46 protein-coding genes and 1 tRNA gene (2 of these 47 cut by a window edge) are annotated in these 57671 nt (G+C 59.0%); 24 read left to right on the top strand and 23 right to left on the bottom strand.

What is annotated here, in order from left to right; genetic code table 11:
• Together HB376_RS09595 and HB376_RS09590 are read right to left on the bottom strand one after the other, a co-directional pair.
• Positions 1 to 52, bottom strand: partial view of an entericidin A/B family lipoprotein gene (locus HB376_RS09595; RefSeq protein WP_097265959.1) — the 5' portion only. The gene continues 89 nt to the left of window position 1, outside the view; the window shows 52 of its 141 coding nt (coding positions 1-52); its start codon is at positions 50 to 52; the stop codon falls past the left edge of the window.
• Positions 53 to 418: 366 nt separating this feature from the next.
• Entirely contained in the window at positions 419 to 1825 is a 1407-nt protein-coding gene (locus tag HB376_RS09590) for a sensor histidine kinase (protein ID WP_213763399.1), read from the bottom strand.
• 220 nt (positions 1826 to 2045) lie between these two features.
• Between HB376_RS09590 and HB376_RS09585 the strand changes: the two genes are divergently transcribed.
• From HB376_RS09585 to HB376_RS09565, 5 genes are all read left to right on the top strand, one after another.
• On the top strand, positions 2046 to 2222 hold the full coding sequence (locus tag HB376_RS09585) for a DUF1328 domain-containing protein (RefSeq protein ID WP_031363849.1): 177 nt from the start codon (positions 2046 to 2048) through the stop codon (positions 2220 to 2222).
• 174 nt (positions 2223 to 2396) lie between these two features.
• The gene (locus HB376_RS09580) at positions 2397 to 2558 is read left to right on the top strand and encodes a DUF1328 family protein (protein ID WP_074264073.1); all 162 of its coding nucleotides are present in this window, start codon (positions 2397 to 2399) and stop codon (positions 2556 to 2558) included.
• A gap of 244 nt (positions 2559 to 2802) precedes the next feature.
• Entirely contained in the window at positions 2803 to 3315 is a 513-nt protein-coding gene (locus HB376_RS09575) for a ferritin-like domain-containing protein (protein WP_255631264.1), read from the top strand.
• 126 nt (positions 3316 to 3441) lie between these two features.
• The gene (locus HB376_RS09570) at positions 3442 to 4074 is read left to right on the top strand and encodes a response regulator transcription factor (RefSeq protein ID WP_213763395.1); all 633 of its coding nucleotides are present in this window, start codon (positions 3442 to 3444) and stop codon (positions 4072 to 4074) included.
• Between the two features lie 13 nt (positions 4075 to 4087).
• Positions 4088 to 4513: a response regulator gene (locus HB376_RS09565; RefSeq protein ID WP_213763393.1), complete on the top strand. Its 426-nt coding sequence runs from the start codon at positions 4088 to 4090 to the stop codon at positions 4511 to 4513.
• A 58-nt stretch (positions 4514 to 4571) separates the two neighbouring features.
• Here the strand turns inward: HB376_RS09565 and HB376_RS09560 are convergent, their stop codons facing one another.
• The 3 genes from HB376_RS09560 to HB376_RS09550 all read right to left on the bottom strand — a co-directional run bounded on the left by HB376_RS09560 (position 4572) and on the right by HB376_RS09550 (position 6708).
• Positions 4572 to 5795, bottom strand: coding sequence for an MFS transporter (locus tag HB376_RS09560; RefSeq protein WP_213763391.1), 1224 nt, complete (start codon positions 5793 to 5795; stop codon positions 4572 to 4574).
• Between the two features lie 181 nt (positions 5796 to 5976).
• Positions 5977 to 6348: a nuclear transport factor 2 family protein gene (locus HB376_RS09555; protein WP_213763389.1), complete on the bottom strand. Its 372-nt coding sequence runs from the start codon at positions 6346 to 6348 to the stop codon at positions 5977 to 5979.
• Positions 6349 to 6623: 275 nt separating this feature from the next.
• Positions 6624 to 6708, bottom strand: a tRNA-Leu gene (locus HB376_RS09550).
• Positions 6709 to 6978: 270 nt separating this feature from the next.
• Between HB376_RS09550 and HB376_RS40885 the strand changes: the two genes are divergently transcribed.
• The 3 genes from HB376_RS40885 to HB376_RS09540 all read left to right on the top strand — a co-directional run bounded on the left by HB376_RS40885 (position 6979) and on the right by HB376_RS09540 (position 8407).
• Positions 6979 to 7101 carry a hypothetical protein gene (locus HB376_RS40885; RefSeq protein WP_255631252.1) on the top strand — a complete coding sequence of 41 codons (123 nt, stop codon included), beginning with the start codon at positions 6979 to 6981 and terminating at the stop codon, positions 7099 to 7101.
• 185 nt (positions 7102 to 7286) lie between these two features.
• Entirely contained in the window at positions 7287 to 7868 is a 582-nt protein-coding gene (locus HB376_RS09545) for a TMEM175 family protein (protein ID WP_213763387.1), read from the top strand.
• Positions 7869 to 7942: 74 nt separating this feature from the next.
• Positions 7943 to 8407: a metallophosphoesterase family protein gene (locus tag HB376_RS09540; protein WP_213763385.1), complete on the top strand. Its 465-nt coding sequence runs from the start codon at positions 7943 to 7945 to the stop codon at positions 8405 to 8407.
• 138 nt (positions 8408 to 8545) lie between these two features.
• Here the strand turns inward: HB376_RS09540 and proP are convergent, their stop codons facing one another.
• The 3 genes from proP to argA all read right to left on the bottom strand — a co-directional run bounded on the left by proP (position 8546) and on the right by argA (position 12367).
• On the bottom strand, positions 8546 to 10012 hold the full coding sequence (proP, locus tag HB376_RS09535) for a glycine betaine/L-proline transporter ProP (protein WP_213763383.1): 1467 nt from the start codon (positions 10010 to 10012) through the stop codon (positions 8546 to 8548).
• A 607-nt stretch (positions 10013 to 10619) separates the two neighbouring features.
• Positions 10620 to 10895 (bottom strand): oxidative damage protection protein, encoded by a 276-nt coding sequence (locus tag HB376_RS09530; RefSeq protein WP_165088370.1) that lies wholly within the window; start codon positions 10893 to 10895, stop codon positions 10620 to 10622.
• Positions 10896 to 10996: 101 nt separating this feature from the next.
• The gene (argA, locus tag HB376_RS09525; RefSeq protein WP_213763381.1) at positions 10997 to 12367 is read right to left on the bottom strand and encodes an amino-acid N-acetyltransferase; all 1371 of its coding nucleotides are present in this window, start codon (positions 12365 to 12367) and stop codon (positions 10997 to 10999) included.
• Between the two features lie 79 nt (positions 12368 to 12446).
• Between argA and hrpA the strand changes: the two genes are divergently transcribed.
• The gene (hrpA, locus tag HB376_RS09520) at positions 12447 to 17771 is read left to right on the top strand and encodes an ATP-dependent RNA helicase HrpA (RefSeq protein ID WP_255631251.1); all 5325 of its coding nucleotides are present in this window, start codon (positions 12447 to 12449) and stop codon (positions 17769 to 17771) included.
• A gap of 89 nt (positions 17772 to 17860) precedes the next feature.
• Here hrpA and bamE read toward each other — a convergent pair whose 3' ends face one another.
• Positions 17861 to 18478 (bottom strand): outer membrane protein assembly factor BamE, encoded by a 618-nt coding sequence (gene bamE, locus HB376_RS09515; RefSeq protein WP_213763380.1) that lies wholly within the window; start codon positions 18476 to 18478, stop codon positions 17861 to 17863.
• Positions 18479 to 18499: 21 nt separating this feature from the next.
• Complete coding sequence (locus tag HB376_RS09510) at positions 18500 to 20989, bottom strand: YadA-like family protein (protein ID WP_213763378.1); 2490 nt, start codon at positions 20987 to 20989, stop codon at positions 18500 to 18502.
• A 503-nt stretch (positions 20990 to 21492) separates the two neighbouring features.
• On the opposite strand from HB376_RS09510, the gene HB376_RS09505 reads away from it, so the two are divergent.
• The 4 genes from HB376_RS09505 (at position 21493) to HB376_RS09490 (ending at position 25516) form a co-directional block, all read left to right on the top strand.
• Positions 21493 to 22503 carry a beta-propeller fold lactonase family protein gene (locus HB376_RS09505; RefSeq protein WP_213763376.1) on the top strand — a complete coding sequence of 337 codons (1011 nt, stop codon included), beginning with the start codon at positions 21493 to 21495 and terminating at the stop codon, positions 22501 to 22503.
• An 82-nt stretch (positions 22504 to 22585) separates the two neighbouring features.
• The gene (locus tag HB376_RS09500) at positions 22586 to 23611 is read left to right on the top strand and encodes a sterol desaturase family protein (RefSeq protein WP_213763374.1); all 1026 of its coding nucleotides are present in this window, start codon (positions 22586 to 22588) and stop codon (positions 23609 to 23611) included.
• Positions 23612 to 23823: 212 nt separating this feature from the next.
• Positions 23824 to 24681, top strand: coding sequence for an EI24 domain-containing protein (locus HB376_RS09495; protein WP_213763372.1), 858 nt, complete (start codon positions 23824 to 23826; stop codon positions 24679 to 24681).
• Positions 24682 to 24703: 22 nt separating this feature from the next.
• Positions 24704 to 25516, top strand: coding sequence for a molybdopterin-binding protein (locus HB376_RS09490; protein ID WP_213763365.1), 813 nt, complete (start codon positions 24704 to 24706; stop codon positions 25514 to 25516).
• 33 nt (positions 25517 to 25549) lie between these two features.
• Here HB376_RS09490 and HB376_RS09485 read toward each other — a convergent pair whose 3' ends face one another.
• Positions 25550 to 26014 (bottom strand): rhodanese-like domain-containing protein, encoded by a 465-nt coding sequence (locus HB376_RS09485; protein WP_213763363.1) that lies wholly within the window; start codon positions 26012 to 26014, stop codon positions 25550 to 25552.
• 366 nt (positions 26015 to 26380) lie between these two features.
• On the opposite strand from HB376_RS09485, the gene glnA reads away from it, so the two are divergent.
• The 3 genes from glnA (at position 26381) to ntrC (ending at position 30766) form a co-directional block, all read left to right on the top strand.
• A complete protein-coding gene (glnA, locus tag HB376_RS09480) occupies positions 26381 to 27796 on the top strand; it encodes a type I glutamate--ammonia ligase (RefSeq protein WP_213763361.1) in 1416 nt (471 codons plus the stop codon).
• A gap of 167 nt (positions 27797 to 27963) precedes the next feature.
• Complete coding sequence (gene glnL / locus HB376_RS09475) at positions 27964 to 29109, top strand: nitrogen regulation protein NR(II) (RefSeq protein WP_213763359.1); 1146 nt, start codon at positions 27964 to 27966, stop codon at positions 29107 to 29109.
• Between the two features lie 151 nt (positions 29110 to 29260).
• The gene (gene ntrC, locus HB376_RS09470; RefSeq protein ID WP_213763357.1) at positions 29261 to 30766 is read left to right on the top strand and encodes a nitrogen regulation protein NR(I); all 1506 of its coding nucleotides are present in this window, start codon (positions 29261 to 29263) and stop codon (positions 30764 to 30766) included.
• 171 nt (positions 30767 to 30937) lie between these two features.
• Here ntrC and xth read toward each other — a convergent pair whose 3' ends face one another.
• The 5 genes from xth to HB376_RS09445 form a co-directional block, all read right to left on the bottom strand.
• Entirely contained in the window at positions 30938 to 31714 is a 777-nt protein-coding gene (gene xth / locus HB376_RS09465) for an exodeoxyribonuclease III (RefSeq protein WP_213763355.1), read from the bottom strand.
• 343 nt (positions 31715 to 32057) lie between these two features.
• Positions 32058 to 33395: an AAA family ATPase gene (locus HB376_RS09460; RefSeq protein ID WP_213763353.1), complete on the bottom strand. Its 1338-nt coding sequence runs from the start codon at positions 33393 to 33395 to the stop codon at positions 32058 to 32060.
• A gap of 6 nt (positions 33396 to 33401) precedes the next feature.
• On the bottom strand, positions 33402 to 34385 hold the full coding sequence (locus tag HB376_RS09455; RefSeq protein ID WP_213763351.1) for a reverse transcriptase domain-containing protein: 984 nt from the start codon (positions 34383 to 34385) through the stop codon (positions 33402 to 33404).
• A 911-nt stretch (positions 34386 to 35296) separates the two neighbouring features.
• Positions 35297 to 35590, bottom strand: a complete 294-nt coding sequence (locus tag HB376_RS09450; protein ID WP_213763349.1) for an addiction module antidote protein — start codon at positions 35588 to 35590, stop codon at positions 35297 to 35299.
• Positions 35587 to 35895 (bottom strand): type II toxin-antitoxin system RelE/ParE family toxin, encoded by a 309-nt coding sequence (locus HB376_RS09445; protein WP_213763347.1) that lies wholly within the window; start codon positions 35893 to 35895, stop codon positions 35587 to 35589. Before HB376_RS09445 ends, HB376_RS09450 begins: the two co-directional genes overlap by 4 nt.
• Positions 35896 to 36190: 295 nt before the next feature.
• Between HB376_RS09445 and HB376_RS09440 the strand changes: the two genes are divergently transcribed.
• The gene (locus HB376_RS09440; protein ID WP_213763345.1) at positions 36191 to 37465 is read left to right on the top strand and encodes an amidohydrolase family protein; all 1275 of its coding nucleotides are present in this window, start codon (positions 36191 to 36193) and stop codon (positions 37463 to 37465) included.
• A 99-nt stretch (positions 37466 to 37564) separates the two neighbouring features.
• On the opposite strand, the gene HB376_RS09435 is transcribed toward HB376_RS09440, so the two are convergent.
• The 4 genes from HB376_RS09435 to fixL form a co-directional block, all read right to left on the bottom strand.
• Complete coding sequence (locus HB376_RS09435) at positions 37565 to 39697, bottom strand: M3 family metallopeptidase (protein ID WP_213763344.1); 2133 nt, start codon at positions 39695 to 39697, stop codon at positions 37565 to 37567.
• Between the two features lie 244 nt (positions 39698 to 39941).
• Positions 39942 to 40805 (bottom strand): bifunctional methylenetetrahydrofolate dehydrogenase/methenyltetrahydrofolate cyclohydrolase FolD, encoded by an 864-nt coding sequence (folD, locus tag HB376_RS09430; protein ID WP_213763342.1) that lies wholly within the window; start codon positions 40803 to 40805, stop codon positions 39942 to 39944.
• Between the two features lie 296 nt (positions 40806 to 41101).
• Positions 41102 to 41749, bottom strand: coding sequence for an oxygen response regulator transcription factor FixJ (gene fixJ, locus HB376_RS09425; protein ID WP_089165612.1), 648 nt, complete (start codon positions 41747 to 41749; stop codon positions 41102 to 41104).
• On the bottom strand, positions 41746 to 44274 hold the full coding sequence (gene fixL, locus HB376_RS09420; RefSeq protein ID WP_213763340.1) for a PAS domain-containing sensor histidine kinase: 2529 nt from the start codon (positions 44272 to 44274) through the stop codon (positions 41746 to 41748). Before fixL ends, fixJ begins: the two co-directional genes overlap by 4 nt.
• A 307-nt stretch (positions 44275 to 44581) precedes the next feature.
• On the opposite strand from fixL, the gene aceE reads away from it, so the two are divergent.
• The 3 genes from aceE to lpdA all read left to right on the top strand — a co-directional run bounded on the left by aceE (position 44582) and on the right by lpdA (position 51365).
• Complete coding sequence (aceE, locus tag HB376_RS09415) at positions 44582 to 47281, top strand: pyruvate dehydrogenase (acetyl-transferring), homodimeric type (protein ID WP_213763338.1); 2700 nt, start codon at positions 44582 to 44584, stop codon at positions 47279 to 47281.
• Positions 47282 to 47382: 101 nt separating this feature from the next.
• Positions 47383 to 49038 carry a dihydrolipoyllysine-residue acetyltransferase gene (gene aceF, locus HB376_RS09410; protein WP_213763336.1) on the top strand — a complete coding sequence of 552 codons (1656 nt, stop codon included), beginning with the start codon at positions 47383 to 47385 and terminating at the stop codon, positions 49036 to 49038.
• A 215-nt stretch (positions 49039 to 49253) separates the two neighbouring features.
• Positions 49254 to 51365 (top strand): dihydrolipoyl dehydrogenase, encoded by a 2112-nt coding sequence (gene lpdA / locus HB376_RS09405; RefSeq protein ID WP_213763334.1) that lies wholly within the window; start codon positions 49254 to 49256, stop codon positions 51363 to 51365.
• A gap of 205 nt (positions 51366 to 51570) precedes the next feature.
• Here lpdA and HB376_RS09400 read toward each other — a convergent pair whose 3' ends face one another.
• A complete protein-coding gene (locus HB376_RS09400) occupies positions 51571 to 52143 on the bottom strand; it encodes a phasin family protein (protein ID WP_213763332.1) in 573 nt (190 codons plus the stop codon).
• A 318-nt stretch (positions 52144 to 52461) separates the two neighbouring features.
• Here HB376_RS09400 and HB376_RS09395 point away from each other — a divergent pair, with 318 nt between their 5' ends.
• Both HB376_RS09395 and pbpG read left to right on the top strand, forming a co-directional pair.
• Positions 52462 to 53421, top strand: a complete 960-nt coding sequence (locus tag HB376_RS09395; protein WP_213763330.1) for a histone deacetylase — start codon at positions 52462 to 52464, stop codon at positions 53419 to 53421.
• A gap of 454 nt (positions 53422 to 53875) precedes the next feature.
• Positions 53876 to 55075 (top strand): D-alanyl-D-alanine endopeptidase, encoded by a 1200-nt coding sequence (gene pbpG, locus HB376_RS09390; protein ID WP_213763328.1) that lies wholly within the window; start codon positions 53876 to 53878, stop codon positions 55073 to 55075.
• A gap of 104 nt (positions 55076 to 55179) precedes the next feature.
• Here the strand turns inward: pbpG and HB376_RS09385 are convergent, their stop codons facing one another.
• Together HB376_RS09385 and HB376_RS09380 are read right to left on the bottom strand one after the other, a co-directional pair.
• Positions 55180 to 55977, bottom strand: coding sequence for an IclR family transcriptional regulator (locus HB376_RS09385; protein ID WP_213763326.1), 798 nt, complete (start codon positions 55975 to 55977; stop codon positions 55180 to 55182).
• A gap of 184 nt (positions 55978 to 56161) precedes the next feature.
• Positions 56162 to 56722, bottom strand: a complete 561-nt coding sequence (locus HB376_RS09380) for a hypothetical protein (protein WP_213763324.1) — start codon at positions 56720 to 56722, stop codon at positions 56162 to 56164.
• 279 nt (positions 56723 to 57001) lie between these two features.
• On the opposite strand from HB376_RS09380, the gene HB376_RS09375 reads away from it, so the two are divergent.
• The gene (locus tag HB376_RS09375) at positions 57002 to 57244 is read left to right on the top strand and encodes a hypothetical protein (RefSeq protein WP_213763322.1); all 243 of its coding nucleotides are present in this window, start codon (positions 57002 to 57004) and stop codon (positions 57242 to 57244) included.
• Between the two features lie 152 nt (positions 57245 to 57396).
• Positions 57397 to 57671: the 5' portion of a low molecular weight protein-tyrosine-phosphatase gene (locus HB376_RS09370; RefSeq protein ID WP_213763321.1), read on the top strand. The gene runs 208 nt beyond the window's last position; 275 of the gene's 483 nt are visible here — the first part of the coding sequence; the start codon lies at positions 57397 to 57399; its stop codon lies off the right edge, out of view.

Below are 57671 nucleotides of genomic sequence, written 5' to 3'. Positions count from 1 at the left end.
CTGCAAGTGCGGCAGTTCCAACGATCAACAGCAAAGCGATAAGTCGAGTCATGAGCAATTCCCCTTGAGTTTGATGCGGGTCCGCTGGCCGTTCGGCCATGAGAGCGTGCCCGATGTTCGAATCCTGGCCACCGGTGTCCGGCTGCAAAAGCGCCTGCAAAAGCAGTTGCCCGACACATTGCGGCCTTGGCAACGACCGATCCTTGAAACAGTTTTGCCGGGCTTGAACAAGCAACAAAACCCATGACGACTGCCGCTTCGATCGACCATGCCGGTCTGAAGAATCATAAAAAACTGCGCGTTCGCAAGCTGTAGGCGCGGATGTTTTTATCGTGTAGGAGCAGTCTGCAACTTGTGTCGGCGCCGTCCTACAAGCGTAGTGCGAGCGCCAGGTAAAGAGCCAACAGGCGGTGGACCCTTAAGCATCGAAGTTACGCACGCGGGGCATGGTGACGCGGATATCAGTGCCACGCGGCTGGCGTCGTTCGATCTCGATACGGCCGCCGCGCGCGCTGACCCGCTGGCGCATGCCCAGCAGTCCATGCGTATGCGTGCGCTGCAGGTCCTGTGGGCGGATGCCGACGCCGTCATCGGCGATATGCATCGATACCCGCTCGTCATCCAGCGCCAGCGCAATCGACACGCTCGACGCCCGCGCGTATTTGGCCGCGTTCGTCAGCGATTCCTGCGCGACCCGGAACAACGCGATTTCGACTTCTTCACCGAGCTTGATGTCGTCGGCGGGGAGCGCGAGTTCGAGCGTCCAGCCGGTGCGTTGCGCGGTTTCATCGGCGAGGGTGCGCAACGCCGTGACCAGCCCGAAATTGGCAAGAACGGTTGGCCGCATGTCTTCGATAATCCGCCGCTTCAGCGCAATCCCCTGATCAAGGTTCGCGAGCGCACGGCCAAGTTTCTCGGCCATCGCGGGCTCGGCGCCCTTGAGCTTGTTGTTGACCCACGCCACATCCATCTTGCTGGCCGTCAGGATCGAACCGAGTTCATCGTGCAGTTCGCGGGCAAGCTGGGTCTTCTCGTTTTCACTCACCGATTGCAAATGCCACGCGAGCGCTTCAAGTTGCCGCGTGCGGTCGAACACTAGCTGGTCGAGCTCCTCTTGCTGCGTAATCAGCTTTTGCTGCACACGATCCTGCTTGTCCAGCTGGATACCGAGATTGCGAAACAACAGCAGGAACAACACGATATTCAACGCGCACAACGCGCCCACGCAGAACGTGGAAATGCGTTGGTCGGCGCGGCTCGCATCGAGCGCGGACTGCGCCCGGCGTTCTTCATTCACACGCAGCAGGGCGAGCGCGCTGTCGAGGATATCGGTACTCGATGCAGCGTCTGAACCGGAGCGAGCGGCTAGTCCCGCATTGATCCGGGCATCGAGGATTGCGCTGACTTGCCTGAAACTGGCGAGCGCGGTGTCGTCCGCTTTTTGGCGATAGTACGCATCCAGCGACGCAACCGTTTGTTTGATCCTCGCCGCCGCTGCGTTGTAGTGGGCGGTGTAGGTGTTGCCGGGCGCCAGGCGGAACGCGCGTTCATCGGCAGTCAGCGACGCGATGTCCGCCGCCAGCGCGGTCAACTGCGTGGTGGCGCCTTTCGCGTCGAGCGCGGTCTCATATTCCGCGGCAATGCGCATGCGGCCCGATTCGAGTATCACGAGGCCGCCAACGGTAATCACAATGGCGACGGTCATTGCGACGGCCCAGCTCCAGCGGCGCATCCAGCCGTTCAGACGCGCGCTGAACCGGGTTGCGCGCCGCGTGACGCCTGCTACCGGATTCGCCGCGCCGCCTTCGTGCAAAGAGGAAGTCATAGGGAGTCGCCGGGTTTTCTGTCCGGCCAGTGTAACTTTTCACGCCGCGGCGGGCTGATCGAATTATGTTTGGCTAGCGCTTGATCGGTGGCAGGCCAGAAGTGAATTGAAAGCGTTTGTCGGTGATGTCCTACACGAAAAACGGCGTGCATCCAGATGGCAGCCCATAACCGCGTCGCTAACATCCTGTTACTAGTCCAACTTTATTGGGGATCCGATCATGTTGAAGTGGGCATTGTTTTTCGCCATTGTCGCCATCGTCGCGGGCTTGCTGGGCTTCACCGGCGTGGCAGCGGGCGCGGCCAGCATCGCGAAGTTCCTGTTCGTGCTGTTCCTGATCTTGTGCGTGGTATTCCTCGTGCTCGGTTTTATCGTGACGAAGAAAATAGTCGATTAGCGGCTGTAGCCATCGGTACTTGAATCTCGCATGCTTCGAGCGGCTTTATCTGAACCCTGTTCGACGGGTGGCCGACTTCACGCTGTATGGCAATCGTCCACCCGAGTCGTCCTGAAAGCCGGATTCGATGCCCGATCCCAGGCCCATAAGAACCCAACGAGATGGAAGGTTGCCATGCTCCATTACGCGGTCGTTTTTTTCATCATCGCGATTATCGCGGCTGTGTTCGGCTTTACCGGGATTGCAGCAGGGGCTGCGGAGATCGCGAAGATCCTGTTCTACATCTTTCTCGTGGTTTTCGTTGTTACGTTGCTGCTGGGCGTGTTTCGAACGTGATGTTAGCGAGCAGGCACGCGGTATGCGAGCCGTAACAAAGTGACTGAGCAAAAGTGACTGAGGACGGCAGTCCGGGTCTATATCCGGCGAGGCTGCCGTCACGAACCTGTCGAACCTCTTCAACCGCCGAACAAAAGATCCATTCTCTTTCTGGAGCACATCAATGTCGAAATCGTCTGCTGTAAAAGCTGCCCCGGCACAATCGAAGGAACCCGGCCGGAAATCCGATCCGTTCGTACTGGACATGGAAAAAATTCGCGCCAGCGCGCGTCAGCACATGGACGATGGCTCGGTCACGTCGACGTATGGCGCGGACAAGGAAGCCGTGCTGAAGCTGCTGAACGATTCACTTGCAACGGAGATTGTCTGCACGCTGCGCTACAAACGCCACTATTTCATGGCGAAGGGCATCCATTCGGAAGCTGTCGCGTCGGAATTCGCGCAGCACGCGACCGAAGAGCAGGAACATGCCGACACCATCGCCGAGCGCATCGTCCAGTTGGGCGGCGAGCCGAATTTCGCACCCGACAGTCTCGCGTCACGCTCGCATTCCGAGTACAAGGAAGGCAGCAATCTGATCGACATGATTCGCGAGAACCTGATAGCGGAACGCATTGCGATCGATACATATAGTGAAATCGTTCGCTACCTCGGCGAAAAGGATGTCACCACGCGCCGGATCTTCGAAACGATCCTGGCGGTCGAGGAAGAGCACGCCGACGACATGGCCGATCTGCTCGACGGCCTCGACGGCTGACCCGAACCGCGCATTTAGCGGTAAAAAGAATGCTGAAGAAGCCCCGGGACGACGCGCGGCGGGATGACTCCCGCCGCGCGTCGTCAGTACAATGATTCACGATAAAAACGGCTGCAGGCAGCGCAGATGATTCGAGTGTTGATAGCGGACGACCACGCCATTGTGCGGAGCGGATTCCGGCAATTCGTCGCCGATGAACCCGACATGGAAGTCGCCGCCGAAGCGTCCACCGGTGACGAAACCATCGCGCTCGTGCGCGAAAGCGCGTTCGACGTGGTGCTGCTGGACATCGCGATGCCGGATAAGAACGGTATAGATACGTTACGCGTGATCAAGCAGATCCGCCCGGAGCAGGGCGTGCTGATGCTGTCGGGTTATCCGGAAAGCCAGTACGCGATCAATCTGCTGCGCGCCGGTGCCAACGGGTATCTCAACAAGGACGCGGCGCCCGACGAAATCGTGCGTGCCATTCGGACGGTGGCGCGGGGCCACCGCTACCTGTCGGAGTTCATTGCCGACGCACTCGCCGACAAGCTCGAAAAACCCGCCACCGAACGGCCGCACGAAGCCTTGTCCGAGCGCGAGTTCCAGATTTTTTGCAAGCTTGCGGGCGGCCAGATTCCGACCGAAATAGCGGAGGAGCTGCATTTATCGGTGAAGACGATCAGCACATATCGCGCACGCGTTCTCGAAAAAATGCGGCTCGCGAACAATGCCGATCTAACGTATTACGCGATCAAGAATGGCTTGATCGAGTAGGAGGGTGCCCGCCGTGGGCCAACAAACGAGCGTCGATAAAACCGGTCTCGCGCACAAGCGGCCGCTGAGCGTGCTGTTGATCGAAGACTCGCCGTTGATCCGGCGCAGCCTGGTGGAAGCGATCGATGCGTCCGGTGAGCTGCGCGTCACCGCTTGGGCGGACACGCCCGAGACGGCGATCGGTCTGCTGGAAGCGCAGGGATTCGACGCCGTGATTGTTGATCTGCAACTGAAGCACGGTTCCGGCGTCGAGGTGCTGGCGTATCTGCAACGCACCGGAATGACCGATTCGACCTTCGCCGCCGTGCTCACGAACCATGCACTGCCGGCGTACCGCGAGCGCTGCCTGCAATACGGCGTGCGCCATTTCTTCGATAAATCCCTGGAATTCGACCGCGTTCTCGACGCGCTGCATCATTACGCCCGCGCGCGGGATTAAGCGGGGACTGAGCGTGATCAGGCGCGTGAGTCACGCCTGCCTTGATCAGACCTCCGGCTCAGGCGCTTTTCGAACGGCTGCGCGAATGGCTCAGGCCGGCAAGCCCGGTGGCCGCCAATCCCGCAATACACACGCCGACCCATCCGAACGCATGCCATGCCAGCGATGCAACAGCCGACCCCACGGCGCCGCCAATGAAATAGACCACCATGTACACGGTATTCACACGGCTGCGCGCCTCGGGCTTGAGCGCGTAGATTCTCGATTGATTCGATATCTGCGCGGCTTGCACGCCCACATCGAGCACGATCACGCCGATCACCAGTCCCACGAGGCTGCGTCCCGACAGCGCGAACACCACGAACGACACAGCCACGAGCACGATGCACAGCGACACCACCGCGCGCGGCCCGCGCTTGTCCGCGGACTTGCCGGCGAGCGGCGCGGCCAGTGCGCCCGCTGCACCGACAATGCCGAACAGCCCGGCCGCCTGAGGGCCGAGATGGAACGGCTCGCCCGCGAGCAACAACGTGAGCACCGACCAGAAGATGCTGAAGGCCGCGAACAGGGCGCCTCCAGTCATCGACGCCTCGCGCAGCGCCGGCGACTCGACCACGAGATGCCACATCGACACGAGCAGCCGGCCGTACGGCAGCGTGGAAGTCGGTTTGCTGCGCGGCAGGCGCATGACCACGAGGATAGCGAGCCCGATGGTCGCGCCGACGGAGGCGCCATACACTGCTCGCCAGCCGAAATACTCCGCGACGAAACCCGAGACCGTGCGCGCAAGGAGAATGCCGATCAGCAAGCCGCTCATCACCGTGCCGACCGCGTGACCGCGTTGCGCGGGAGGCGCGAGTTCGGCGGCGAACGGCACGGCTTGTTGCGCGATGGTTGCCACGATACCGAGCGCCAGGCTCGCGGCGATCAGCACGCCGAGCGTGGGCGCGGCTGTTGCCGCAACGAGCGCGATGCCGAGTGCGGCCAGTTGCAGAAGGATGATCAGGCGGCGATCGAAGCGATCGCCGAGCGGCGCTAGCAATAACATGCCGATCGCGTAGCCGAGTTGCGTGACGGCAGGCACCGCGCCGATCATCCCCGCGCTTTCCGGGAACGACGCGCGAAACGCCGCGAGCAGCGGCTGATTCGTATAGATATTCGCGACCGATACGCCTGCGATCGTCGCCAGGACGAGCAGCGTCGCCCGCGAGTAGTGCTGGTGGGGCTGGTGGTGCGGCTGATTCGGGGCGTGGGAATTTGAATCGGTGGCGGCAGCGGACATGGGCGAGGCCTCGAGGATTCAACGCATGAAGCGAGCCGCCGATGATACTAAAGACGACGAGGGGCCGCTGGCCGCAGCCGCCATGTCCGGCGTTAGCCGGTGACTGAGCCGCTACATGAGCAGGTTTCTACGTTCATTGCCCCGTCGATCTGCCCACATTTTCCGGCCTTGATGAAAAGCCTTACTCCGTGGCTTCGGCGCCCGGTTTCAGCGGGTATTTTTCAGCGAGATCCGCTGGTGTCAGCCACTGGAACGTCTTGAGCTTGTCGTCTTCGAACGTGCATTCGACGGCTGCCTGTACCTGCACCGATGTTGTCTTGATGGGGGTTATGCCCGTCGGCGGAATCTTTTTGGTGTAGCTGCCTTCAACCACCACACGCGTGCCCTGGTAAGAGACGCGGGGTATTTCGTAGCTCAACCTGGGCTGCGAGGCCGGGTAGGTCTCGACCATTCTGGCCTTGCACTCCTGGCCGTTGCGGTAAGGAGTCGTGCAGCCTGCTGTGCAGGTAAGAACGGCAGCAGCGGCCACCGCATAAAAGGTTCGATGTTTCATGATGGCTCGCGCTAGGTAGGACGCGCAGTCTACTTCAGTCGGTTAAGCGAAGACCGGATGACTGGCGGTTTCGGCATCGATAAAACGGGTCTGCCCGGTCTGCCATGCGCGATCGGTGCTTCTCTCGTTTCCTTTCAGCCCAAGCCAAATGAAATCCGGGAAAGTGCGCAACGGTGTTGAACCGCTTCTGTATGAATATACAGTGATCATCGCGTTGATCTTCGCGCGGCAGAAAAACATCCCATTCGTTCAGGGGCGCTCAAGCAATCTGACGCTGGTAGCGGGGACCGGACTTGAACCGGCAAGCCGTTAGGCGGCGGATTTTAAGTCCGCTATGTTTACCAATTTCATCACCCCGCCAAGCGGACGGGATTCTACCATCGGACGGCGGGCGGGCCAATCCAGACAGGCGCTGGCGTCCCACGTCTGCCCGCCTGGCGGGGGGGCACATTCATCATCCCGGCACCTTTCGCCGTATTCCGCGGGATAGAAACCCAAGAATATTCTCTCCGCCCTGCATCCATTCGAAGCCGCGCTCGCGTATTCAGGTACATGAAAATCCGCCGTCGCTGAGTGGCGGGATCAACGAGTCGGGATCAACGGTCGACCCATCGATGTCAGGAGGCGAGTATGAAAGACGTTTCTATCGGCGCATGGCGTGAACGGACGCGTCTGGGACTCGGGCTGGCCATTCTCGCAGTCGGAGCAGGGTTGCAACTGCTGCAATGGCTTCACGCCTGCGTTCCGCGATAATGTCCGAAGATTCCTGGTGATTGGATGTGCTGCATTGCGTCGATACACCACGACGTTCTTTCTCTCGTTCGCGCTAAATCGACAACGCCAGGCTGCTCGCGCATAATTTGCTGCGCGGCCGGGTTGGGGCCGTAAACCCCAGCGTTAAAACGACGAAAAACGAAAAAGCACGAGAAAGGACGAGGATGGGCACGAATCGGATTGAGGCATTCAGCGATGGCGTGATCGCCATCATCATTACGATCATGGTGCTGGAACTCAAGGTGCCGCACGGCGCCGATCTGGCGTCACTCAGCGCGCTGGGTCCCGTGTTTTGCGCCTACGTGCTGAGCTTCGTGTATGTCGGCATCTATTGGAACAACCACCATCACCTGATGCATGCAGCCAAGCGCGTCAACGGCAGCGTGCTGTGGGCGAACCTCCATGTGCTGTTCTGGCTGTCGCTGTTCCCGTTCACCACCAACTGGATGGGCGAGAACCACCTGGCGTCATGGCCCACCGCGCTTTACGGCTTCGATCTCTTCATGACGGCGCTCGCGTGGTACATCCTCACGCGCGCGCTGATCAGCCTGCACGGCGCCAACTCCATGCTGGAGCGCGCAATCGGTGCGGATCGCAAGGGGAAGATTTCAGTGGTGCTGTATCTCGTCGCGATTGCCGCCTCGTTTTGGGAGCCGTGGGTTGCCGCGGCCTTATACGCGATCGTTGCGGTCGTATGGCTCGTCCCCGACCGGCGCGTGGAGAAAGTCCTGCTGACGGAAGAGTAACGGCCTGCGGCATGGTGATTTCATCGGCATGAACAGTGCTACGCTCGTTGCTTAGAGTCCTGCGAGCGAAGCCCATGTCATCTGTCATCCGCATCGGCATCATCTCCGATACCCACAACCTCGTGCGCCCCGAGGCGCTCGATGTGTTGCGCGGCTGCGAGCACATCATTCACGCCGGCGATATCTGCCATCCCGCTGTACTCGATACGCTCAACGAACTCGCGCCCGTCACCGCGGTCCGCGGCAATAACGACTCGGGCGTGCGGATCGACGACTTGCCGGAAGCGCTGACGTTTGATATCGGCGGTACGGCGATTCATCTTGTCCACGACATAGCGGACGTTCCGAAGCAACTTGCCGGTATCGACGTGGTTGTGACCGGCCATTCGCACAAGCCTTTGATCGAACGCCGCGGCGCGACGCTGTTCGTCAATCCGGGAAGCGCCGGGCCGCGTCGATTCAAATTGCCGGTGACGCTTGGGATCATGTTGATCGATAAGGGCGAGGTGCAGGTGGAAATCGTGCGGCTGGTTGAGTGAATGGCGGGCAGGCGCCGGCTTCGCTTGAGCGACCAGGCAAAGAGGCCATCCAACGTTAGGTGGATGGCCTCTTTGCTTAACTTCGTTTAACAGCGGAACGACTGGCGAACAACCGCTCATCGATCAGCTTGATGACGGTTATGCGCGCGCCGTCGCTTCCGGCATCCGGTCATCCATTTCAGCGGCTTGCCGCACGCCGCGCAACACGGCATGCGCTTCCGAGCGCGAGCCCACACACGGCGGCGAACCCTTCAGCGGTTGCCTGGCCGTCTCATGCAGCGCGAGCACCGAGACGATTCCGATCACCGATGCCCCCATCAGGTAATACGCCGGCATCATCAGATTTCCCGTCGATGAAACCAGCCACGCGGTGACCAGCGGCGTCGTGCCGCCGAACAGCGAAACCGATACGTTGAAGCCGATCGCCAGCGCGCCGTAGCGGATCTTGGTGGGGAAGAGCGCGGGTAACGCGGACGGCATGGCCCCGGTGAAACACGAGAGCAACACGCCGAGAATCAGCATGCCGCTGAAAATCGGCAGCATGGTGCCCATGCGGATCAGCGTCAGCGCGGGTATCGACAACAGCAGCAACCCGACGCATCCAAACAGCATCACCGGCTTGCGCCCGACCTTGTCCGACAGATGACCGGCGGCAAGCGTCATCGGCATCATCAGCACCATCACGATCAGCACAATGAAAAGCCCGTGCGTTTCGTTGAATTTCAGCGTCGCGGACAGATAACTCGGCAGATAAGACAGCGCCATGTAATCGGTCACGTTGAAGATGAGCACCAGCCCGACGCATTGCAGCATCGGCCTCCACTGCTTGACCAACATGTCGCGGAATTGCTCTTTGGGCGTGCTGTGCGCTTCGCTTTCGCGCTTGTCGGCTTCGCGTTGAAAGGCAGGCGTTTCTTCAAGCTTCAGCCGGATATACAAGCCGATTAACCCCATTGGTCCTGCGATCAGAAACGGAATGCGCCATCCCCAGGAGAGCAGCGACTGCTCGGACATCGTTGCCGTCAGCACCGCCACACATCCCGCGCCCAACACATACCCGACGAGCGTACCGAACTCAAGAAAACTGCCCATGAACCCGCGTTTCTTGTCCGTCGCGAATTCCGCGATGAACGTCGCCGCGCCGCCATACTCTCCGCCCGTGGAAAAGCCCTGAACCAAACGCGCGGCAAGCAGCAGGATCGGCGCAAAAATGCCGATGCTTCCATACGCCGGAATCAAGCCGATACAAAACGTGCCGACCGCCATCATGATCATGGTCATCGCGAGCACGCGCTTGCGGCCGATGCGATCTCCCAACGGCCCGAACACCATGCCACCGAGCGGGCGCACGAGAAACGCCGCGGCGAACGTCCCGAACGTGGCGATCAGTTGCGCCCCCGGATTGGCCGACGGGAAGAACACTTTGCCGAGCGTCACCGCGATATAGCTGTAGACGCCGAAATCGAACCATTCCATTGCATTGCCGATCGCCATCGCGCCGACTGCGCGCTTGAGCAGCGATTTATCGACGATGGTGATGTCGTCAAACGACAGGTCTTTTTGGGGTTGGGGTTGTCGCCCGCGGCTGTCGTTCGGTATTGCCATGAAGAGAAGCTCCAGGTTGTTGCCGGTCCGCCCGAGGGGCGGTTCGGCGTGCGCCTAAGCGCACGTTGCCAGGAAAGTGCAGTTTCGCGACGAGGCGAGTTTCAGTGCGTGCACTGAAAGCGGCTGCGCGCCCGCTGAACGCATAAGCGATGCGCTGACGGTGCGATGGACAATGCCGATGCCTCGCGCCGATGTCGCGAAATGGCACTTTGTGGGTAGCACGGGTTTGCGTGCACGGGTACTACGGGGATAGATGGCTGGACACAGCTAAATTGAGCAACGGAGGCGCTTGGTGCGCTGGTGTTCAGTTGCTTGCCGTGTCACGGATTGGGAAGGCTTGAGAACAACGTGTCCACGGGCAAATCCAGACCCGAGGAAGCCTCCACAACCACTCACCGATATCTCGAATTAGCGCTTGAACGAATGCTTCAGGCGCGTCATTACTAAGAAATAGACTTTGAATTGCAGTTGGAAAGAAGGAGATGATAGCACGATGCAAGACGATCCGCAAACTGGCCTTCTGAAAGGGCTGCTCGCGCGAGTCTCTAAAAAGAAAAAGCCGGCCTCGAAAGACCGGCTTTTTATCGCCAGAAAAGGACTTGCCTGATCAGCTTTGCGTCGGCGGCACGTAGCCTTGGGCGGTGTCGGCGCCTTCACCGAAAAAGTACTTTTCCGTCTGCTTCAGCAGGTACTGGCGTGCGCGCGGATCAGCCATGTTCAGGCGGTTTTCGTTGATCAGCATGGTTTGCTGCTTGAGCCAGCCTTGCCATGCTTCCTTCGAAATCGTTTCATAGATCCGCTTGCCGAGTTCTCCCGGCAGGGGTGGGAAGTCGAGTCCTTCGGCTTCCTTGCCGAGTTTCGCGCATTGAATCGTTCGGGCCATCTGTATTTCTCCTGTAGCGGGGTAGCTGGGCGCTTCGCGTCGGGCGGCGCATGGGTGCGCTTGCAACCGGACGAACACGCCTCGAAATAACTCGAAATAAATTAGAGCTGCTTCATCAACACAAGCGATTTACGTTGCCAGTTGTACAGCCGGCGGCGGTCCTCGGGAAGATCGTCGACCGTCACCTTGACGAAGCCGCGTTTGAGAAACCAGTGCTCGGTGCGCGTGGTCAGCACGAAAATATGCGTGAGGCCACGAGCGCGCGCACGTTGCTCGACGCGCTTCAACAAGCGTTCGCCATCGCCGGAACCTTGCGCTTCGGGCGAGACCGTCAGGCAGGCCATTTCGCCGATACGTTCCTGCGTGTACGGATAAAGCGCCACGCAGCCGAACAGCACGCCATCGTGCTCGATCACCGAGAAATGGTCGATATCGCGTTCAATCTGATGCCGGCCGCGCCGTACGAGCGTGCCGTCCATTTCCAGCGGTTCGATCAGCGTCAGGATCCCGCCGACGTCATCCGGCGTGGCTTCTCGCAGGCTTTCGAGATTCTCGTACGAGATCATCGTGCCCACGCCGTCATGCAGGAACAGCTCGAGCAGGATGCTGCCGTCGAGCGCGTAGGGGATGATGTGCGCCCGCGCCACGCCGCCGCGGCAAGCGCGAATGGTGTGCTTCAAATAGAACGCGGCGTCACCTTGCAACTCACCGCTTTCGTGCAGCCGGTACGCGTCGTCCAACGACATTTCGCGCACGAGTTCGCCGTTTTCATCGACGAGACCGGGGGTTTCGGTGAGAAAAATGATCTTGTCGGCGCGTAACGCGATAGCTGCCGCCGACGCCACATCTTCCATCGACAAATTAAACGCTTCGCCCGTCGGCGAAAAACCGAGCGGGGAGAGCAGCACAAGTTTGCTGCTGGTGAGCGAGTGGCGAATGGAATCGCCGTCGATCTTGCGCACCACGCCCGTGTGCTGAAAATCGACGCCGTCGAGAATGCCGACCGGCCGCGCTGTTACAAAATTGCCCGATACCACGCTGATGTGCGCATGCGCCATCGGCGTGTTCGGCAAGCCCTGGCTGATTGCCGCTTCGATATCCAGGCGCACTTCCCCAGCGGCTTCTTTCGCGGATTCGAGCGCGCGGGCGTCGGTGATCCGTAAGCCGTGTGAAAACTCCGACTCCACGCCGTGCAGGTTCAATTGTTCTTCCACCTGGGGCCGCGAACCGTGCACGAGCACGACGTGAATGCCCATGGCGTGTAACAGGCCGACGTCCTGAACGAGTGCGTTCAGACGTCCTTCCTGCACCAGTTCGCCGCCGAACGCGACCACGAAGGTCTTGTTTCGGAACGCGTGAATATAGGGCGCGACGGAGCGCATCCATTCCACGAACTGGCCGTGTTGATCAGGCGCTTCGGGCTCGGTCGTAACCGGCGGAGGCGCGGCGGGGAGGTCGGTTTGAGAATTCATGCCGGGATTATAATGCCGTGCTATGCCGAATGTTTCCAAACGTCCCGCCGATGCGGACAAGCTTGACCCCCAGGAGCAGTTGAAAAAGCTGCGTGAAGCGCTGCTGCGCGATGCAGCGGCGCGCGAAAGCGATGGCGAAGATGACGCCGGAGGCGGTACCGGGACCGCCGCGAATAGCAAGAAGGACGCGGCTGCGCGGCGATTTTCCGGGGTGTCGGGAGCGGGTTCGACGGGCGGCTCCGCCAAGGGCTCGGCCGTTGGTCAACAGGCGTCGAAAAAAAGCGTTCAGAAAGGGGCGGGAGTTTCTTCTGCTTCGCGCGATGAATCGAAGGGTTCGTCCGGTGGCGCTTCTTCTTTGTCTTCCTCGTCTTCGCGACAAGGTTCGCCGCGAAAGGATGAGCGCGGCGGTGCGGTTTCGCTGTCGTCGCTGTCCGCGCTAGCTTCGTTGTCTTTGTCGTCAGGCAAGGTGAGCGGTCCTGGTTCGCAGGCTCCGGTTGCCGAGCCTGAGCGGCGTCGTGAAAGCGCAAGTGTGCGCGTCGGCAGCGAGGAACGCGCCCTGGCGATAAAACGAACCGAAGCGCCGAAAACACCCTCGACGCCAATAGCGCCACATGACGAACGCGTGTTCGCTAACAGTCCGGGAAATCGGAGCGCTGGAAGCGTTGGCGCCAGCGTTGCGTCAACGGGCGTTTCCAACGTGCCGCGCAGCGAGCGCGTTTCCCGAGTTGGGCCAGGGCAGCCAGGCAAGCAAGCCACTGTCATGCCGCCGCGACGCGAACCTGAAACGAAGGCGCAAACCGCAGCCGCCAGCGGTTCGACAAAAAACCAGAGCGAGCGGTCAGCTTCCGATACGCGCCCGGAACGCGATTCGCGGAAAGCTCACGTTAGTCAGCCAGCCGATGCGTCGATACAACAACGCGTCGCGAGCGAGCCGTCTGCGCAAGACTCAAATATTCGACGTACGCAGGAATCGCGCATCGTTGAACGCACCGATACCGTGCAACCACCGGTCAGTTCCGAGGGGCACGCAGCGAACAGGCAACGTGATCAGAAACCAGGCAAGGAGCGCGGGAATACAGGCGGCCCGTCGACGGCGTCTGAGGCGAGATCGGACAGGGGGGCATCGTCCGGACTGCCGGTGGATAAACAGCGGGCACATGGGCCTGAGCGCACAGCGGCAGAGGGCGCGCCGCAGCGCCCGGCCATACAACCCCGCCGATCGGATGCACAAACGCGGAGCCGTGCGGAGCCGGGCGCGAACAACGCTCGGCAGCAGAACGACGGACGCACATCGGAAAACGCGCAACAGGGCGCCCGGTCAGAAAGCGGCGCTGCACAACCGGTGGTTCGTTCGCCATCTGCCGCCGCACGCCCCGTCGCTCGTTCGCAGCATGACGCCGCCGCGCAACCCGCCGCTCGACATCAACCTGATGACGCGCTCGGGCGAGCCGTTCGTCCGCAACCTGACTCATCACGCCCCAACCCACGCCCTCAGCATCGCGATACCCCGCGTCCGCGCCGCGTAGTCGAACCGAACCCCATCCCGCCGATCCGTTTCCCCGAAACGCTACCGGTATCCGCCCGGCGTGACGAAATTGCCGCCGCGATCCAGGCGAACCAGGTGGTGATTGTCAGCGGCGAAACGGGCTCCGGAAAAACAACGCAGCTACCCAAAATCTGCCTTGCGCTCGGACGCGGCCTCGGCGCAGGCGGCACGGGGCTGATCGGCCATACCCAACCGCGGCGAATTGCGGCGTCAGCGACGGGACGGCGGATCGCTGAAGAACTCGGCACGCCGTTCGGCGAGGTGGTTGGCTACAAGGTTCGGTTCACGGACAACCTGTCGCCCGGTGCATCGGTGAAACTGATGACGGACGGCATTCTGCTCGCCGAGACGCAGACCGATCCGCTGCTCGCCGCGTACGACACGATCATCATCGACGAGGCGCACGAGCGCAGCCTGAACATCGATTTCCTGCTCGGCTATCTGCGCGAAATCCTGCCGCGCCGGCCGGATCTGAAGGTGATCGTGACATCGGCGACGATCGATGCCGACCGCTTCGCCCGTCATTTCGGCAGCGATGAAAAACCCGCGCCGGTGATCGAGGTGAGCGGGCGGCTGTATCCGGTTGAGGTGCGATATCGACCGGTGGAGGAGGAGAGCGCGGCGGTGAAGTCGGCACAAGGTCCGACGCCGGGCACGCAGCCGAAAGACCGTCCGGATCGTCCAAAGACTCAACGTGAAAATGATCGCGACCTCATGGAAGCGATCGTTGATGCTGTCGATGAACTCTGCCGCGAAGGCCCCGGCGATGTCCTTGTTTTTCTCCCCGGCGAGCGCGAAATCCGCGACGCCGCTGAAGCGTTGCGCAAGCACCATCCGCCGCACACGGAAATCCTGCCATTGTTCGCGCGCCTTTCCGCCGCCGAGCAGGAGCGCGTATTCCGCACGTCGAACACGCGCCGGATCGTGCTGGCGACGAACGTCGCGGAGACGTCCTTGACGGTGCCGGGGATTCGCTACGTTGTCGATACCGGGCTTGCCCGCGTGAAGCGCTATTCGTATCGGAACAAGGTCGAGCAGTTGCAGATCGAACCGATTTCGCAGAGTTCGGCGAACCAGCGCGCGGGGCGGTGCGGGCGGGTCGCGGACGGCGTGTGCATTCGTCTCTACGAAGAAGACGATTACAACCTTCGCGTGCGGTTCACCGATCCGGAAATCCTGCGCTCATCGCTCGCCGCGGTGATCTTGCGGATGAAATCGCTGCATCTGACGGCCATCGAAACGTTTCCGTTTCTCGAACCGCCGCCGGGCCGTGCAATCGCCGATGGTTATCAACTGCTGAACGAACTTGGCGCAGTCGATGACGACAACGCGCTCACGCCGCTCGGCCGCGAACTGGCGCGTTTGCCGCTCGATCCGCGCGTCGGCCGGATGATTCTTGCCGCGCGTGACCATCAGTCGTTGCGCGAAGTGTTGATCATCGCGAGCGCGTTGTCGGTTCAGGATCCGCGCGACAGGCCGATCGAAGCGCAGGAACAAGCGGATCTGGCGCACAAGAAATTCGCCGATGAGCGTTCCGAATTCCTGCAGTGGACGAAAATCTGGGCGTGGTTCGAGGATGCGATCGCGCACAAGAAGTCGAACAAGCAGCTCACCGATGCGTGCCGCGCGAACTTCTTGAATCACGTGCGTCTGCGTGAATGGCGCGATGTGCATTCGCAATTGCTGACCGTCGTGCGCGAACACGGCTGGCGTCTGAACGAATCCGAGGCGACGTTCGAGCAGATTCATCTCGCTTTGCTGACGGGTTTGCTTGGCAACGTGGGCCTGAAGGCCGACGACGAGCCGTATTACCTTGGCGCGCGCGGTATCAAGTTTTATCTGTGGCCTGGTTCAGCGTTGCTGAAGAAGGCGGGGCGCTGGGTTGTAGCAGGCGAACTCGTGGAAACGAGCCGGCTCTACGCGCGATGTATCGCGAAAATCGAGCCCGAATGGCTTGAGCAAGTCGGCGCGCATTTGCTGCGTAAATCGATTTCCGAACCGCATTGGGAAAAGAAAGCCGCGCAAGTTGCAGCGTTCGAACGCGCAACGCTGCATGGCCTTACCGTCTACGCACGTCGGCGCGTGAGTTTTGGCAAACAGGACCCGGAGCGGGCGCGTGAATTGTTTATTCGCGGCGCGCTCGTGGACGGCGAGTTCGAGACCAAGCTGCCGTTTTTCGCGCACAACCGCAAGCTGCTGGCGGATATCGAACAGTTGGAGCACAAGTCGCGTCGGCAGGATGTGCTCGTCGACGACGAATTGATCTTCGGTTTCTACGATTCGCTTGTGCCGAAGGGCATGTACTCCGGCGCGGCTTTCGAGCGCTGGTATCGGGATGAAGAGAAGAAGAATGGCGCGTCGTCACGTCTGCTGTTCCTCTCGCGCGACGACCTGATGCGCCACGAAGCTGCCGGCGTCACGACCGACTTGTTTCCGAAGCGGATGACGATGGCCGGCATCGAAATGACGCTGACGTATCACTTCGAACCGGGTTCTGCCCGCGATGGCGTGACGCTCACCGTGCCGCTGTTCGGACTGAATCAAGTCGATGCCCGCCGTTCCGAGTGGCTTGTTCGCGGCATGCTCAAGGAAAAAGTGCAATTGCTGCTGAAGTCGTTGCCGCAAAAGTTGCGGCGTCACCTTGTGCCCTTGCCGGAGTTTTCAGCCGGCGTGGTCGAGCGGCACAGTGGCAAGACATTCGGCGCGGGCGGTTTGCTCGAAGCCTTGATCGCGGATATTCGCGAGCAAACGCAGATCGCGATGAAACCCTCGGACTTCAAGCTCGAGTCGCTGCCCGCCCATTTGTTCATGAACTTCAAGGTCATCGACGAACACGGTCGCCAACTTGCCATGGGCCGAAACCTTGCCCAACTCCGATCGGAACTGGGTGGCCAGGCGCAGCAGCATTTCCAGAAGCTGGCAGCGGGCGCGACGTTGGACGGTAGCAACGACACGGCGGCGCCTGTCACCCGAACGGCTTCCGCATCCGATTCGTCGAGTACCGCGTTGTATGAAAACCTGACTACCTGGGACTTTGGCAAGCTGCCCGAGTTGCTTGAAATTCGCCGGCGCGGTCAGACGCTCTTCGGTTATCCGGCGCTTGTCGATCGGGGAACGCATTGCGACGTTGAGGTCTTCGATTCACCGGAAGAAGCGGCGCGGATTCATCGGGCCGGTTTGCGGCGACTCTTTGCGCTGCAGTTGCGCGAGCCGATCCGGTATCTCGAACGCAATCTTGGTGGATTGCGCGAGATGTCGTTGCATTACATGGCGCTGGGGACGCAGGAGGAATTGGCCGGCCAGATTATTGAAACGGCATTGGATCGTGCATGCCTGCAAGATCCGCTTCCCGATAACGATGCGGATTTCTACGCACGGCGAGATCAGGGCAAAAGCCGGTTGACGCTGCTGGCACAGGAAATCGCGCGGTTGGCCGGGCAGATCCTGGCGGAATACGCGACGATCTCCAAGAAACTGACGCAGGCCAAATCGTTCGGCGCGCCATACTCGGACATGATTGCGCAACTGAGCGCGCTGATCGGCAAGCGTTTTATTATCGATACGCCTTACACGCAGTTGTCGCACTTCCCGCGTTATTTGACTGCGATAGGGTTGCGTATCGACAAGTTGAAAGCGGATGCAGTGCGGGACGCGCGGTTGTCGGCGGAGATTGCGCCGTTGCTGCAAAACTATCCGCGGGCGATTGCTCAACGCGGCGGTGTGGCAGATGCGCGATTGAGTGAATACAGATGGTTGCTGGAAGAACTGCGGGTGTCGCTATTTGCGCAAGAACTTCGAACGCCGATGCCGATTTCGGTCAAGCGCTTGTACAAAGTGTGGGAATCGATGCAACGATAACGCCCGTAGGGGACGCACGTAAGGGCCGCACGTAAAAAAGCGCGAGACTCGGCGGATAGCCGGCTCGCGCTTTACACGTTCTACAACGACTACTTCGTCGTTTCGCCCGAAGACTGGATGACTTCGAGACTCAGGGGCGCAGCTGTCAGAACGCTGGACTCAGTGCTTACCTCACCGCTAGCCTGCGTGCTGACAGGCGTCATCACATACTTCTGCCATTTACCATCGGCCAACGTCTCTACGCTATCACCACACTTGCGATAGAAATTGCGCGCTTCGTCACGTGACGTGAACACCGCTTTCAACTGACACACCATTTGCGGCGCACCAGCGTCGTTCGTGACGTTCAAAACATAATCCCATTCGCGGACGCCGAAAAATCCTTCCTGGAATTGCGGACGGCCCAGAAGTGCTGCAATCTGGTTTTTGTTCATACCGGGCTTGAGCTTGCGCAGGGCTTCGGTCAACGGGTAGCTGCCGCCGAGGGTCGATGCCGAGTCGGCTGCCGGAAATACCAGTTGGTCCTGGCTGCCGTCGCTGGAAAGCTTGCTACCCGTACCGCAGCCCGACAACAAAAGCGCCACGACGAGCGAGGCGGCGAAAGGAAGTGCACGCGATGGTTTGCGGAAGGTGAAGTTCATCTCTTGATCGGATCCGTTGTTTTCATTAACTCGATGTCGCGGGCCTTTACAGCTTGCCCGCGACACTACCTCTGTGACTGCGCTGGCTTACCAGTGCATGCCGGCGCCGACTGAAACGCCGAACTGACCGCGCGTGCTCGTCGTGCCGCTTACCTTGTAGGCCCAGATGCCGTTATCGGAAAGTTGCGAAATGCCGATAGCAACAGCCGATTGGCCGCCGTACGTGCCGCCGCCCAAGGCCACCATGCCGCGGCCTGGCAATACCGCTTGCGGCAAACCTGCGACCGCGAGTGCCGATGCCGTGCCGGCGTAGGCGTCGCGACGCGCGCCTTCCGTTTTTGAGTCGGTGTAGTCGTTCGCTTGCTTCAACGTGCTGCCGGCGCTTTGATTCAACTGGTTCACGTTGACCGCGTCGGTGCCTTGCGTGCCGGGCGCGACGTTCGTGATCTGACGTTCGCTGCCTGCCGCCCCAACCGACACCGTGTCTGCGCGATCAGCGACCGAGTTCTGGCCGAGCGCGACTGAATTGGTCGCAGTTGCTTGAGCGCCGTTACCCATGGCAACACCGCCGGTGCCGGACGCCGCCGAATTTTGGCCGAGCGCCACGGAACTGTCGGCGGAAGCTTGGGCGCCGTTGCCCAAGGCAACCGAACCCGCGCCACTTGCCAGTGCGTTTTGGCCGACTGCCGTAGCGTTGTCGGCTGTAGCCTGAGCGCCATTGCCCATTGCAACCGAGCCGGCGCCCGTCGCCAATGCCTGCGCGCCTACCGCAACCGCCTTCGTGCCGGTGGCGGATGCAGCCTCCGTATCGCGATCGCCATCTGCGCTGAACAAGGGATCGTTGGCGTCGATAACGGCGTTATTCACCGCATTGGTGACTGCGGTATTCACCGCGTTGGTGACGGCATCGCCGACCGACGCGTTGACCTGACCGATTGCATCGTTAAGCTGACCAACGTTCACCGCGTCGGTTGTATCCACGCCAGCCGCGACGTTATGAAATACCGTTCCGCTAGTGCCTTCGAGCGTCACGCTGTCGTGATTCACCGAGCCGTCGGCATTGCGGTCGTATTTGACCGCGCCGTCGGAGGCTGCGGTTGCCGTTGCAACGGCTGCTGCGGCCTGGTCGCTAACCGCCTTCAACTGTTCAACGTTGACCGCGTCTGTGTCCAGCGCGCCGGCTGAAACGCCGCTGATCGTGCGGTTACCCACGTTCACTTCGCCCGCTGATGTCTGCGGTGCCGTCAGGCCGTAAGCGGTATAGCCGGTCTGTGCACCGGTGGTCGTTGCCGATCCCGCGCCGAGAGCCACGCTATTCTCATTGTTCGCGATCGCGTTGTTGCCGATAGCGATGGAGTTTGCGAATGCAGCGTTGGCTTGCGCGCCAAAGGCGATGCTGCTTGTACCCGCTGCGACTGCGCTATGACCCACCGCGATGGAGTCGACTCCGGAAGCCTGTGCGGTGTCGCCAATGGCTGTGGCGGCGAGTCCGGACGCCGTTGAATTGACGCCTACCGCGATGGCTTGCTTTTCGATCGCGTTGGCCTGATAGCCGACTGCCACTGCGTTATCTGACGCAAACGTCCCTGCGCCGGCGGCGACTGAGTTGTCGCCGGCAGCAATAGCATAGCTACCTGCCGCGAGGGCGTTCGACCCACGCGCTTCTGCGTACATGCCGATGGCATTCGACTGTAAGCCAGAAGCGGTAGCTGAATTTCCGATTGCGGTCGAACTCGTATTTGTAGCTTGGGCGTTCGAACCAACGGTAGTGGCGTTATCACCGGAAGCGGTCGCTGACATGCCGAACGCACTCGATGCGGTTCCGGATGCCGTCGCGTTTGCACCCAGCGCAACCGCACTGGCTGCTGCCGAGGCAGAACCAGTACCAATAGCGACAGAATCAGCGGCCTGTGCGTTTGCACCTGTGCCGAAAGCAATGGCGTTACTTCCTTGCGCTTGTGAGGATGCGCCGATGGCATTCGAACCGTCACCCGCCGCAACAGCGTTTGCGCCAATACCGGTCGACTGTGCGCCGGACGCCGATGCCGTGTCACCCAGCGCCATTGCGCTGTTTCCAGTGGCGATAGATGCCGTGCCAAATGCGGCGGATCTTGCGCCATCTGCTTCCGCCAATGCGCCTACTGCGGTACTGCTCTCGCCAGTCGCCCAACTTCCTCCGCCCAACGCTGTGGATGCTGTTCCGGACGCATTTGCGCCGGAGCCGTATGCACTGGCCCCGATCCCGCTGGCGGAAGCGGAGAAGCCCGTGGCGACCGCGTTGCTGCCTGTCGCGTTTGTGTTGGTGCCAATGGCGACGGCATTGATGCCCGAAGCGCGATTGGCGCTCGCGGCGGCGTTGGGCCCAACGTAGATGGCATTGGTACCCGTTCCTGCTGCCGCCCAATCGTCAGCATGAGCGCCAGAGGACATAACAAGGCCGCCAATGCCGATCATTGCCGCTTGCAGCATTGCAAGCTTGCGTGCCGAAGACCGCTTGGTCTTCGATCTGGATGTCTCGGACGCCGCGACCCAGGTACCTGATGACTCGTTCCACACTGCTTTAAAGATTCTATTCATGAAAGAAGGATGTCTAACAATTTGACAAATACATGTCGGGTTGATCGATGGATTTAATCGCGCGAGTACCTGCCTGCTGAAACAGGGAGGAATCTGGACGCGACCGTTCCTCGGAACGAGGATCTCCCGCCTCGTGAGTTCTGGCCCGCTCGGGCGTCGGACAGCCTTCCTGCATTGCTACGTTCGGACTCAGAAGGTCGGGATCATCGCGGTTATCGTGTTTTCGAAATACACGATCTTTCCTAAAATGAGAGCGATTAAGAAAAGATAGTTTGGATTGCAAACTAAATTAAAAATGCGTCATTTTTTGTGGCGAATTTTTTGCCCCGATGCGCCTTCTTTCCATGGAATCCCGCACAGGGCGCAGCCTTGGAAATGCATCGGATCGACTTCAGGAGTATTTGCGGCGTCAATGCCGAAAAGTGCCAAAAACCCGTTCTGGATCAACACTCTGCTTGGCGCAAACGTTCTACAATGGCGACTGTTTTTCGACCCGAGTTTTCATGCGCAATTCTCTCCGTACTCGTTTCTCCCGCGCGATTGCTGCCGCTGCTGCATTGATCGCTGCTTTTTCTATTGCCGTGCCGGTTCACGCCAACAACATAATCGTGCTGAATTCCGGCGAGGCCACACTGAGTCTTATCGACGAAGCGACGCATCAGGTCGTGTCGACCATCCCGACCGGCAAGGAACCGCACCACTTGATGGCGACGCCGGACAACGCCTCGCTGATCGTTGCAAACTCGGTCTCGAACAATCTGATGTTCGTCGACCCGAAGACGGGCAAGCTGCAGCGTTGGGTTGAAAACATCGAGGACCCGTATCAGATGGGTTTTTCGCCTGACAAGAGATGGTTCGTGTCCACCGGCTTGCGGCTCGACAGGCTGGATATCTATCGGTACGACGGCGCCAATATGTCCCTCGCGAAGCGCATACCGCTGGCGGTCATGCCCAGCCACATCGCGTTCACGAACGACAGCAAGACGGTGTTGATATCGCTGCAGGTATCCGGCGAAGTAGCAGCAATTGACCTGGCAACGCAAACCGTGAAATGGAAGATGAAGGTCGGCCCGGTGCCTGCCGGCCTCTGGATGACACCGAACGACAAATATCTGCTGGTCGGCATGACCGGCGCGGACTATGTGGCTGTGGTCGACTGGCGTACCCAGAAAATCATTAAAACGATCAAGACGGGCAATGGCGCGCACAACTTCCGCTCGCTGGCGGACGGTAAGCATGTCGTGGTGTCGAATCGGGTCGCGAGCACGATCAGCATCATCGATCAAGACTCGTTGACGAATGTCGGCGACATCACGGGTTTGTTGCCCGGCCCGGACGATATGGAACTTTCAGCCGATAAACGTTATCTTTGGGTCACATTCCGGTTTGCGAAGAAGGTCGGAATCATCGATCTGACAAACCGTAAGCTTATTCAGACAATCGCCGTGGGGCGCTCGCCGCATGGTATCTACTTTTTCGACCGTGCCCCGGTGACCGGTCCGAATGGTGGCTGAGATCAGCGGTCAAAGAAGCAACTAGATTGAAGGTTGAGGTGCCGCCAAGATAGGGGGCACCTGGTAACAGTGACGGAGCACCATGTTTCATTCCATTTTTTCCCTGTTCGACACGGTCGTCTCGACGGCGCAGACGTGGCTGTACGTCGACGTCGTGCAACCGTTCCTGTTCAAGGTCGGTCTGATGGGTTATGACGAAGACACCTACGACGCGCTCTATTGGGTGATCGTGGGCGTGCTCGAAGTGCTCGCCATGTACGCGATCCTGCGACCGCTTGAGGCCTTGCGGCCTGCCGAGAAGTGGCAGAACAGGAAAGGCGTGCGCGTGGACGCGCTGTATACGTGGATCGTCAAGCTGGGCATCCTGAATCTGTTCTTTTTCTTCACGTTTCAGCCATTCCTTGATGGTTTTCAGAGTTGGCTGCGGCTGCACAACATCGCCAATGTCGAGCTTGACAATCTTTGGCCGGGCGTCACGTCTCAGCCGATCGTCGCGTTCGTTATTTATCTGGTGGTGCTTGATTTCGTCGGTTATTGGTATCACCGGATGGAGCACCGAATCGGCATCTGGTGGGAATTGCACGCGGTGCATCACAGCCAGCAAAAGATGTCGTTGTGGACCGACGACAGGAACCATCTGTTGGACGACGTCATGCAGGCGGGGGTTTTTGCTTGCGTGGCGCTGGTGATCGGCGTGCAACCATCGCAGTTCGTGGTGCTCGTCGCAATCACCAACCTGATGCAAAGCGTCCAGCACGCGAATATCCGGCTGCATTACGGCTGGCTTGGCGAGCGCCTGCTTGTCAGCCCGACGTTCCATCGGCGGCACCATGCAATTGGCTATGGTCACGAAGGCACGACCTACGGATGCAACTTCGGCGTGCTGCTGCCGTGGTGGGACATGATGTTCAGGAGCGTGTCGTGGAATCAGGAGCTCGAGCCGACCGGTATTCGCGACCAACTGGCGGTTGCGGACAAGCCCGGCCGCAATTACGGCGATGGTTTCATCGAGCAGCACTGGCTTGCGTTTAAGCGCATCGGGGAGCGCATCGTGTCGCATCGGGCGACCCGCGCCCCGGGTTCGGATTCGGACGCGGCCGCCGTTTAAGCAGCCATGCGTGATCAAACCCGGTTCAGACTATCCTGTCCGGGCCTATGTGTTTTTGTTTGAACCTACTCAGTTTGTAGCGCCTCAGTCCTCTTCGCCGGCCTCCAGCCGGCGAAGTCGTTTTAACTGGCAGCGTTAGCCAAACGGACGAGCAGCGCGGCATGTGCTCAGTGGTTTATCCTGTCTTCTTTCCCTTTCAGACGACTCTTTGCATGAATGACTTGCTGCGTTCGTTCGTACGCGCGCTCGCGAACGCTTTTCATCCGAGAATGCTGTGGCTGACGTTCATGCCGTTCGCTGTGGCGACCGTTGCATGGGGCGCCGTCCTGTGGTTTTTCTGGCAGACGCTGACGGGCGCCGCGCGTAACTGGCTTGATGGCTGGGCGCTGACGTCCGCAATGTACCGGCTCTTCGATTCGATCGGTTTTTCGTCGTTGCACGCGGTGATTGCGCCGTTTTTCATCGTGATCATGGCGATTCCGTTAATCGTCGTAACCATTTTGTTGCTCATTGCGACGCTTTCCATGCCCGCCGTGATCAAGCTGTTGACGCGGCGTCAGTACGCATCGCTTGAAATGCGGCGGGGGGGCTCGTGGGACGGGAGTCTGGGGCATTCAGTGGTCACAACGGTCGTGTGTCTCGTGCTGCTGGTCGTGACGTTACCGCTGTGGCTGATCCCGCCGTTTTTCGCGATCATTCCGCCCGTGTTGTGGGGCTGGCTGACTTACCGGGTCATGACGTATGACGCTCTCGCGTTGCATGCTAGCGCGGAGGAGCGGCGCGCTATCGTGCGGCGCTCCCGGTGGCCGCTGTTTGGAATTGGCGTGATCAGCGGTCTGCTGGGGTCTTTGCCGACCATGTTGTGGGCGTGGTCGGTCTGGCTGCTGCCATTATTTCCAGTCGTGGCGGCGGCGACTATCTGGATCTATGCGTTCATCCTCGTTTTCTCGGCACTCTGGTTTGCGCACTACTGCTTGCATGCGCTTGAGCGCTTGCGGATAGAAACCGCTGCGGCTGCATCTACGCTGAGCGGTCCCGGAGCACCGCCCGAATTTCGAATTTCCGGCTAATTTTCACGATCAGGGAGCATTCATGGGCTTTGGCATGATCATCATTGGCGATGAGATTTTGTCCGGTCGCAGGACCGACAAGCATCTGCCGAAAGTTATCGAATTGTTGTCGGCGCGCGGGTTGTCGCTCGACTGGGCGGACTATATTGGCGATGACCGCGAACGCATTACCGCTACGCTTAAACGAGCCTTTGCGTCGGGGGATATCGTTTTCTCGACGGGCGGAATTGGCGCGACACCCGACGATCACACGCGGCAGTGCGCTGCCGCTGCACTCGGGGTGCCGCTCGAACTGCATCCGGAAGCGGCCGAACTGATCCGTGCGCGCATCCGGGAAACGGCGGGTGACAAGCCGGTGGATCTCGATCTGCCGGAAAACCTGCATCGGTTGAACATGGGCACGTTCCCGAAGGGCGCGAGCATCATTCCAAACAGCTACAACCGGATTCCCGGCTTTTCAGCGGGGAACATTCATTTCGTGCCCGGTTTCCCCGTCATGGCATGGCCGATGATCGAGTGGGTGCTGGACAACAAATACGCGGACCTGCATCACGCAACGCCTTATGTAGAGCGTTCAGTGCTGGTCTTCGGGTTGCCGGAATCGCGTATTACGCCGCTGATGGAATCAATCGAAAGCGACTTCGCGGGAGTGCGGGTCTTCAGCCTGCCAAGCGTCGGTGACGCCACGCGCGGTGAGGTGTACGGGCGTGCGCACATTGACTTGGGCGTGAAGGGGGAACCGGGTGCAGCGAACGCCGCGTTCACCCGGTTGCGGGAGGGTGTGGCCGAGCTCGGTGGCGAGATAGTGGAGATTGAACCGGGCGCAGTGGCTTAAGCCGCGACGAACTCGACCACTCAACCAGAGGATTTACGCGCCGATCCAGGGTAGGCCGCGAAAGCACCAGCCGGAAACGGTTTTGCGGTGGCCCTGTCCATCCTTGTCGCCCTCGAATCCTTCCAGCAGGTCGAAGGCTTTGGTGAAACCTTCCTTCTGAGCGAGGACCGCCGCCAGTTTTGAGCGCGCAGCGCTACGGCAGAGGAACAGGACGGGCGTGTCGGGCGAGGCCACTTCACGCAACTGATGCATGAACGCCGTGTTCGGGACGGAACCTGGATACTGGATCCATTCAACGTGCGAGTACTGCGCGGTATCAATGGCTGGCCGGCCGACCCAGTCGAGTTCGGCGCGCGTACGTACGTCGATCAGGCGAACAGCGGGGTCGAGTTGCAGAAGCTCGAAAGCTTCGGCGGGCAGAATGGCGCCCGCGTAAGGCAACTGGTTTTGATCGGCGCGAAGTGTGGCCTGGGCGTACAGCTGCTCGAGCGTGCTCATGGACTAGGTCTCCAATCGGACATTTTAATTAGGCATTCTAGCTTGCTGCCAGCGCTTCGCTCATGCATGGTTGGCTGAGGCGGCAGAACGCATCGGACTGGTGCGGAGCGTTTGAATTGCCCCGAATCAGTGCTAACGTTACGGGTCTCAGTTTTGAGTGCACTGAATATGTGCATAATGATGCGATTTCGATCAGTAAGCCCCTTGAAGGGTAGTGGTGCTTCCCCGAAAAAGCGCGCAGCTTCAACCGCTTAGCGCAACAATGGTGCACTTGGCATGGAAGCTGCTTTTGACTCTACTGATGGTTTCGAATCGGTCAGGCGGCGAATTGATGTTCGTCGACTTTTGTTAATCAGGAGATAAGTAATGAGCAAATCCGTGGCCGACGTCATGCAACTCGTCAAGGACGAGGACGTCAAGTTTGTCGACTTCCGTTTCACCGACACGCGCGGTAAAGAACAACACGTTTCGGTGCCGGTCTCGGCATTCGACGAAGACAAATTTGAAAGCGGCCACGCTTTCGACGGTTCGTCTATCGCCGGCTGGAAGGGCATCGAAGCGTCGGACATGCTGCTGATCCCGGATGCGGATACTGCGTTCATCGACCCGTTCTATGAAGAGTCGACGCTCGTGATGTCCTGCGACGTGGTGGAACCGGCAGATGGCAAAGGCTATGAACGCGATCCGCGCTCGCTCGCGAAGCGTGCTGAAGCGTATCTGAAGAGCTCGGGTCTGGGCGACGCCGCTTTCTTCGGTCCGGAACCGGAATTCTTCATTTTCGACTCGGTTCGCTGGAGCGCAGATCAGTCGGGCTGTTTCGTCAAGATTGGCTCGGAAGAAGCGCCGTGGTCGTCGTCGATGGAATTCGAAGGCGGCAACACGGGTCACCGTCCGGGTACGAAGGGCGGTTATTTCCCGGTGGCGCCGGTCGACACGTTCCAGGACATCCGTTCGGAAATGTGCCTGTTGCTCGAACAGATCGGCATTCCGGTCGAAGTGCACCACCACGAAGTGGCGGGCCAAGGCCAGAACGAAATCGGCACGAAGTTCTCGACGCTGGTTCAACGCGCCGACTGGACGCAACAACTGAAGTACATCGTTCATAACGTGGCACACACGTATGGCAAGACGGCGACGTTCATGCCGAAGCCGGTCGTGGGCGACAACGGCTCGGGCATGCACGTTCACCAGTCGATCTGGAAGGACGGCAAGAACCTGTTCGCCGGCGACGGATATGCAGGCCTGTCAGAATTCGCGTTGTTCTACATCGGCGGCATCATCAAGCATGCTCGCGCGCTGAACGCGATCACGAATCCGTCGACGAACTCGTACAAGCGTCTCGTGCCGCACTTCGAAGCACCGGTCAAGCTGGCTTACTCGGCGAAGAACCGTTCGGCTTCGATCCGCATTCCGCACGTGTCGAACCCGAAGGGCCGCCGTATCGAAACGCGTTTCCCGGATCCGATGGCGAACCCGTACCTGTGCTTCTCGGCGCTGATGATGGCCGGTCTGGATGGCGTGCAGAACAAGATCCACCCGGGCGAAGCCGCTGACAAGAACCTGTACGACTTGCCGCCGGAAGAGGATGCAAAGATCCCGACCGTGTGTGCCGGCCTCGACGAAGCGCTGGACGCGCTTAACGCTGACCGTGAGTTCCTGACGGTCGGCGGTGTGTTCACCGATTCCATGCTCGACGCGTATATCGAACTGAAGACGAATGAACTGCAGCGCTATCGCCAGGCTGTGCATCCGATCGAGTTCGAAATGTACTACTCGCTGTAAAGCGCGTTGCATGGCGCGCGCGCTTCTTCGTTCGCTGTCTTGCGGAGAAGTGCGTCGCCTGACGCGAAGCAGGAGTGTCGAGTGATCGAAAAGGGACGGCGTGCCGTCCCTTTTTTTAATCGCCGACACTTCTCCTGACAAGTTTCAAGACGGGGTCTCACTGCACGATGGTTCTCAAGAATCTCATCAAGGCGAGAAAGAGTCCTCCCGACAACTCGTTGTCCGACGACGCCGCGCTCGTCGCTACGCATTTGCTGCCGGGCATGGAAGCGCTGCCCACGGTCGTGCTTGTGCTCGACAAGTTGAGCCTCAAGATCGCGTTCGCGAATCCGTCGGCGGAAGCCATGCTGGAGCGCTCGCGCAAGCAACTGGCTCAAACCTCATGGCCTGAACTGTTCGCCAATGCGGACGAACTGGTGACGACCATTGCGTCGATTGCCGATCATCGTTTCAACGCAACACATCTCGACGCCGTGCTCGAACGTCCCGGCCGCGAGCCGTTGCATGTTCACGCGATTGTTGCGTATCTGGAAGTCGCACCGAATTACGTGCTGCTCGAACTATTTGAGAACGAGCGGCATTTGAAGACCGACCGCGAAGAGCGCATTCACGATCTGACCGCGGTCAACAAGCAGCTGATTCGTAACCTCGCGCATGAAATCAAGAATCCGCTTGGCGGCATTCGAGGCGCAGCGCAACTGCTCGAGTTCGAGTTGGGCGCGCGTGAACGCGACGAGTTGCGCGAATACACGCAGGTGATCATCAAGGAATCGGATCGACTGCAAACCCTGGTAGACAGGTTGCTCGAGCCGCACCGGCATCCGCATATTGTTGGAGACGTGAATATTCACGAAGTATGCGAACGCGTGCGCGCCGTGATTCTCGCGGAGTTTCCGCGTGGCCTCACGCTCGATCGCGATTACGACGTGAGCGTACCCGACTTGCGCGGCGATAAAGAGCAGCTTATCCAGGCATTGCTCAACATCGTGCGTAACGCGGCGGAAGCGCTGCGCGAACGCATTTCACAAGGCGATGCGCGTATCGAGTTGCGTACCCGTATTGCGCGCAAAGTGACGATTGGCAAGCGCCTGCACAAACTGGCACTGGACTTGCATATCACTGACAACGGTCCCGGAATCCCGGAAGAGATACGCGACCGGATTTTCTATCCGCTTGTGTCCGGGCGGGAAGATGGGAGTGGACTGGGTCTTACGCTCGCGCAGACGTTCGTGCAGCAGCACGATGGGTTGATCGAAGTGGAAAGCAAGCCCGGTTGTACCGAGTTCACCATCTTGTTGCCGTTCGGCGGCTGATCGGACGCCGATGAAGGATCGAAGTACCGAAGCATGGAGTCAAGGTTAAGGATCGATCACGAGGGTTCATCGACATTTTGAAAAGCGCTAGTACGCCTGACCGTTTCGACGGGCTTATACCGAACCACACGAAGACATCTCGCCGAACTATATGAAGCCGATCTGGATAGTAGACGACGACCAATCCATCCGCTGGGTGCTTGAAAAAGCGCTCGCAAGAGAGAACTTCGCCACGCGCAGTTTTTCCGGCGTCCGCGACGCGCTTATAGCGCTTGAACAGGAAAGTCCGCAAGTGCTTGTGTCCGACATCCGCATGCCGGGAGGTTCGGGACTTGAATTGTTGCAAACTGTGCGCGATAAGCTGCCCGGTTTGCCGGTCATCATCATGACGGCGTTCTCCGATCTCGACAGCGCCGTGGCTGCGTTCCAGGGCGGTGCGTTCGAATACCTGGCAAAGCCGTTCGATGTCGACAAGGCCGTTGAATTGATCCGCCGCGCCGTCGATGAAAGCATGCGCGGTGAAGCGGCCTACGACAATAGCGTCACCGAAACGCCTGAGATGCTTGGCCAGGCGCCGGCGATGCAGGACATGTTTCGCGCGATCGGCCGTCTGTCACATTCCGCCGCCACCGTGCTCATCACGGGCGAATCAGGCACCGGAAAGGAGCTTGTCGCGCGTGCGCTGCACCGCCATAGCCCGCGCGCGAATGGGCCGTTCATTGCGTTGAACACTGCTGCGATTCCGAAGGATCTGCTTGAGTCCGAGTTGTTCGGCCACGAGCGCGGCGCGTTTACGGGTGCGCAGGCGATGCGGCAGGGGCGGTTCGAGCAAGCTGAAAACGGTACGTTGTTTCTCGATGAAATCGGCGATATGCCGTTTGATTTGCAGACGCGTCTGTTGCGTGTGTTATCCGATGGGCAGTTTTATCGCGTGGGTGGCCACAACCCGTTGAAGGCGAACGTTCGGGTGATCGCGGCGACGCATCAGAACCTTGAATCACGCGTGCGGCAAGGGTTGTTTCGAGAGGATTTGTATCACCGGCTGAACGTGATTCGCTTGCGTCTACCCGCGTTGCGCGAGCGTAGTGAAGACATTCCGTTGCTCACGCGGCATTTCCTGCAGAAAAGCGCGCGCGATCTTGGTGTCGAGCCGAAGCGCGTATCGGAAGATGCGCTTGGTTTTTTGGCATCGCTGCCGTTTCCTGGCAATGTACGGCAACTCGAAAACCTGTGTAACTGGCTGACCGTGATGGCGCCGGCGCAGACGATCGAGCAAAAGGATTTGCCGCCGGATCTCACGCCGACTCAGGAATACGCGGGTGAGAGCACTGCGTTGACCGCCTCGGCGGCGGAAATTGGCGGCGGGTCGAACGCGGCCCTATCTGGTGGTGTCGGCGGTTTGCCTGCATCGCTTGGTACGCCGCCTGCCGGCGTTCCCGCGAGCGTGTGGGAAAACGGCCTGCGGACCGAGGTTGCGCGATTGCTTCGTGAAAATACCGCCGATGTCATGGACGAACTCGCGCGGCGCTTTGAAGCTGCGGTGATTCGCGAGGCGCTCGACTTCACGCGCGGCCGGAAAGTGGAAGCGGCCGAGCGGCTAGGGATCGGCCGCAATACGATCACACGCAAGATTCAGGAGTTGCACCTGGACGCCTGATGCGGGTAGTGGAGGGCGTCTGCCGACGCCCTCGCGGCGGTTCTTCGGCTGCGTTTATGGGCGGATCTGATAGCGAGCTTCTCGCCTCAAGTTCCGAATGAGACATAACGCAGCCGCCTGGCGCTTGGCACAGCTTCCGCGTTAACGCTGCGCTGCCAGAGCACTCCCTATTCAGTTAATAGTCGCGATTACCGGCGCGTGATCCGACGGTTGTTCCCACTTTCTCGGCACTTTGTCCACTTCGCAAGCTGTGCATCGTGCGGCGAGTTCTGCCGTGACCAGAATGTGATCGATGCGCAGTCCCGCGTTACGACGGAACCCGAGCATCCGATAGTCCCACCAGGTGTAAAGCTTCTCCGTCTGCTCGAACATGCGGAAGGTGTCGGTGAGACCTAGTTCGATCAACTGCACGAAATGCGCGCGTTCTTCGGGCGAGACGAGGTTCTGGCCTTCCCACGCTTTCGGGTCGTGGACGTCGCGATCTTCCGGCGCGATGTTGTAGTCACCGAGCAGCGCGAGTTGCGGATACGTCTTCATCTCGCCCTCGATCCAGTCCCGCAGCGCCTCGAGCCAGCGCATCTTGTACGCGAATTTTTCCGTGCCCGGAGCCTGGCCGTTGGGAAAATACGCCGAGATGATTCGCACGCCCTCGACCGTCGCGGCAATCACGCGTTGCTGCGGATCTTCGAACGCCGGGATATTGCGCACGACCGTGGTTTCGTCGACCGTCAGGCTGTCGCGTACCAGAATACCGACGCCGTTGTAGGTCTTCTGACCGGCGAACCAGCTTCGGTAGCCGACGGCCGCGAGTTCAGCGACGGGGAATTTGTCGTCGGTGAGCTTGAGCTCCTGCAAGCACAACACGTCGACGCCGCTTGTTGCCAGCCAGTCGATCACATGCTGTTGGCGGACCTTGAGGGAGTTGACGTTCCAGGTGGCAATCTTCATGGATTTTACTCATCCTTACTGGGTAAGGCTTTTCGGGCCACTTACCCCATCATTTTCAGTGTGGCTACCAGCCTAGCTACCATGATTTGGGGTGGTAGCGACCACCCGTTGCCGGTGCACTAGCGAGAGTTTAGCCGGTCGTGCAGGAGGCGGGCGTATTAGGCCGCAGAACGTGGCGCCACGGCGTCTGGAGGCCAGAGAGAGTTAAGACGCGGGTGCTACTAACTCAAGCGGCCGAGGCCGGGCTGTTTAGAGGGCACCTATCCTATCCAAGCACCAGGAATGGCACCGGGCCTACTCAAGGGGATCTTGGTCGCAGCGGACTGGTCCCGAGCGCACAGTTCTAGTTCAAAAATTGACGAAGATCCTCGACCAACCTTTCCATTTCAGTCTTGTATTTCGCGCATAAATGATCGAATAGCTGAATCGGTGAGTAAAGTTTCGATATCTTCAGTGCGTGGAACAGGCCTTTTCCGTCTGCCTTGCTTACGTCTCCTTTCCAATCCTCTGGCAATTTTGATAGCTTTCCGTCGTTATATTCAATAAATACTTCCTTTTCGACGCTAGGAAAAGGAATGAAAAAAATATCGTTTATGTTTCTTGTATATCGCTCGTTTCTCTGATCACCATCAAGGACGCTGATTACCCTTTCGGTTTCTGGAAAGAATCGTTCGTCAATATTGCGCGTCATGAGGTCGACTGTGTTCGATCCGCCGCCAATATGAATGATCTTGAAAGAAAAAAATGTGAGAGGAATATACTTTGCGATGATATGTTCCAGAAACATCTTTAGCGTCATATCTTCGGTCAAAATATAACGGTCCCAACCCGAAAAACCGAACAATAGGCTTCTCACGAAATTGTACGACGCATTGCGATGTTGAACGATACCCGCCGCGTTTTCGAGATAAAGAAGCTCGGCCGGTTCCATCATTCGCATCATCGCTAGCGAATGCGTAGTGAATACAATATTGACCGTATATTTTTCACAGAATTTTCTGAGATTTCGCACAAGATGGACTTGCGCTGCGGCATCCAAGGATATGTCGATCTCATCGATCACAATCAGCTTCTTTCTATTCCGGATTTTTCGATAGAGGCTAATGACGAAATACTCGCCCGAGCTAAAGTAATCCTCTCGAATGTAGCGACTGTTTGCCTTGATAAGACAGAAGTAAAAGCGGCCTTTTATTTCGATCTCTCTCAAATCGTCAAATCTGCGATCGCCATAAATATCTGACAAAAACTCAATCAGTTCATCGGGCTTTTTGTAGATTTCAAGGACGATGTTCTGTCGTATTTCCGCGTCGTTGTTACTTATTGTTCGGAAGTAATTGAAACGCTCGCCATGCGGCATCGGTAGTTCGACCTCAATCTCGTCCCGAATTTCAGGTGGGATGGCCGATCTGCTGTTGAGGCCGCGAATTTTAGGGTCGTAATTGAATACAAACGTATGCTCTCCATATCGGTAAACGATGCGACTGCTTGCCGAAAAGATGCTTTCGTCCGACGTTATTTTATAAGTATCAGAAACGCGAAGATTCCGCAAAGCCTTAACAATTGACGTTTTCCCAACACCGTTCCGACCGACTATGCAGAAAAGCTGACAGCCATCAAAAGGAATGGCGAGGCAAGCACTTTTGATGTGCTGGACATTTTCTATTTGGAGAAACAGATCCATCGTTAATTACCCTTTTCTCGATTCTGATTTTTTGGGCTGATGAATTAACGTGTCGATAACGGTGACGCCATACTTTCGCCTGAGTTTGTCCAAGTACGACTGATCGACCGTGTTCGCGTAATTTAAAAAACCTGATAGGGTCTCGTAGCTTCCATCTAGGTCGGACTTGGTTAAGTCGAACAAGGCCGATTGATTATTTACGTATAGATGCAGCAAAGTCTCAATTCGGTTTTTAATTTTCGAGTCAAGCGTTACTTGTCCATTTGGCAAAATCACCATGCCGAGGATTTTTATTTTTCTACCCGTGCTACTTATCTTCGTTTTGTGCTCGTTGAATTGCATGTTGGGAAATCCGTGGGCTGACAGGATATCTCTTAACGCATCGTCTAGCGCGAATAGTGGCTCTTTTTCGCTCGATGAAATCGTGATATCGTCTGAATAGCGGGTATATACCAGATTCTTATGCGAGCAATAAGCGGCCAGAGAGTCGTCGAAGGGAAGCAGCGCGGTGTTGCTTATGGCGGGGGAGGTTGCAAAGCCGAGCGGGAGCTTTCCCTCCATTGTAACCAACTCGACGATCCTGTCGATGAATTCGCCCATATCCGAAACCGGGGTTTGCTCTTCCCCGCGCAGGATGCAGCGCCTAACAATATCCACGGTGATGCTGTCAAAAAAGTTCGAAATGTCCGTCTGATAAAAATGTTTACTGTTGCGATGTTTTCGTACGGCAGCCGTGACATTTGTGCCCTTTCGATAGGAAAAGACAACGTCTTCGTTTATCGGTAAATAATTGAACACAAATAGATTTAAGAAGGAGTGGTATTTTTTTAATACCTTGTCTGGAACAAAAACCAGACGTTCCTTGGTAGAGTCATTAGTGACTGTCTTACTTGATACGCGACGGATAATGTCGCCCGTCGCAAAATCTGCGAAGTCTTGTTTATTGTGATACATCGCATCAAACAGTATTTGCAATGGCTTTTTGGTCATTTTTATCGGGACATCACTAATAAGTCGATTCGCGTAATTTTTGACTATAGATTAATTTTTCTATAATCAGAATGCCGGGTGCGTGTTGATAAAAGGCTAACATGTAGCAACATAACATGATTTTGGCCCTTAAATCGATAACCTGAACGTGTGGCCAAACTGGCGACGTCATGGAGATTTGCCCGCGAACGAAACGCATACGAAATGGGCGATCCCTTAATTTAAGGAATCGCCCACACGTAACTGGATGCAGACCGGGTAGAGGCCAGACGTTTGACCGGAGGATACTCCTGGTCGCTGGCGTGAGTGCATTGTATGCCTCGCGCACGCCTAGAGCAACAAAGTTGAGTTCATGTCGTCTCTGGCGCAGAGCATGTGGTTGCTGCCTAGCTCGCCACGTTGCCGGCCACAAGAGCATTAAGACTCTCTGCGGTGATGCCGCTCGACCGCTCGCCGATCTTAACTAGCTTGAGCTTGCTGCTGTTCACAAGCCGATAGACGGTAGTGCGTGAGACGCTGAGTTGCTCCATAACGGCATGGACGCGATAAAGTTTCGTGGGTGTGGTCTGGGTGACAGTGGTGGATGTTATTTTCAGCTCCGTGGTGGTTTGGCCAGGGAAGCTATCGTATTCAGTCGGCCAAGCGGCCGACAACCGAAATTTTGGATCTATCGTACAAACGCTTCTGATACGCCCTGAAACGTTTGGGGGTTGACAACGAAGGGGTGGTAAGCCCTTCGTTGTCTGTGCTTAGACGATCTCTGCGCCAGCGAACACGTACTGGTTCTGTGATGATCTGTAGGCACGAGCACTAAGCCGTTTGTTGGTCTTTCGGCGTTATAGGCCCGATTGATTGAAGCGTGGGCGCAGCTTACCTGAGCCACCGGCCTTAGGTCCTCAAGGCGAAGGGCGTCAGTGATGGACCGGCACGGCGACAAGTTTCACCCCCAACGCAGCGGCCACTTTCTGGATGGTCTCAAATCGGGGTTTCGCCCCCTCAGCCAGCGACTTGTACAGGCTTTCGCGTTGCACACCCGCTTCGGAGGCAACTTTCGACATGCCGCGTGCTTTCACAACATCGGCAAGAGCCGACAGGAGAATGTCGGAGTTCCCCGAGGCAAGCGCCTCGTTCAGATAGGCCGCGATGGCCTCTTCGCTATCGAGATAGTCGGATGCGTCGAAAGTTGAAATGTGAGTTGAGTTCATTTCCGTTCCTGTCTGATTCGCTGCCACATGGCCTTCGCTCGGGCGATATCCGATATCTGCCCTTGCTTGCTTCCGCCGGCCAACAATAGATAAACCGTCAAGCCGTCACGCACGTAATACACACGATAGCCCGCGCCTGTGTGAATCCGCATTTCCCACACGCTGCCGCCGACGTCATGGCAATCGCCGAAATTTCCCAACGCGGCGCGTTTGATCCGGATCAAGATGGCGGCTCTTGCTAACACATCAGTCACGCCCAACAGCCAAGCCGAAAAGTCGTGCGTTTGATTGATTGTGTTCGTCATGCGTGTGGATCCCAGATAACGTTAAGTGGGATGCCTTGGTAAAGTGTATCCCACTGGATACGAAAACTCAAGGCATCGATTGAATGTAGTGATCTGATCTTGCTCACTCGGGAATCGGCATCGGAGTGATTTGAGCGTAGTGACGAAAGCCAACCATCGGGAAAGTGGAGTGGTCACTGTGATCGGTCGCCCAAGTTTGCTGTAGTCGACCAAATGGCTAACGTGGCCAGCACTCCGGAAATCGAGCTTTCTGTCCCGCTACAATCATCGAAACACTTGGCGAAGGGACAACCTCATGGACCTGATCATTCGACGCGCGGCGCTCGCGGATTCCCGCGATCTGGTGGACATCGGCATCGAAGGCGGGCGTTTCACCGCGATCGAACCGCAGCTCGCCGCGACCGCGCCGGAGGAAATCGATGCCGCGGGTTCTCTTGTCAGCGCGCCGTTCGTCGATGCGCATTTCCACATGGATGCCACGCTGTCCTACGGTTTGCCGCGGGTGAACGTGTCGGGAACGCTGCTGGAAGGGATCGCGTTATGGGGTGAGCTGAAGCCCGAGCTGACACAGGACGCACTGGTCGACCGGGCGATGCAATATTGCGACTGGGCCGTCGCGCGTGGCCTGCTCGCGATTCGATCTCACGTGGATGTCTGCGATCCGCGTCTGCTCGCCGTGGAGGCGTTGCTGGAAGTGAAGCGCCGTGTGAAGCCGTATCTGGACTTGCAACTCGTTGCGTTCCCGCAGGACGGCGTTTTGCGGAGCAACGGCGCGTTCGAGAACCTGAAGCGCGCGATATCAATGGGCGTCGATGTAGTCGGCGGCATTCCGCATTTCGAACGCACGATGGCCGATGGCGCCGAGTCCGTGCGCCTTCTTTGCGAGTTCGCGGCGCAGAAGGGACTGCGCGTGGACATGCATTGCGACGAATCCGACGATCCAATGTCGCGCCATATAGAAACCTTGGCGTCGGAGACCCATCGGCTGGGTCTGCAGGGACGCGTCACGGGTTCGCACCTGACGTCGATGCATTCCATGGACAACTACTACGTGAGCAAGCTGATCCCGTTGATTCGCGACTCCGGCGTGGCCGCGATCGCGAATCCGCTGATCAACATCACGCTTCAGGGTCGCGCCGATACCTACCCCAAGCGCCGAGGCATGACGCGCGTGCCGGAGTTGATGGCAGCAGGGGTCGACGTAGCGTTCGGCCACGACTGCGTGATGGACCCGTGGTACAGCCTGGGCTCTGGCGACATGCTGGAAGTGGCGCACATGGGTTTGCACGTCGCGCAGATGACGGGTATTGATGCAATGCGTGCCGCGTTCGAAGCGGTGACGACGACGCCGGCGAAAATCCTGGGTATCGAAGGGTACGGGATTGCCGTGGGCAACAACGCGGATTGCGTGATACTGGACGCGCGCGACCCGGTTGAAGCGATTCGCTTGCGGGCGACGCGAATAGCGGTGCTTCGCCGCGGCAAGGTGGTCAGCCGCGCGCCGGCGATGCGGGCGCAACTCAGTCTGGAAGGGCGGCCGGAGGAAGTGAATTTCCGGCTGGATCGGTAAGTCGAGACCCTTCTAAATAAAGCACATAAAAAAACCGTTCCAACGCGAGTTGGAACGGTCTTCTTCAATCATTCAAACAGCGTCGCCGCTTTCATAACCTCAATGCGCCGTCTCCGGCGACATACCGTTGTGCCGCAACAGCGCATCGATATTCGGTTCCCGTCCGCGGAATGCCTTGAACGAGTCCATCGCTGGCCGGCTGCCGCCTACTTCAAGAATCTCGCGCCGGTACCGAATGCCCGTTGTCGCATCAAGCACTGATCCACCACCTAGCTTCGCGGCCTCTTCGAACGCGGCATACGCATCCGCCGACAGCACTTCCGCCCACTTGTAGCTGTAATACCCCGCGGCATACCCGCCGGCGAAAATGTGCGTGAAAGTATTGGTCCAACGGGAGAAAGGCGCTTGCGGCACGACGTGGAACCGCTCGTTGATCTCACGTGCGAAGTCGTTGACGTTCGTCGCGCCGGCCGGATCGTAGTCGCTATGAAGCTGGATATCGAACATGGAGAGCACGATCTGGCGCAACGTGCCCAGACCGCTCTGGAAGTTCTTCGCGGCGAGCATCTTGTCGAAGAGTTCGCGCGGCAGCGTGGCGCCCGTGTCCACGTGAGCGGACATGTCGGTGAGTACGTCCCACTCCCAGCAGAAGTTCTCCATGAACTGCGACGGCAGTTCGACCGCATCCCATTCCACGCCGTTAATACCCGATACCCCAAGTTCATCGACACGCGTCAGCATGTGATGCAAGCCGTGTCCGAATTCGTGGAACAGGGTGATGACTTCGTCGTGGGTAAAACACGCTGGCTTGCCGCCAACGGGCGCGGAGAAGTTGCACGTCAGATACGCGACGGGCGTCTGAACGCCGCCTTCACGGCGTTTGTGCCGCGAGCGGGCGTCGTCCATCCAGGCGCCGCCGCGTTTGCCTTCGCGCGCATACAGGTCCAGATAGAACTGCGCGACAAGCGAACCGTCCTTGTTTTCGACGCGGAAAAAGCGCACTTCCGGATTCCAGACGGCGGCTTCATCGCGGCGGATACTCACGCCGAACAGCGTCTCCGTGACCTTGAACAAACCCTTCAGCACGGCCTCTTGCGGGAAATACTGCTTCACTTCGTTTTCCGAGAACGAATAACGCTGCTGGCGCAGGCGCTCCGCGGCGAAGGTCGAGTCCCACGGCTGCAATTCCGGCATGCCGAGCTCGGTCGCGGCGAACGCGCGCAACTCCATCCAGTCCTTCTCGGCGTGTGGGCGTGCACGCACAGCCAGGTCCTCAAGGAACGCAACCACCTGTTCCGGCGATTCCGCCATCTTCGGCGCAAGAGACACCTCAGCGAAGTTCTGGTAGCCGAGCGCGTGGGCTTCTTCGGCACGCAGCTTCAACTGCTCGACGACATTCGCCGTGTTGTCCCATTCGGGCTTGCCGTTGCCGTAGTTCGCACCCAGTTCGGACGCCCGCGTCACATAGGCGCGATACATCGCTTCACGCAGCGGTCGATGCTCCGCGTACTGCATCACGGGGAAATACGAAGGGAAATGCAGCGTGAACTTCCAGCCCTCACTGCTTTCTTTCTGCGCGGCTTCGCGTGCCGCTTCGATCACGTCTTCCGGCAAACCGGCGAGTTCGCTTTCCTTGGTGACGACATACGAAAACGCATTCGTGGCATCGAGGACATGGTCGGAGAATGCCTTCGATAACGCCGCCTGTTCTTCCTGAACGCGCGCAAACCGGGGCTTTTTATCTTCGGGCAATTCGGCGCCCGACAAACGGAAACCGCGCAACTCGTTGCTGAGCATTTTCTTCTGCTCAACTGAAAGCGATGCGTGTTCTTCGCTCGCCGCAATCGCCTTGTATTTCTCATAGAGCGCCAGGTTCTGCCCGACGCTCGCTGAGAACTCCGTCACGCGCGGCAAATTCTCGGCGTGGGCGGCGCGTAATTCGGGAGTATCGGCGACGGCATTCAGGTGGCCGATCACGCCCCACGCACGCGACAGGCGTTCGCTCGCGCGCTCCACGCTTTCCACGATGTCTCGCCACGTAGCCGGGGTCTCAGGCGCGCTGGCGTGATCGACGGCGGCTTTTGCATCGGCGAGCAGGACGTCGAGCGCGGGCGTCACGTGTTCCGGCTTGATGTCGTTGAAACGGGGCAGGTCGGAGAAGTCGAGCAGGGGGTTGCCCTGAGCTTGGGTCTGAGCTTGATTCGCGATATTCGATGGTGTCGAACTGGACATGACTCTCCCGGTCTCGGATAAAAATGGATGCGACGATGAACGTGACGCCGCGCCTGACACAGCGCGCGATTTCGACGATTGGCCTATTCACTATTGTGGGGACGCTTCCGCCGATTCTCAAATCGATTCTGGCTAACGCGGCGATTTACCCGATCGGCGTGCCGGCTGTGCGTGTTGGTGCGGCAAGCGGGCGGCCGGTGCGCCCATCATGCATGTAAGCGCTGAAGGGCGTTGCCCCAACGCTTTAATCCCGATCCTGCTGCATCGCGCGTTCGGCCGCTTCGATGGTATTCACCAGCAGCATGGTTATGGTCATTGGCCCGACGCCGCCCGGCACGGGTGTGATGAAACCGGCCACCTCCTTCACGCCCGCGAAATCCACGTCGCCGCAGAGTTTGCCGTTCTCGTCGCGATTCATGCCTACGTCGATCACGGTTGCGCCGGGTTTGACCATGTCGGCGGTCAGGATATTGCGCCGGCCGGTTGCCGCGACGACCACATCCGCGTTGCGCGTCAGCGCGGCCAGATCGCGCGTTTTGCTGTGCGTGATGGTGACCGTGGCGCCGGCTTCGAGCAGCAGCATGGCCATTGGCTTGCCGACGATGTTCGAGCGTCCGATCACGACTGCATTCGCGCCTTCCAGCGGGATGCCATGCGCTTCGAACATCTTCATCACGCCGTAGGGCGTGCACGGGCGAAACAGCGGTTTGCCGGTCATCAGCGCGCCCGCGTTTTCGACGTTGAAACCATCTACGTCCTTGGCCGGCGCGATGGCTTCGATGACCTTGTGGCTATCGATATGTTTCGGTAACGGAAGTTGAACCAGGATGCCGTGCACGTTCGGATCGTTGTTCAGGTCGTCGAGCCGCGTCAGCAATTCGCTTTCGGTGAGCGTGGACGGGAAACGATCGAATACGGAATGCAAGCCGTTGTCCTGACAGGCTTTTACCTTGTTGCGGACGTAGACCTCGCTGGCCGGATTTTCACCGACGAGAATGACTGCCAGGCCGGGTTGCTGGCCACGGGCGGTCAGGGCGGCGGCACGTACGGCTACATCGGCGCGAAGGGTCTTGGAGAGGGCATTGCCGTCGATGATTTGGGCGGTCATAGGAGGTCTGGGCGGAGAACAAGTCCGCTGCTTTTCTTGAGGGCGCAGGGTCGCAAGGGGCCTATTGCGCCAGTGCGGCGCGGCGTTGCGGTGAGTTTTTGATTATACCGGACGCGGGTGCGGCGGGCGGCGCGGCGCTCGGGACGATGGCCGGTTTGGGTCTGTCTATATTTCTCAACGCTTTTTGCCACTGGCGGGGACGGGCGATTCGGCTTCGACCGGGCACAAACCAAAACCACTGCCGCCGAGGCGCAAAAAGCCGCCCCTCGGCGTACCAGCGAGAAGCCCTAAAACCCCTATTGGGCCGACTGCGTCTGCGGCTTGTTGGACAGTGCCAGCCTGAGCAAATCCGCAACCGTATTCACGGAAAGCTTCTCCATGATGTTTGCGCGATGCGCTTCGACCGTCTTGATGCTGATACCAAGATCATCAGCAATCTGCTTGTTCAAACGCCCTGCAATAATCCGCTCCAGCACCTGATGCTCCCGCGCCGTCAGCTTGCCCAGCCGCTCAGCCGCGGCACGCTGCTGCTGCACGCTCGAACTCTCGGTACGCGCCTTATCCAGCATGCGTTCAACCAGCTTGCGCAACTCGGCTTCATCGAACGGCTTTTCGATGAAATCCATCGCGCCCTTCTTCATGGTCGACACAGCCATCGGCACGTCGCCGTGACCCGTCACGAAGATGATCGGCAGCAGCGAGTTTTCCGCAATCAGCCGCTCCTGCAATTCGAGACCGCTCATGCCGGACATCCGTACGTCCAGTATCAGGCACGAGATTGCGCCTGAATGGGCGATCGGGAGATACGCGTCGAGGTACGCCTCAGCGCTCGCAAAACACGAGACGCGGTAGCCATTGGCTTCAAGCAGCCAGCGCAAAGAATCACGCACGGCTTCATCGTCGTCGACGACAAAGACGGTTTCCTGAGTGGTGACTGTGCTCATAGCTCTCCCGTAACAGTTTGTTGTGTGGGTTGATGACTGAGAGCTTCCGGTCCGTTACTGCCCGGACCATCGGCTTCTCCGATTGGCAAACTGCAATGGAATGTGGCGCCCGTCACGGTGCCGGAGGCATCGATATTGTTCACCACCCAAAGACGTCCACGATGCGATTCTATGATCGATCGGCAAATGTTCAAGCCCATGCCCATACCGTCGGACTTGGTGCTGTAGAAAGGTTCGAAAAGGCGCTCGGCCGTGGCTTCGTCCACGCCGGGCCCCTGGTCCACTACGCTCACGCAGACAAACCCGCCGTCCACGCGCTGCACGAGCACGCGGATCACAGGATCGACGGCGTTCGGCTTGGCATCGTGCATGGCTTCCGCGGCGTTTTTCAACAAGTTCACGAGCACCTGCTCGATCAGCACCGGGTCCACATGAATCACGGGCATACGCGAGCGGATCTCGGTGAGAATGCGAATCTTGCGTTTGCGCGCTTCGATTTCTGCGAGGCCGACGGCGTCCGCGACGATATCCGCCACGCGCGTAGGCTGGCGTTTCGGTTCGCTGCGCTTCACGAATTCGCGAATGCGCTTGATGATCATGCCCGCGCGCACCGCTTGCTGCGCCGTTTTTTCGAGCACGGGCAACAGCGCGTCCTGCGTCATGCGGCCCGATTTGACCAGTGCAACGCAACCCGAACAGTAATTATTGATCGCGGCCAAAGGCTGGTTCAACTCGTGCGCCAACGACGACGCCATTTCGCCCATCGTCATCAAACGGCTGGTGAACTGCAGCTTTTCTTCCTGCTGATCGGCCAGTTCCTGCGCTTGCTTGCGCGTGGTGATGTCGGTCGCAATCTGCATCTGCGCGAGATGGCCGTCCACCCACTGAATGTACTGGCGGCGCACTTCGAACCACTTCTGGATGCTCTCCACATACACTTCCTGCGCGTCCGAGGTGCTTTCGGTCAGCGCGGTGGCGGGCAGGCCGGCATATGTGTCGACCATATCGATGGAATCCGACGACGCCTGCGCCGTGTCGAAACCCGCGCCCGCCAGTTCGAGATGGCCGTCCGGGCGAATCCCGAACAGGTGCCGGTAATAGCGATTCGCGAACAGCAGTTCGGCTTCGTCGGCGGCGAGCACGGATACCGCCGCGTCGAGGCTTTCCAGCACGGTGGTGAAGCGTTCATGCGCGGCGGCGAGATCTTCACGAGCGCGGCGCGGCTCGGTAATGTCGGTCATCGACGACATCCAGCCGGTCTGCCGACCTGAACTATCGATCAACGGCGAGACATAAAGCCGCGCATGGAAGAACGAACCGTCCTTGCGACGCACGCGCAATTCGAAGCCGGATGAAGGCGCCTTGCCGCGCAAGGTCATATCCAGTTGCCGCTGCATTTCCGGATATGCGTCTTTCGGCCAGTACGGAAAGGGCGCCACTTTGGACACGAGATCGCTTTCGTCCCAGCCGGTCATCCGGCAAAACGCGGGATTCACGTGCGTGATGCGGCCGTGCATGTCGAGCACGCGCATACCGATCAGCACTGAATTTTCCATCGCCCGGCGGAAGAACGCCTCGGCGTAGAGCGCTTGTTGCGCTTCAAAGCGTTGCCGGGTGTGTTTCCAGAGGCTCCACAAACTCCACAACACAAAACAAGACAAGCCGGCGACCAGCCAGACGAGCGTGTTGTTCGTGAAATTCGTCAGTTGCGGATACGAATAAACGCGTACCGATACCCCTTGTCCCGGCGGATCGAGCGGCAGGTCATAGAACATGTCGCGCGGCAGGCGCGGCCGGCTGGACGTGGTCGCGAGTTCGCGATTGTTCAGGTCGGTAATGGAAATCTTGTACTTGGCGGAGAGTTCGCTGGGGATGTCATGCTTGAGAATCCCCTCGATGGAAAACACCGCCGCAATGGACCCGAGAAAATCGCGGTCGCGATAAACCGGCGTCTGCAACGTGATGTAGCCATTGCCTAAATCGTCGTACAGAAGTGGCGAGTAGACCTGCCGGCGGCTGGTGCGGGCTTCGTCGAAGGCGGACTGGACGGCGTCGTCCATCTGCGCGTCCGTGGGCTTGGCGAGCCGTGAACCGAGCACGGGCAGCGGGGTATTCGGCCAGCGGGGCTTGTGCTGCGCCGTGTACCAGTTCATGTAGAGGATTTCGGGATGCCCCTGCATGATGTCGCCGGTGGAACTCTGGAACGTCTGCGGGTCCCCATGACCCGTCGCGATGTCACGCGCCAAAGCCTGAATCTGCTCCTGCGCGCCAGTCATGGAAAGCCTGATTTGTTGCTGCGCCCAAGCCACGTTACGGTAGAGCGTGTCTTCCTGCTGTTGCTGCTCGCGCCGGTTGAGACTCCACAAAATCAGGCTCATCACGACCAGGAAGACCAGGATCGAGATCAACGGGGTCAGCAAGTACGAGTTTGACCACCACGGTCCGTGGTGCCAGCGGGTCGGCGCCGAGTCGTTGGGTTTGCCCTTCGAGCGCGCCGAGCGTGCGAAAAGCCGTTCGGTCAACATGCGCGCAATTGTAACGCAGCGCCACACTGTTAAATGGCGTAAAAAGTCTTGAAAAGGCCCGCAATTGATCGCAAGGACACCAACGCGTCTAACAAAAAGTCCTTGTCCCACGGTGCGTTGCAGCATTTTTCCGCATTATGAGATTGAGTCTCATGATTCGAAAAATTGCTTGCGCTACCGTTCTGAGGCTCTTTAGAATTGCCGCACGCGCGCTTGTCCCTCATTGTTTTCCGCAATTGTGTCTTGCGGATGGCTTAAAGGCTCGCGTCGTCTGTTCACAGAGCGTTCCTCAAATCAGGAGACGAGCATGTCCGCTGTACCCGACGAAGTGATGAAATATGTCGCCAACGCCAAGGACGACGAAGATCCCCAGGAAACCGCTGAGTGGCTGGAAGCCCTCGACGGCGTGATTTCGGCAGTAGGTCCGGATCGCGCCCATTACCTGATCGAAAAGCAGATCGAATTCGCGCGCGTGCACGGCGAACATCTGCCGTTTTCCGCTAACACCCCGTACATCAACACCATTCCGGTCGCCGCCCAGTCGAAGATTCCCGGCGATCAGGACATCGAACACAAGATCCGCTCGTACACGCGCTGGAATGCCATCGCGATGGTGCTGCGCGCGGGCAAGGACACGAACGTGGGCGGCCACATTGCTTCGTTCGCATCGGCGGCCACGCTGTATGACGTCGGCTTCAACCATTTCTGGCACGCGCCGTCGCCCGAACATGGTGGCGATCTCGTGTTCGTGCAGGGCCATTCGTCGCCGGGTGTGTATTCGCGCGCGTTTTTGCTCGGCCGCCTGAAAGCAAGTCAGCTCGATAATTTCCGCCAGGAAGTGGGCGGCGAAGGCATTTCGTCGTATCCGCATCCGTGGCTGATGCCGGACTTCTGGCAGTTCCCGACCGTATCGATGGGCCTCGGCCCGATCATGGCGATCTATCAGGCGCGTTTCATGAAGTACCTGGATGCGCGCGGCATCATCAAGGCAGGCAGCCGCAAGGTCTGGGCATTCCTTGGCGACGGCGAAACGGACGAACCGGAATCGCTCGGCGCGATCGGCATGGCCGGCCGTGAACGGCTCGACAACCTCGTCTTCGTGATCAACTGCAACCTGCAGCGTCTCGACGGCCCGGTTCGCGGCAACGGCAAGATCATCCAGGAACTCGAAAGTGAATTCCGCGGTGCTGGATGGAACGTGATCAAGGTGGTGTGGGGCAGCCGCTGGGATTCGCTCTTTGCCCGCGATAAAACCGGTGCGCTGATGCGCCGGATGATGGAAGTGGTCGACGGCGAATACCAGACCTACAAGTCGGAGTCGGGCGCCTACGTGCGCGAGCATTTCTTCAACACGCCGGAACTCAAGGCGATGGTGGCGGAATGGTCCGACGAGGACATCTGGAACCTGAATCGCGGCGGCCATGATCCGCACAAGATCTACGCGGCGTATTCGGAAGCATCGAAGACGAAGGGTCAGCCGACCGTGATCCTCGCCAAGACCATCAAGGGTTATGGCATGGGCGAAGCCGGTCAGGCCATGAACATCACCCATCAGCAGAAGAAGCTGCACACAGATCAGCTGATGAAGTTCCGCGATCAGTTCAAGCTGCCGATACCCGACGACCAGATCGCCGACGTGCCGTATCTGGAGTTCGACGAAGGGTCGAAGGAACTCGAGTACATGCGCGCTCGTCGCCAGGAACTGGGTGGTTATCTGCCGGCGCGCCGTCAGAAAGCCGAGTCGCTGCCGGTGCCGGATCTGTCGGCGTTCGAACCGGTGCTCAAGGGCACGGGTCCGGGCCGCGAGATCTCCACGACCATGGCGTTCGTGCGGATTCTCAACATCCTGCTGAAGGACAAGGCGCTCGGCAAACGCATCGTGCCGATCGTGCCGGACGAATCGCGTACCTTTGGTATGGAAGGTTTGTTCCGCCAGATCGGTATCTGGAATCAGGACGGCCAGAAGTACGTGCCGGAAGATTCCGATCAGTTGATGTTCTATCGTGAATCGGAAACCGGCCAGATCCTGCAGGAAGGGATCAACGAAGCCGGCGGGATGTGTGACTGGATCGCGGCCGCGACGTCGTATTCGACGCACGGCGAGATCATGATCCCGTTCTACATCTTCTATTCCATGTTCGGCTTCCAGCGTATCGGCGACCTGGCGTGGGCAGCGGGCGACATGCGTTCGCGCGGTTTCCTGCTGGGCGGCACGGCCGGGCGTACGACGCTCAACGGCGAAGGGCTGCAGCACGAAGACGGCCATTCGTTGATGTGGGCGGCGTCGGTGCCGAACTGCGTGAGCTACGACCCGACCTTCGGTTACGAACTCGCGGTGATCATGCAGGACGGTTTGCGTCGCATGGTGGCCGAGCAGGAAGACGTGTACTACTACGTCACGGTGATGAACGAGAACTACGAACACCCGGCGATTCCGCAAGGTGAAACGGTAGCCACCGACATCATCAAGGGCATGTACTCGTTCCGCAAATCGGATGCCGACGCAAAAACGCCGCGCGTTCAGCTGATGGGCGCGGGCACGATCTTCAATGAAGTGATCGCCGCTGCCGACCTGCTCAAGAACGACTGGAACGTGGCCGCCGATCTCTGGAGCGTTCCGAGCTTCACGGAACTGGCACGCGAAGGCGCGCAAGTGGAGCGCTGGAACCTGCTGCACCCGACGGAAGAACGCCAGATCTCGCACGTGACGAAGCTGCTGAAGGACGCGAAAGGTCCGGTGGTGGCATCGACGGATTATGTGCGTGCGCTCGTCGACCAGATTCGCGGTTACGTGCCGAACAAGTTTGTCGTGCTCGGCACGGACGGTTATGGCCGTTCGGACACGCGCGAAAAACTGCGTCATTTCTTCGAAGTCGACCGCTACTGGGTCACCGTCGCGGCGCTCAATGCGCTGGCCGACGAAGGCACGATCGACCGCAAGGTCGTCGCCGACGCGATCAAGAAGTACGCGCTCGACCCCGCCAAACCCAACCCGATGACGGTTTAACGCATCGGCCCCCGAGTGTTGTTGCGCGAAGTCGCCTTGCCCCTGGCTTTAGCCTCGTGGCAGGGCGATTTTTCGCGTCGCGACCCAGGAGACAATAAACAATGAGTCAAGCGATCGAAGTCAAGGTGCCGGATATCGGCGATTACACGGACATTCCGGTGATCGAAGTGCTGGTGAAAGTTGGGGATACCGTCGAGAAGGAGCAATCGCTCGTCACGCTCGAATCCGATAAAGCGACCATGGATGTGCCCAGTTCGGCCGCTGGCGTCGTGAAGGAAGTGAAGGTCAAGGTGGGCGACAACGTGTCGGAAGGTGCGTTGATCGTCGTGCTGGAAGCGGCTGAATCGGGTGCTGCTGCCGCTGCTGCACCGAAGGCCGCTGAAAAACCCGCTGAAGCGCCGGCGCAGGATAAGGCTCCTGCGGCGGCTGCATCGTCGGGTGGTGGATCGGTTGAAGTGAAGGTGCCGGATATTGGCGACTTCAAGGACATTCCGGTGATCGAAGTGAACGTGAAAGTCGGCGACAAGGTCGAGAAGGAGCAATCGCTCGTCACGCTCGAATCCGATAAAGCCACCATGGACGTGCCGTCGCCCGCGGCGGGCACGGTCAAGGAACTCAAGGTCAAGGTCGGCGACAACGTCTCGGAAGGCACGTTGATCCTCGTGCTGGAAGGCGGTGAAGGATCGGCTGCCGCGGCCGCTGTTGCTCCCAGGCAGGAAGCACCGAAGGCAGAAGCGCCTTCGGATGCACCGGCCAAAGCCGCAACTGCCCAGAAAGAAGCCCCGTCCGCACTCGCGCTCGCACCGGCGATTCCCGCTGGCGAAGGCTCGCGTACGTCGAGCCACGCATCGCCGTCGGTGCGCAAGTTTGCGCGCGAACTCGGCGTTGACGTGTCGTCCGTAACGGGTTCGGGCCCGAAGAACCGCATCACGCAAGCCGACGTGACCGCGTTCGTGAAGGGCGTGATGAGCGGCCAGGGTAAAGCGCCGGCGGCAGCCGCCGCAGCGCCTGCCGGTGGCGGCGAGTTGAACCTGCTGCCGTGGCCGAAGGTCGATTTTACGAAGTTCGGTCCGGTCGATCCGAAGCCGTTGTCTCGCATCAAGAAGATTTCGGGTGCGAATTTGCATCGCAACTGGGTCATGATCCCGCACGTCACGAACAACGACGAAGCCGATATCACCGACCTGGAAGCGCTGCGTGTGACGTTGAACAAGGAAAACGAAAAGGCTGGCGTGAAGTTCACCATGCTCGCGTTCGTGATCAAGGCGGTGGTTGCCGCGTTGAAGAAATTCCCGACGTTCAATGCGAGCCTCGACGGCGACAACCTCGTCTTCAAGCAGTATTACAACATCGGTTTTGCCGCCGATACCCCGAACGGTTTGATGGTTCCGGTGATTCGCGACGCGGACAAGAAGGGCCTCGTCGATGTCGCGAAGGAGATGGCCGATCTGTCGAAGGCTGCACGTGAAGGCAAGCTGAAGCCCGACCAGATGCAAGGCGGATGTTTCTCGATTTCGTCACTGGGTGGCATCGGCGGAACGCATTTCACGCCGATCATCAATGCGCCTGAAGTGGCCATTTTGGGGTTGTCGCGGGGCGCGATGAAGCCGGTGTGGGACGGCAAGGCGTTTGTACCTCGCCTGATTCTGCCTTTGTCGCTGTCGTACGATCATCGGGTTATCGATGGCGCCGAGGCCGCGCGGTTCAATGCCTACCTTTCTGCTGTGCTGGCGGATTTCCGTCGCGTGAGTTTGTGATGTTTGTGCTTGGCGGGCCGCTTATGTTGGCCCGCTAGCCGCTTCATTGAACTTGCATTGCACTGCACTTTGCTAGTCGCCCCTGTGCGGGGCGGCACTTACTTTCTTTGAATTGCCAAAGAAAGTAAGCAAAGAAAGGCAAGTCTGCCGACGGCAGAACCAAGGGCCGCGCGTTGCATCCTTTGGTTCTGCCCGCTTCCTTTTTAGGGGACAACATGAGTCTCACCGAACTTAAAGTACCCGATATCGGCGATTTCAAAGACGTCGATGTCGTCGAAGTGAATATCAAAGCCGGCGACGCTATCGAAAAAGAACAAGGCGTCCTCACCCTCGAATCGGATAAAGCGTCCATCGAAGTTCCCAGCGACCTCGTCGGCACGGTCAAGGAAGTCAAGGTCAAAGCTGGCGATAAAGTCTCGCAAGGCACCGTGATCGCATTGGTGGAAACGGCCGACGCCGGCAGCGAAAAGCCGGCAGCGCCCGCTGAAAAGCCCGCTGCGGCGAAAGCCGATGCACCGGCGCCGAAAGAAACGGCCGCGTCCAAGCCCGCTGAACAAAAGCCCGCAGGCGGCGGATCGCAAGACGTGAAGGTGCCGGACATCGGCGATTTCACCGACATCCCGGTTATCGAAATTCACGTGAAGGCCGGCGATACGGTCGAGAAAGAACAATCGCTCGTCACGCTCGAATCCGATAAAGCGACCATGGACGTGCCGTCGCCTGCAGCGGGCACGGTCAAGGAAGTCAAGGTCAAGATCGGCGACAACGTCTCCGAAGGCGTCGTCATCCTCACGCTCGAAGGCCAGGGCGGCGGTGTCAGCCAGGTTGAGGAAAAACCGAAGACGGCCGGGCCGCAACCGGCCGAAAAGGCGAGCGCCGCACCCGCACCGAAGGCCGCGTCGTTCTCCGGTTCCGCCGATATCGAATGCGACATGCTCGTGCTCGGCGCTGGCCCCGGCGGTTATTCGGCCGCGTTCCGCGCGGCTGACCTCGGCATGAACACGGTCATCGTCGAGCGTTATGCAACGCTTGGCGGCGTATGCCTGAACGTTGGCTGCATTCCGTCGAAAGCCTTGCTTCACGCTGCCGCGATCACCGACGCCGCGAAGGAACTCGCGCACCACGGCATTTCCTTCGGTGAACCGACGATCGATCTCGACAAACTCCGCGACTTCAAGTCAGGCGTCGTCAAGAAACTGACCGGCGGACTAGCCGGCATGGCGAAGGCGCGCAAGGTCCAGGTGGTCACGGGTGTCGGCAAGTTTGTCGGTCCGAATCACATGGAGATTGAAGGCGAGGGCGGCAAAAAAGTTGTGCAGTTCAAGAAGGCGATCATCGCAGCGGGCTCGCAAGCCGTGAAGCTGCCATTCATGCCGGAAGATCCGCGCGTGGTGGATTCCACCGGCGCGCTCGAATTGCGCCAGATTCCGAAGCGCATGCTCGTGATCGGCGGCGGCATTATCGGCCTGGAAATGGCGACGGTGTATGCGTCGCTGGGGGCGGAAATCGACGTGGTCGAAATGCTCGATGTCCTGATGGCCGGTGCGGATCGTGATCTCGTGAAGGTGTGGGAGAAGTTCAACGCCAAGCGTTTCGCGAACGTCATGCTCAAGACGAAAACGACCAAGGCGGAAGCAAAGGACGACGGCATCTATGTGAGCTTCGAAGGCGAAAAAGCGCCCGCTGAAGCACAACGTTATGACCTCGTGCTCGTGGCGGTCGGCCGTAGCCCGAACGGTGGGAAGATTGGTGCGGACAAGGCTGGCGTTGCGGTGACTGACCGCGGTTTCATCAACGTCGACAAGCAGTTGCGCACGAACGTCGAGCATATTTTTGCTATCGGCGATCTGGTTGGCCAGCCGATGCTCGCGCACAAGGCCGTGCACGAAGGCCACGTTGCAGCGGAAGCGGCGCATGGTGAAAAGGCGTACTTCGACGCATTGCAGATTCCGTCTGTCGCTTACACCGATCCCGAAGTGGCGTGGGCCGGCAAGACCGAAGATCAGTGCAAGGCCGAAGGCATCAAGTACGGCAAGGCCACGTTCCCGTGGGCTGCGTCGGGCCGGGCGATTGCAAATGGTCGCGACGAAGGTTTCACCAAACTCATCTTCGACGAAGAAACGCACCGGATTATCGGTGGTGGGATCGTCGGGACGAATGCGGGCGACCTGATCAGCGAAGTGTGTCTGGCGATCGAGATGGGCGCGGACGCGGAGGATATCGGCAAGACGATCCATCCGCACCCGACGCTCGGCGAATCGATCGGGATGGCCGCCGAGTTGTACGAAGGCGTGTGCACGGACCTGCCGCCGCAGCGCAAGAAGTAAGGCGCGGTTGGCTGGTTAAAGAGCGGCGCGTCCTGTCAGGAACGCGCCGTTTTTTTTGGGCCTTTGCGCTGTACGCGACATTCCCTTGGGGTGACAGAGGGCGAAAAAAAACCGCCCCAACTTTCGTTGGAACGGTTTTCTATTCAGCCTGACCGTCTCGTGGCCGCACCGGAGTTCCCGGCGCCACCGCGGCGAATGAATTCGCTCAGACCGCTTTCTTGGTAGCACGCGAAGCTTGAGCCGTAGCTTGCGATGCAGCCTTCGTAGCGGCCGTAGCGGCTGCGTTGAAGTTGCTTTCCGCGATCTCGACAGCTTGCTTGCTTGCCTTGTGGATCGTTTCGTACGTGGTGTTGGCGGCAGTGATGGCCGACTTCATCACGGCGACAGCCGTTTCCGAACCTGCCGGTGCGTTCTTCGCGACGTTTTCTACGAGCGTTTGCACCTTGCGGTTCTGGTCTTCGTACTGCTCTTCGGCAACACGGGCAAATTCAGCTTGCGTCGACGATGCAATTTCATACAGGTGACGGCCATACGACAGCGCCTTTTCCGCGACCGGCTGAGCCAGGCTGGCTTGCAGTGCGAGCAGTTCTTGCGCGTCCTTCACCGACAACACGCGTTGCGCGTTTTCCTGGCTTTCAGCCAGCGTCGACTTCACAACTTGCAGGTTCAACTCAAGCAGCTTTTCCAGACCTTCAAATGCCTTGTTCGTCAGGCCGAAGAGGGTGTCGAATTGAGCTTTGTTTGCAGCGGCGATTTGTTCCGGGGTCAAAAGGGTCATGTCACGCTCCTGAAAGTGTCGACCCATCATCAGCGCGGGTCGTGGGTTTTGGCGGCGACCGGAAATCCGGAAACCGTATGAGGCGAACAGCCATTGGTGCGTCGCAACATGGAACCTATTCTAGGGATATTCCTAAAGATGTCAAGTATCTTTTTGTGCGCCGCAACATCGTACGATTGCTTATTAAACAATGGCTTACGAGTGGAGAACTCTGTAGTGGAACTACATTTCGAGATGCGCTGCACCAGCTTGGGGCGGAGGACGCAAATGCTGCCGGTACACTGATCTCAGTTCTGGAAAAGTGGAATTTTGTTTCGAATGAAAGCCTTTTATAGCGATCGATTCGTCTTGCCGCTACCGGCCGGCCATCGGTTTCCCATGCAGAAATATTACCTTTTGCGTGAGCGTGTGCAGGCCGAACTGCCGAATGTCGAGTTGCGTGAAGCGCCGATCGCAGCCGATTTCGAGCTGGCGCGTGTTCACGCGGGTGATTACATCGAGCGGGTGGCGACCGGAGCGTTGGACGCCCGCGAGCAGCGGGAGATTGGTTTTCCGTGGTCGCCTGAAATGGTGGAGCGTTCCCGGCGCTCCGTGGGGGCGACAATCGCTGCGTGTCACGCTGCCCGGGAGGGTGGTTTCGGGGTGAATCTGGCCGGGGGCACGCATCATTCATACGCGTCACACGGCGCAGGATTCTGCGTGTTCAACGACGCGGCCGTTGCGGCCCGGGCGCTACAGGCCGAGGCGCGGGAGCGCGGCGAGCCCACGCCGCACATAGCGATCGTCGATCTCGACGTACACCAGGGCAACGGAACCGCCGCCATCTTCCAGGACGATCCGAGCGTTTTCACGCTGTCGCTGCACGGCACGTCGAATTATCCGTTCAGCAAGGAGATCGGCGATCTCGACATCGCGCTGCCCGACGGCTGCGGGGACGACGCGTATGTGGAAGCGCTTTCCGGCGCTTTATCGACGATGTTCGAGCGCTTTGAACCCGCCATGCTTATTTATCTCGCCGGCGCCGACCCGCACGTCGATGACCGGTTGGGGCGGCTCGCACTGAGTGTCGATGGCCTGGCCAGGCGCGATTCCCTCGTGTTCACCGCCGCGTCCGGGCGGGATATCCCCGTGGCAATCACAATGGCCGGTGGTTACGGCCGCGATATCGACGTCACCGTCGACATCCATCTCCAGACCGTTCAGCTTGCTGCCGTCGCGTTTGGCGCCCTGCACGATTCAGGCGCACCCGATACACTGCGCCCGGTAAATTTCATTTGAAACGGTTTGAAACTCAGTAAACCAAATGTGTTAACGCGACGTTAACATTCGAGATCGATCAACATCGTCAAAGTTTGTATGAACAAAAACTTTCGATAGCGGTCGAAATGCCGTTGAGAACCGGCATGTCTTGCCGAAAAGCTTCGTTTCCTGTCGCCGTCCACACTATCAGTGAAATTTTTGCCTTGAGGGCAAGATCAAAAATCTCCCTCAAGTTTTACAAACTATTGCCGATATGAAGCTGATAGCCCATGTCTGGCAATGGCGTATGGCGGTCAAAACGATTGCGCCATCGGCGATGATTTTTTACGATCGGAACTCAGAATTTGTTCGCTCCGATAAATCGCGTCTTACAAACCGGTTTAAGTAGCGCGGATAAGTGCTTAATATTGCTAATTTTTCGAAGCTTTACTACACTGGCGACACTCTCTCGCCGGTCCAGAACAGAACACTAATGAAAACCGAAATGTTTTCGTCGCTCAGGGTGATCCACGGCGTTGCAGTCCGCACTGCACTGTCGGTTGCCGTGTCGGTGGCGCTCGCGACGTCTTTCGCGGCTGCACCGGTCGACGCTTTTGCCAAGACCCCAACCTCGAAATCCACCAAGAAGCTGGCCAAAGGCGCAGTCGCTGCGCCGCAAGCTAAAACTGCCAAGTCGTCGAAAGTCGCTGCGCGCAATGCCAAGGCGGCGAAGGGTGTGAAGGTCGCTCAAGCCGCTGCGGTACAGGATGACGAGACGCCCCGCGCCACGCGGCGGCATCGCGTAAGTTACCGGATGGACGCGCACGGCCGCCGTGCCGCGGTGCGTTCGGTGGCGTTCCAGCCGCGTCCGCCTACCGTTGGCCAGGCGTTCGGCCTGCACGATACGCCGGACAGCCTTGCGTTGCGCTCAAGCGTCGCGTACGTGGTGGACCAGAACACAGCAGAAACACTCTTCGATAAAAACTCGCGCGCCGTCGTGCCTATTGCTTCAATTTCGAAGCTGATGACGGCCATGGTCGTGCTCGACTCCAAGGCGCCGCTGACCGAAGAAATCACGGTGACGGACGAAGATCGCGACTACGAGAAATTCACGGGTTCGCGTCTTTCGGTCGGCTCTGAGCTCAACCGCGAAGACATGCTGCATATCGCGCTGATGGCATCGGAAAATCGGGCGGCCGCGGCGTTGTCGCGTTACTACCCGAATGGGCGTCCTGGTTTTATCGCTGCAATGAACGCCAAAGCGAAGATGCTCGGCATGACCGACACGCACTTCGAGAATTCGACCGGATTGACGAGCCAGAACGTTTCGAGCGCCCGCGATCTCGTGAAGATGGTGAACGCGGCGTATCAATATCCGTTGATTCGCAAGTTCTCGACCGATCGCAGCTACGACGTGTTTACCGGCAAGCGCAATCTGGCCTACAACAGCACGAATGCGCTGATCCGGAATCCGAGTTGGGACATCGGCTTGCAGAAGACCGGTTTCATTAACGAAGCAGGCGAATGCATGGTGATGCAGACGACCATTCATGGCCGTCCGGTCGTGATGGTCTTGCTGGACTCATCAGGCAAATATTCGCGTTTCGCCGATGCCGGCCGTTTGCGCGGTTTCCTGGAGACCGCTGGCGAGCCGCATATCACCAGCGCCGATGCAGGCGGCGGTGGTACCTGAATCGTTTGAGTCTCGACGTTAAAAAACCGGCCTGATCGAACGATCAGGCCGGTTTTTTTATCGACTACGAATGTTTCGAATCTTTCGTACTCGCACGGAAAATATCAGCGCTGCTGTGAATCCGCGGTAGCTTCCGGACGATATCCAAGCGAGCGCGAAATCTCTAGCGCGGTGCCGCTCAGTTGATTCAGCCATGAGTCTTGCAGCCGATCCGCAGGCGCCGAAAGCGACAGGCCGGCGACAAGCCGCCCCGTATCGTCGTAGATGCCGGCGGCGATGCAGCGAACCCCCAGTTCCAGCTCCTCGTTATCGCGGGCGCACGCCTGGCTGCGCACGAAGGACAATTCGCGCTCGAGCTTGCCGATATCCGTAATGCTGTTCTGCGTGTGGCCGGAGAGGCCGGTTCGCGTGGCGTACGCGCGCACGCGGGCGGATTCGTCGGCCGCGAGAAAGAGTTTCCCCACCGACGTCAGATGCAGCGGTGCACGGCCGCCGATCGCGCGCACGACCTGCATGCCGGAGCGTTCGGAATAAGCCCGTTCTATATAGACGATCTCATCGCCCTGGCGGACCGAGAGATTGACCGTCTGGCCTGTCTGCCGATGCAATTCGCGCATGGGCGGCATCGCGGCTTCGCGCACCGAGAGCCGCGCCTTGACCAGATTGCCGAGCTCGAGCAAGCGCATGCCAAGCCGATACGTGCCGGGGTCCGATCGATCGACCAGACGGCACGTCACCATGTCATTCAGGATGCGATGCGCGGTGGACGGATGCAGCGACGTGCTCTGCGAGAGTTCTTTCAGGCTGACGGGATCGGTGTGCGCGGCGAGCGCGTCGAGCAGGCGCATCATGCGCTCGATCACCTGTATGGACGTTCGGGATTCCGGGTTCGTATCGCTCATGGAGAAAATCAGTTGATACGTCAAACAGCGGAATAATGATTGTATCTCGTATTGTGAAAAGTGCGAAAGGCTCAGCGGCACGATAGCCGCCACATGCCAGATTTTCTGCAGATAAAAAGAAAAGCCGCCCGGAACCTGAAAAGGCTTCGGGCGGCTTTGTCTGCAAGTCAGGGGAGCAAAGGCCCTAGTGGTTATGCTCGGGTTGTTGCGCCGGCTGCTTACCCCAGAGAGAGCGGCCGACATACGGCGTAGATCCGCGTGACTGCTGCGCCTGCGGTGCGGGTGTTGGCGCCGGCCGGCCCGGATTGCCCGCTTGCGGCTGCGGCCTGCCTCCTTGCGGTCCACCCGCTTGCGGCCCGCCATGACCGCCCCGGTCACCGCCGCCGTTGTCTCCTCGGTTACCGCCCCGGTTACCACGGTCGCCGCCCCGATCGTCCCGGCCACCCTGAGGAGGCGGGCGGCGATAACCGGGACCGTCGTTCCAATAGCGCGGGCCGGGGCCGCCGTAGTATCCGCCGCCCCCATTGATGATCACGCCCGACTGCACGACCGGTGCGCCATAGCCATAACCGTAACCGTCACCGGCTTCGTAGCCGGGCGGGGGAGGCGGAGAGCCCGGGTAAGCGGGATATGCGGAATAACCGCCGCCTGTCGCGTAAGCGGGCGTGCCGTCCGGGTAGACGGCGCAGCCGGCGACCAAGGCGGACGAAGCGAGGATCAGGCTTGTAACTGTGAGTTTCATCATGAGCGGAAAGACGTTCCTTAAACTAATTACCGTATCTGACAGTTTCGCGGAGAGGATATCGCAAGAAGTTTGTAAAGTTTTATCTCCGCAGTGACAGAGTGACAGTGGCAGGAATTGCTCATGAACCACCAAACACAACGCCGACATGTCATACGCTGTTGACAGGACTGCAACAATGCTTTGTGCTGGGGCATCTTTATGGGATAAGTGCAAACCCTTAAAATCTCATTGTCTGGAAGTGGGCCCGTCAGCCCACAGGACCTGAGAAGGGGTTTGAAAATGAAAAAGACAATATCGACCTACTGGCCCATTGCGATGCTCGTACCACTCGCACTCGCCGGCTACTGCCATGCGATCCACCCGATTGCCGGGGCTGCAGCGCCCCATCCGCAAAGCGCCGCAAGTGTCAGTGCGGAATTCGCGCGTGCGATTTCACTGGGACTTGTCGAGTCCGATAACGCCGGCAATGGATATCGACCGGCTAACGGGACGTCGGTTACGGCTGTTTCGGGGACGTTCTGAGCAGGGGCGACTGTTAGGGCTGCGGGGAGTCCGCTCGGGCGTGCAAACGCCGTCTTTTGTATAATTCGGGACTGCTTCGCGCGGACCCGTCCGGTCGGCCCGGGGCAGCCGAATTGCAAATCGCGCTCAAGCCAAACGATGCCTGGAATCTGATGACCACTATCGCCGTCTGTTTCGTGTGCCTGGGCAATATCTGCCGTTCGCCGAGCGCCGAAGCGGTGATGTTGCATCAGGTGGGACGTGCGAGGCTATCTGACAAGATCGTAGTGGATTCCGCCGGTACCGGCGATTGGCATATCGGCCAGCCGCCCGACGAACGCGCACAGCGCGCTGCCCGGAAACGGGGTTACGACTTGTCACCGTTGCGCGGCCGGCAGGTCAGCCCCGAAGATTTCGCGCGGTTCGATCTGCTTATCGCGATGGACGA

This window comes from Caballeronia sp. dw_19, assembly GCF_018449515.1.
In the GTDB taxonomy this organism is placed as follows: Bacteria; Pseudomonadota; Gammaproteobacteria; order Burkholderiales; family Burkholderiaceae; genus Caballeronia.
The sequence above is the reverse complement of the archived record's forward strand: the minus strand, read 5'-3'. Positions and strand labels throughout refer to the sequence as shown.

Excerpts from the sequence above, each read along its gene's own strand:
- HB376_RS09590 (WP_213763399.1), bottom strand. The coding sequence starts at position 1,825 with ATGACTTCCTCTTTGCACGAAGGCGGCGCGGCGAATCCGGTAGCAGGC.
- HB376_RS09585 (WP_031363849.1), top strand. The coding sequence starts at position 2,046 with ATGTTGAAGTGGGCATTGTTTTTCGCCATTGTCGCCATCGTCGCGGGC.
- HB376_RS09580 (WP_074264073.1), top strand. The coding sequence starts at position 2,397 with ATGCTCCATTACGCGGTCGTTTTTTTCATCATCGCGATTATCGCGGCT.
- HB376_RS09575 (WP_255631264.1), top strand. The coding sequence starts at position 2,803 with ATGGAAAAAATTCGCGCCAGCGCGCGTCAGCACATGGACGATGGCTCG.
- HB376_RS09570 (WP_213763395.1), top strand. The coding sequence starts at position 3,442 with ATGATTCGAGTGTTGATAGCGGACGACCACGCCATTGTGCGGAGCGGA.
- HB376_RS09560 (WP_213763391.1), bottom strand. The coding sequence starts at position 5,795 with ATGTCCGCTGCCGCCACCGATTCAAATTCCCACGCCCCGAATCAGCCG.
- HB376_RS09555 (WP_213763389.1), bottom strand. The coding sequence starts at position 6,348 with ATGAAACATCGAACCTTTTATGCGGTGGCCGCTGCTGCCGTTCTTACC.
- HB376_RS40885 (WP_255631252.1), top strand. The coding sequence starts at position 6,979 with ATGAAAGACGTTTCTATCGGCGCATGGCGTGAACGGACGCGTCTGGGA.
- HB376_RS09545 (WP_213763387.1), top strand. The coding sequence starts at position 7,287 with ATGGGCACGAATCGGATTGAGGCATTCAGCGATGGCGTGATCGCCATC.
- HB376_RS09540 (WP_213763385.1), top strand. The coding sequence starts at position 7,943 with ATGTCATCTGTCATCCGCATCGGCATCATCTCCGATACCCACAACCTC.
- proP (WP_213763383.1), bottom strand. The coding sequence starts at position 10,012 with ATGGCAATACCGAACGACAGCCGCGGGCGACAACCCCAACCCCAAAAA.
- HB376_RS09530 (WP_165088370.1), bottom strand. The coding sequence starts at position 10,895 with ATGGCCCGAACGATTCAATGCGCGAAACTCGGCAAGGAAGCCGAAGGA.
- argA (WP_213763381.1), bottom strand. The coding sequence starts at position 12,367 with ATGAATTCTCAAACCGACCTCCCCGCCGCGCCTCCGCCGGTTACGACC.
- HB376_RS09510 (WP_213763378.1), bottom strand. The coding sequence starts at position 20,989 with ATGAATAGAATCTTTAAAGCAGTGTGGAACGAGTCATCAGGTACCTGG.
- HB376_RS09505 (WP_213763376.1), top strand. The coding sequence starts at position 21,493 with ATGCGCAATTCTCTCCGTACTCGTTTCTCCCGCGCGATTGCTGCCGCT.
- HB376_RS09500 (WP_213763374.1), top strand. The coding sequence starts at position 22,586 with ATGTTTCATTCCATTTTTTCCCTGTTCGACACGGTCGTCTCGACGGCG.
- HB376_RS09495 (WP_213763372.1), top strand. The coding sequence starts at position 23,824 with ATGAATGACTTGCTGCGTTCGTTCGTACGCGCGCTCGCGAACGCTTTT.
- HB376_RS09490 (WP_213763365.1), top strand. The coding sequence starts at position 24,704 with ATGGGCTTTGGCATGATCATCATTGGCGATGAGATTTTGTCCGGTCGC.
- HB376_RS09485 (WP_213763363.1), bottom strand. The coding sequence starts at position 26,014 with ATGAGCACGCTCGAGCAGCTGTACGCCCAGGCCACACTTCGCGCCGAT.
- glnA (WP_213763361.1), top strand. The coding sequence starts at position 26,381 with ATGAGCAAATCCGTGGCCGACGTCATGCAACTCGTCAAGGACGAGGAC.
- glnL (WP_213763359.1), top strand. The coding sequence starts at position 27,964 with ATGGTTCTCAAGAATCTCATCAAGGCGAGAAAGAGTCCTCCCGACAAC.
- ntrC (WP_213763357.1), top strand. The coding sequence starts at position 29,261 with ATGAAGCCGATCTGGATAGTAGACGACGACCAATCCATCCGCTGGGTG.
- xth (WP_213763355.1), bottom strand. The coding sequence starts at position 31,714 with ATGAAGATTGCCACCTGGAACGTCAACTCCCTCAAGGTCCGCCAACAG.
- HB376_RS09460 (WP_213763353.1), bottom strand. The coding sequence starts at position 33,395 with ATGGATCTGTTTCTCCAAATAGAAAATGTCCAGCACATCAAAAGTGCT.
- HB376_RS09455 (WP_213763351.1), bottom strand. The coding sequence starts at position 34,385 with ATGACCAAAAAGCCATTGCAAATACTGTTTGATGCGATGTATCACAAT.
- HB376_RS09450 (WP_213763349.1), bottom strand. The coding sequence starts at position 35,590 with ATGAACTCAACTCACATTTCAACTTTCGACGCATCCGACTATCTCGAT.
- HB376_RS09445 (WP_213763347.1), bottom strand. The coding sequence starts at position 35,895 with ATGACGAACACAATCAATCAAACGCACGACTTTTCGGCTTGGCTGTTG.
- HB376_RS09440 (WP_213763345.1), top strand. The coding sequence starts at position 36,191 with ATGGACCTGATCATTCGACGCGCGGCGCTCGCGGATTCCCGCGATCTG.
- HB376_RS09435 (WP_213763344.1), bottom strand. The coding sequence starts at position 39,697 with ATGTCCAGTTCGACACCATCGAATATCGCGAATCAAGCTCAGACCCAA.
- folD (WP_213763342.1), bottom strand. The coding sequence starts at position 40,805 with ATGACCGCCCAAATCATCGACGGCAATGCCCTCTCCAAGACCCTTCGC.
- fixJ (WP_089165612.1), bottom strand. The coding sequence starts at position 41,749 with ATGAGCACAGTCACCACTCAGGAAACCGTCTTTGTCGTCGACGACGAT.
- fixL (WP_213763340.1), bottom strand. The coding sequence starts at position 44,274 with ATGTTGACCGAACGGCTTTTCGCACGCTCGGCGCGCTCGAAGGGCAAA.
- aceE (WP_213763338.1), top strand. The coding sequence starts at position 44,582 with ATGTCCGCTGTACCCGACGAAGTGATGAAATATGTCGCCAACGCCAAG.
- aceF (WP_213763336.1), top strand. The coding sequence starts at position 47,383 with ATGAGTCAAGCGATCGAAGTCAAGGTGCCGGATATCGGCGATTACACG.
- lpdA (WP_213763334.1), top strand. The coding sequence starts at position 49,254 with ATGAGTCTCACCGAACTTAAAGTACCCGATATCGGCGATTTCAAAGAC.
- HB376_RS09400 (WP_213763332.1), bottom strand. The coding sequence starts at position 52,143 with ATGACCCTTTTGACCCCGGAACAAATCGCCGCTGCAAACAAAGCTCAA.
- HB376_RS09395 (WP_213763330.1), top strand. The coding sequence starts at position 52,462 with ATGAAAGCCTTTTATAGCGATCGATTCGTCTTGCCGCTACCGGCCGGC.
- pbpG (WP_213763328.1), top strand. The coding sequence starts at position 53,876 with ATGAAAACCGAAATGTTTTCGTCGCTCAGGGTGATCCACGGCGTTGCA.
- HB376_RS09385 (WP_213763326.1), bottom strand. The coding sequence starts at position 55,977 with ATGAGCGATACGAACCCGGAATCCCGAACGTCCATACAGGTGATCGAG.
- HB376_RS09380 (WP_213763324.1), bottom strand. The coding sequence starts at position 56,722 with ATGATGAAACTCACAGTTACAAGCCTGATCCTCGCTTCGTCCGCCTTG.
- HB376_RS09375 (WP_213763322.1), top strand. The coding sequence starts at position 57,002 with ATGAAAAAGACAATATCGACCTACTGGCCCATTGCGATGCTCGTACCA.